Here is a 57671-nt window from a genome sequence, read left to right as displayed (position 1 = left end):
GACGGGTAACACAATGCCCATGCGGTAAAGGCCTTCGGCACCCGTTAACTCAGGTGAAGATACTACACCGGTCCCGCACTGTCTCTGCCTGATTAGTGCAATGGCGCCTCTGACCGTTTCGATTCGGCTTACGATTACCAAATAAATCAAGTGCCATTACCAAAGAGGAATGGTGCGGAAGGGCCCGGCAGATTAGCCTCAGTTCATGGTGAGCGCCGGCAGACAGTAACGCGGGTGCTCTCGTCATGACTTATTCCTGCCGCAGGGCGGAAATGGCCTGTGACAGGGGATAAGTCAAAAACAAGTAATTGTCACCCCTGTAAAAGGGTGATTCCCTGGTTGTACTGTTCGTTCTTTCTCCGCCTTTTTTCTCGTTGACTCCTCCACATGTGAGTCAAGTTGGCGAAGCCATACGCAGCTGCAGAAAGCCGGCACACTGCACATGCTCTCCGGTGTTCCGGTTTCCTGGATGTTCCGCCGCCTGCAGAGACCAGACCGATCTGATTCGGTATAACGCTGAGATCGTTCTGAAAGTTCATCCGGCATCCGCAAAAAAGCAGTTCATCACGAAACGCTTTCCCCCCGAAGTTCACGATTTTCCATACTTCGTCCTCCGCTGCAGCGGCCATTCCGCGCGCGGGCGATGGGTTGAAATCCTTCCCTTTATTGCTGTTCATCATTGAGCCGCCCGGGCCATCCGGTCCGATAACGAAGAGCGGGGCAGAACCAGGCAGAGATCTTTCAAAGAAAGAATCTGCGCATTTCATTCCGGTCCAACAGGGACATTTTGGAGTGACCAGAGATGGCTACAATCAGCCTTGATAGTGTTGCCAGGCACAAAACCTTCCCCGGCAAATCTGTTTCCACCGGCGGCATCCGCCGCCGCACCGCAACCCGTGCAGGATTCAACGCCCGTCTCATGATGGGCTGCGACGTTGCCGGCATTCTGATTTCACTGGCGCTGGCTCTGCGCTTCGGCCTCGAACGCTGGATGGTTCCCGGTACGAGCCTGAAGCATCTGATCCAGTCGCAGACGCCCATTCACATTCAGCTCTCCTACCTCGCGCTGTTTCTCGCCGCGCTTCTCGCTGTGGCGCACCATCACGGCCTCTACGGAAGCTCGCTGACCTACAGCACTCTGAACGAGCAGCGCAAAGCCGTACAGTCCTGCCTTACCGCCGGCCTGCTGCTTTGCGGAGCCATTTACATGATGCACGGCGTGCTCATCTCGCGTGCCGTCGTGGCGTGGCTCATCGGACTGACGACCATCTTCTTCTCCATCTCCAGACTTTACTGGCGCCGCACGGCCTTCCGCCGCTACGAGCGCGGTCTGGACACGCACAACGTGCTCATCCTCGGTACCAGCACCATGAGCACGGCGATGTACAAGCAGATCGTCGGCAACGGTCATCTCGGACGGACCTTCAAGGGCTTCATCGAGATGCCCGGTACCTGCTCCGCTCCTCAGGCCCATCCCGGACAGGTGCTCGGCACCTTCGATCAGCTCCGCTATCTCACCCGCCTGCATTTCATCGACGAAGTCATCATCACGGAAAGCTGCAGCACCGCGACCGTTCTCAGCCTGGTGGATCTCGCCCGCGAGCTCGGTATCGAAGTGCTGGTCGTGCCTGGCTTCTACGACGGCCTCACGCCGGAAGCCTCCATCGAATACCTCGGCGACTTCCCGGTGGTCTCCATTCATCACCGCGACGAGAAGGCGATTGCGTACTTTCTCAAGCGGGCCTCGGATGTCGTTCTGGCCACGATCATCATGCTGCTGCTCTCTCCGATCCTGCTGCTGATCGCTCTGGCCGTGCGCTTCGACTCTGAAGGATCGGTCTTCTACGTCTCCGAGCGCATCGGACGCAAAGGCCGTTACTTCCCCTGCCTCAAATTCCGGACCATGGTGGCCAACGCCGAACAGCTCAAGGCCGCTCTCGCTGCAAAGAACGAGCGCACCGGAATTCTCTTCAAAATGAAGGATGATCCCCGCATAACCCGCGTGGGCCGCATTCTTCGCAAATACAGCCTCGACGAGCTGCCGCAGCTGTTCAACGTGCTGCGCGGTGAGATGAGTCTGGTAGGCCCCCGGCCGCCGCTGGCCAGCGAAGTCGAGAAATACGAGCTGGAACACTACCGCCGTCTGGAAGTGATGCCCGGGCTTACCGGCCTGTGGCAGGTGCGTGCGCGTCAGGATCCATCCTTCGAGCGGTACGTGGCGCTCGATCTTGCCTACGTGGAAAACTGGAGCCTCTGGCTGGACCTGAAAATTCTGGTCCGGACCGCTGAGGTGGTCTTCCGCGGAACCGGGTCATAGGTGAATCGGGGCTTCCCGGCGCAAGGCTGCTGAGAAGCCCCCTGTTTTCCCGCCGTCCTTCCCGACACATTTTCCCAGGTAAATCGGAGCTCCTTCGGGCTCCTCCGGCGCGAGCTGTCTCCGTACCGCGCCCGCCGTGTTCCGAAGATCAGCCGCGTGCTCGTTACCGGCAGCGGCAAAGCCGCCAAAGCGGCCAGTCAGACTCGCAGACGCAAACGAAGCAGGTTTTCAGCCATGTGCGATACACAAACCGGGATCGGTAACTCGGCTCATTTGACCCCGTCTCATTTTCCGTCGATCAGCCGCACGGAACCGCTCAGCTCTTCCGTGTGCCGGGGCATCGCCTCCTGCCCCGGATGCTCGCGGAAGCCTCTCTCCGGCTCCTCCAGCAGCAGCGGTCTGGTCTCGATCTCCGGACCCTCCACGTTGACCTCGACCTTTGCCGCCGCGGACTCCCACGTGCTCATGCCGCCCATCACCAGCAGCAGAGGCAGAATCATCGAGCTGTTCAGCAGATTGTCCACCGCCGACATCAGAATGGCCGCCGCCAGTGCATGGCGCAGATTCAGGGCCTCGATATCGGAGCGGGCCAGCGGAAACCAGACCACGCGAATCACCGGCGCAAACTGAAGCGCTTCCAGCGCCACCAGCCCGAACATCCCGTACATTCCGAACGAGAGCAGCCACAGCCCCCACGGGCGCAGCACGCTCCGCCGCCACCAGTCCCACTCTCCATAACCCAGCAGCGGCTTTTCGAGCGCGATGCCCACATGCCGCTCGTCCTCGACCAGCCGCCAGCCCAGCGATCCGCGGCCGATCCGCTTCAGAAAGTGCGCCACCGAATGGGCCGCCGGGTTCCTCCGCACCAGCGTCTGTACGGAGACCACGTTCGACAGTCGCAGTCCGGCAAAGAGCAGCACCCCGGTCACCAGAAACACCGCCATCGCGCGGGGAAAGGTGCGGTGGCTGACGAAGACAAAGGGCAGCAGCACCAGCAGCAGCACAATGCTCGCGCCCGACTGGCAGCACAGCGTCACCACGAACAGGCTCAGCGCCACGACGGCAATGGGCATGCCCAGAACGTGCGTCATGATCTTCTTGGCCCACAGCCATATCGCGATCAGCGCCGCCGTCGCCATCCAGATGCCGAGCTGATTGCCGGTTTCGAGAAAGCCGATCGGCCGGTAGCCGAAGTAGCGCTGTGCTCCGGTCCAGCGGTACGGCTCATAACCGTAAAGGTGGGCGTAGAGCTGCGGCCCCTTCCAGATTTCGAAGATGCAGATGGGAATATAAAAGAGCGCGGCGATTACAAAGGCCTGCGCGGCCAGCCGCAGCGATTCGGTATCGGAGAAGTAAAGACGCCCCAGCATATAAGGAACGCCCCACGCCAGCATCTGATATAGCTCGTACTTCAGCCCGCTCGAAAACGGCACGCCCGGATTGGCAATCGCCGACAGCAGCGGCACCACGCACCAGATCACCATCGGGAAGTCCCAGTAAGTGAGCCGGAATTCGCGGATATCGTGCCGGTGAGAGAGCAGAAATCCCGTCAGCCCGCCCAGCCCGATGACGCTGGCCTTGGTAACGAAGTAATTTGTCGCAAGGCTGGTGCCCAGAATCCAGTAAGGAAAGGAATTGGTCGACGGCTCATAGGCCGCTGCGGGCAGTATCGCCCATCCGCCCACGAACACCAGCAGCGTCGCCGTGCGCACAGGGAACCGGTAATAGAGCAGAACGCTGACCGGTATCCAGGCCAGCAGAATGCACAGGGGGAGGACATTCATGAGGACGAATTCCAGCTTAGACCGACGTTACGATATATGGAAATAACCGTCCGATACCAGCGGAATCTGCGGACAGGTATCGAGCTGATCCACGATCAGCCCTGCGCGGCAATGCGGAGAGAGAAATCTCAGGTGAACACACGGCACTTCACACGTTCAGGGGAGCAGGTCCCCACGCCTTTCCTGTGATGCAGACTCGTGTGGCTGGTCTGATGGCGTCCGGCGTCGCATTGGTTGCCTGCATCGCCGCCCGCGCCCGTTCCGGAAGTACTGTCCCTGTCCCTAGCGTCCATACCGGAGGCCCCGCCCGTCTCGCCGGGGCTCTCGGCCTTCTCGAGCTCGCGCAGCTCCTCGACCTGGCCTTCAACACGCGCTGGATACTGCACCGCTGGTTCCAGGCGCAATTCATCGCCCTCCATCTGTACGACCAGCGCCGCATCGTGCAGACCGTGCTGCTGATCCTGCTGGCTCTCGTGCTCATGCTGCTCCTTGGCCGCGTCTTCCGAAGACTGCGGGGCCGCGCCTGGGCCGCTGTCGCCACAGCCGGCGGCTGTCTCTCCTTCAGCTTCTGGTGCGTGGAGGTCATCTCCCTCCATCAGATCGACCGCATTCTGTACACTGCGCGCGACGGTCTGCTCACCATCGGCTGGCTCTGGATCTTCGCCGCGCTGCTCATCTCCATCGGCATTATGATGGACGCCTTTACCTCTCCGGCGCGAGGCTGAAGCATCTTCCGGATCATTCGGGAAATACCTGTTTAAAGGTTCTTCAGAAAAAACGCCGTCATGCGCTCGTAAAGAATGCGCTTTGCCTGGGGATCGTCGATCGTGTGCCCGCGGTCCGGAAAGAGCAGCACATCGGCATATTTGCCCGCGTCCAGCAGCCGGTTGAGCAGCGTGTCGGTGTTCTCTATGTGGACGTATTCGTCCGCCGTGCCCTGCGCCACCAGCAAAGGACTCTTCAGATTGGCCACGTCCTCCAGCGGCGTCGAGGCATTCCACCCGTCGGCATAGGTCACCACATCGCCCAGATAGCGTTCCCCGAAGATCGCGTCATAGTAATGCCAGTCGATCACCGGAGCTCCCGCAAACCCCGCTTTGTACAGCAGCGGCTTGTGCAGCATCGCGTGCAGCACCAGAAAGCCCCCGTAGCCCCATCCGCAGACGCCGATCCGCGACGCATCGACGTAGGGAAGCGATGCCAGAAAGCGCACCCCGTCCCGCTGGTCCGACATCTCCGCCGCGGAGAAGCGGTAGTGCAGCGGCTCCTCGAAGAGATGGCTCTGGCCGCGGGTGCCGTGATGGTCGAGGGCAAAGACCAGGTAGCCGCGCTGCGCCATCGAGCGCAGCCACAGCATCGTGTCGCCGCCCCACACATCGCGGGCCACCTGTTCGCCCGGCCCTCCGGCCATCGGCGGACCGCCCGGAAAATAAACCAGCACCGGATACCGCTCTCCGGCATGAAACGCCGGAGGACGAATCATCAGTGCCCGCAGCGACTCATCCGGATGCAGCTTCACCGTCGTCAGCTCCACCGGCGGCAGGGCAAAGGACGCCAGCAGCGGCGCTGCGCTCGGCGTCACCGTCGCCACTCGCTGTCCATCGGCGCGCACCAGATCCTGGCGCGGCGGCGTGTTGCGGTCCGACCACGTATCCAGAAAGCTCTGCTCGTTCGGAGAAAAGAAGGGCCGGTGTGTTCCCGGCTCCTGGGTCACCTGCGTCAGGCCGCTGCCGTCGAGCCGTACGCTGTAAACCTGCCGCTCCAGAGGACTGCGCTGCGTCGAGGTAAAGTAAGCCAGCCCGGCCTTCTCATCCACGGCATCCAGATGCGTAACCTCCCACGGGCCCTGCGTCAGCTGCGCAAGCTGCTTCCCGCTGGTGTCATAGAGATAGAGATGGCGATAACCCGCCCGCTCGCTCGAAATCACAAAGCGGCGCGAATCGCTCAGAAAGTGCAGATCGTCCGAGAGATTGATCCAGTAAGCGTCGCGATCGGTCACGGCAACATACGATCTTCCCGTCGCCGCATCGACAATCAGATACTCCAGCACCTTCTGCGTCCGGCTGAGCCGCTCGATCGCCAGTTCCTTCGAGTCCGGCAGCCACTCGACGCGAGGCAGATACACATTCTCCGCCGGGTCCAGCTCCATCCGTCGGGCCGTCCCGCCGCTCACCGCCCGGACGAAGACACGGACCCCGGGGATAGCTCCGCCAGGCTTCGGATACGCGATGCTCCGCATCTCGCCATTCGACTCGCGGATCTCATAGCGGGCGACGGCATGGTCGTCGGTCTCCAGCCACGCAATCTGCTTCGAGTCCGGAGACCACCAGAATGCGGCGCGCACGCCGAGTTCGCTGCGATAAGGCCAGTCCGGCTCGCCCTCGCGCAGCGTCTCCTGTCCGCGCGGTGTAAAGAGATGCGCCGCTCCACCCGCCACCGCAACCAGCCACACGCTGTGGTCGCGGACAAAGGCCACCGTCTTTCCGTCCGGTGAGAGCGCGGCATCGCTGAGAGTCGCGCTCCCGGAGATCAGCATGTGCGCCGAAGCGCTCCGCAGGTCGTACCAGGCAAGGGAAGCGGAGGCGATCAGTAAAACGCCGTGGCCATCCGGGGCCCAGGCAAAGTCCGTCAGCCGTGTCGGCGGAATCCCGTCGTCGTCATCCTCGTCATCGGGCGCAACCGGCACATGCGGGCCCGGCTCCAGCGCATCGCGAACCGCCTGTGAGGAAAGCAGCACCGAAGGCTTTCCGTCGCCTGCCTCCACCACGCGAATCTCCGGCTGGGCATGCGGATCTCTGCGGGCGTGCGGACCGGCCTCCGGGCTGTGCAGAAAGGCAAGGTGGCTTCCGTCGGCGCTCCAGTGAGGCTCCTGCATGGGATCGCCGTTCAGGCCGGGCAGGGAAGCCAGACGCTCCGGCGTCAGCAAAGGGGAAGCCGAATTCGTCTGTGCCGCACAGAAAAATCGACCCGGCAGAAGCAGCAAAGACAGCGCGAGCCCGGAACGGCATACGCGCACAGCGAACCGCAATCGATCCATCCTGTGAAGGTCTCCTGTCATGAATGTGCCGTGAGCCTGTGCTTCAGCGCAACCCTGGATCGCACAACCGCGGAGGCCTGCCGGCACAAAAGAGACGTTGCGAAACGGATCTTTCACCGTATTTTTCCCAAATCTGCAACGAAGGTGTTCTGAAATGCGACAGAGAGTAACTCTTCTCTCGTTACCAGTGGCAAACAACGCAGAAAATTGTTCCCCGCGTAACGAAAAACAATTAGAAAATATAGTGGTTGCGGGTTTTTTCCCCGTCCTGCAATCCCTCCCCTCTGGCAGTTCGTTCCCGGGAGGCTCGTCCCTGGGCGCTGCCTTCTTTCGGTCCCCCTGATGTCGTTCGTCAGACGGTCTCGCACTGTCTGCCGGGCAGGACCGGCTATGTGTGCCACAGAGCCGGTTACGGTGCGGATGAAAGAGCGTTGGTGCCGTTCAGGCACACATGCAGACTCACGCTGAGCAGTACAGAAGAATGAGGACACGACAAAAATGACTGGATATATGGCTGGTGTACGAAGCAGTTTTGCAGGACTTTTCCTTCGGATCGCGATGTTTCTGGTTTTACCTGCGGTTACGGTTGCGGGATTTGCCCAGACCAGCGTCACCACGTGGCATAACGACATCGGACGCACAGGGCAGAATCTCAACGAGACGATCCTGACGCCGTCAAACGTCAATCCCACGCAGTTCGGCCTGCTCTTTTCGCAGCCGGTCGACGGTCAGATCTACGCTCAGCCTCTCTATCTGCCCAACCTCACCATCAACGGCGCGACGCATAACGTCGTCTTCGTCGCCACCGAGAACGATTCGGTCTACGCCTTCGACGCCGACAGCAACGGCGGAAGCACCTCCGGTCTGCTCTGGCAGGCCTCCATGCTGGCCGCCGCCCACGGCGCCGCAGCCGGAGCCACCACCATTCCGTACACGACGGTCAGCGGTGATATTCAGCCGCAGTACGGCATCACCGGCACTCCCGTCATCGATCCCACGACCAATACTCTCTACGTCGTCAGCAAGTCGATGGAGAACGGCTCTGCCGTGCAGCGTCTGCACGCTCTCGATGTCACGACCGGCCTCGAGAAGTTCGGCGGTCCGGTGGTTCTGACGGCCACCGTCACCGGCACCGGCAGCGGCAGCTCCGGAAGCAGCCTGACCTTTTCCACGCTCTGGGAGAACCAGCGTCCCGGCCTGCTGCTGCTGAACGGCATCGTCTACATCGGCTTTGCGGCCCACGGCGACAACGGCCCGTGGCATGGGTGGGTACTCTCCTATAACGCCGCTACGCTGCAGCAGACCGGCGCCTACTGCGTCTCGCCCAACGGCCTCGGCGGCGGCTTCTGGATGTCCGGCGCTGGCCTCGCCGCCGATATTCCCGACTCCAGCCATCCCTTCGGGCGGATGTTCATCGCGACCGGCAACGGCGATTACACCGCGGCCAAGCCCTATACCAATGCCATGGATTACGGCGACAGCGTCCTGAATCTCGATCTGACCAACGGCGTGCCCACCGTGCAGGATGAGTTCACGCCCTCCGATCAGGCCGATCTCGATGCGGGAGATGGCGACGTGGCCTCGGGCGGCGTCATGCTGGTCCCCACACAGACCACCGGAAGTTATCCTCACCTCCTCGTGCAGACCGGCAAGATCGGCGACCTCTATCTCATCAACCGCGACAGCATGGGCGGCTACAACACCACCGATCAGGTGGTCCAGTCCACGCAGTACGCCGTCGGCAACCTCGGCGTCTGGAGCACGCCCGCTTATTGGAACGGCACGGTCTATTACTGGGGACGCTTCGACAACCTCAAGGCATTTCCGCTGGTCAACGGCCAGCTCACTACCTATCCCATCGTGGAGTCGACCGAGCAGTACGGCTTCCCCGGAGCCACGCCCTCCATCTCCGCCAACGGCAACACCAACGGCATCGTCTGGTCCATCGACTCCGAAGCGTATTCATCGAGCGGTCCCGCCATCCTCCAGGCCCATCTCGCCACCAACGTCGCGACCACGCTCTATTCGAGCGCCACGAACGCAACGCGCGATAATCCCGGCGTGGCGATCAAGTTTGCCGTTCCCACTATCGTCAACGGAAAGGTCTACGTAGGCACCGCCAGCCAGCTCAGCATCTACGGGCTTCTGAACTCGCTGCCGCAGGCGGCGACTCCCGTGATCAGCCCCGCCTCTGAGGGCTTTACCAGCACCGTCCAGGTCACGATCACCGACTCGACGCCCGGCGCAGCCATCTACTACACCACCGACGGCTCCACCCCCACCACATCCTCGACGGTCTACGGCGGCGCCATCACCGTCTCTTCGACCGAGACCATCACCGCCATAGCCAGCGCCGCCAATTACCTGCAGAGCGCGACCACATCGGCGACCTACACCAACAACAGCCAGGCCGCCACGCCGGTCATCTCGCCCAAATCCGGCAGCTTCACCTCCCCGCAGACGGTTACCATCACCGACGCCACCAGCGGCGCGGCCATCTACTACACCACCGACGGCTCCACCCCCACCTCATCCTCGACGCTCTACAGCGCGCCCTTCACGGTCAGCCAGTCTGAAACGATCAACGCCATCGCAGCGGCTTCGGGCGTCACCAACAGCGCGGTTGCCACGGTGTCGTACAACATCGCCTCCGGCTCCACCGCCATCGACTTCAGCCAGGGCTTCGCCTCGTCGGCCGGCCTCATGGTCTTCAACGGCAGCACCGATCTTGACGATTCGCGCCTGCAGCTCACCAATGGCGGCGAGGTCGAGGCCAGCAGCGCCTGGTACTATCAGCCGGTCAACGTCCAGTCCTTCAGCACCAGCTTCACCTTCCAGCTCTCCAATCCGGCCGCCGACGGCATGACCTTCGCCATTCAGAACGCCGGACTTACCGCTCTCGGCGGCAACGGCGGTTATCTCGGCTACGGCGGCATCGCCAACAGCCTTGCCGTGAAGTTTGATCTCTACAGCAACAACGGCGAAGGCCCAGACTCCACCGGCCTCTATCTGAACGGCGCCATTCCGGAGACCCCCGCGATCGATCTCAGCTCCACCGGCATCGACCTCCACAGCGGCGATGCCATGCTGGTGCAGCTTGGCTACGACGGCACCACGCTCTCCATGACCATCACCGATATGGTGACCGAGGCCACCTGGTCGACCAGCTGGACCGTCAACATCCCGGCCACCGTCGGCGGCAACACGGCGTATGTCGGCTTCACCGGCGGCACCGGCGGCCTCAGCTCCAGCCAGAAGATCCTGACCTGGACCTACTCCAACCCCACCGGCACGACGCCCGCGGCAGCCACTCCCACCTTTACGCCCACCGGCGGCAGCTTCACCGCGGCGCAGAGCGTCACCATCGCTGATTCCACCACCGGAGCCAGCATTTACTACACGACCGACGGCTCCACTCCCACCACGTCGTCCACGCTCTACAGCGCGCCCATCACCGTCGGCACGACAGAGACGCTGAAGGCCATCGCCGTCGCTGCCGGCTACACCAGCAGCGCCGTAGCCACCGGAACCTTCACCATCACCATCACTCCGGTCGCCGCCACGCCCGTCTTTACACCGAAGGGCGGAACGTACACCGCGGCACAGAGCGTCACCATCTCCGACACCACTGCCGGAGCCAGCCTCTACTACACGACCGACGGCTCCACGCCCACCACGGCCTCCACGCTCTACAGCACTCCCATCACTGTCAGCACCAACGAGACGGTGAAGGCCATCGCCGTCGCCGGCGGTTACACCGCCAGCGCCGTGGGAAGCGCGGTGTACACCATCACCGTCGCAGGACCCGCGGCCACGCCGACCTTCACGCCCGCAGGCGGCGCCTACTCCTCCGCGCAGTCGGTGACCATCTCCGACGCGACCGCCGGAGCGGCCATCTACTACACCACCAACGGCGCAGCTCCGACCACGTCCTCCACGCTCTACAGTGGTCCCATCACCGTCAGCGCCACGGAGACGCTGAACGCCATCGCCGTCGCCAGCGGCTACACCACCAGCGCCGTGGGAACCGCGGCCTATACCATCACCAGCGGCTCCACGGTCTATCTCAACTATCCTTCGATGGGCTTCACCACCTCGGGACTGGCTCTGAACAACGGCGCTTCCGTCACCGGCGGAGCGCTTGTCATCACCGACGGCAATCCGGTCGAAAACCGATCTGCCTGGTTCACCACGGCCGTGCCGGTCCAGACCTTCGTGACCGACTTCACCTTCCAGCAGACCAATGCCTCGGCCGACGGCATGACCTTCGCCATCCAGGGGCAGAGCCCGTATGTCACCGGCGGCAACGGCGGCTATCTCGGCTACGGCGGCATCGGCAACAGCATCGCCGTAAAGTTCGATCTCTACAGCAATAACGGTGAGGGGTCCGATTCCACGGGCTTCTACACCAACGGCGCCGTGCCCGAAACCCCGGCGATCGACCTCAGCTCGACCGGTATCAACTTCCACAGCAGCGACATCTTCCACGCGCATCTGGTCTATGACGGAACCACGCTGACCATGACGCTCACCGACACCGTCACCAATGCGTCCGTCACCGAGTCAACCACAGTCAACATTCCCTCGCTGGTAGGCGGCAACACCGCGTATGTCGGCTTCACCGGCGGCACCGGTGGTCTGACGGCCACGCAGGAAGTGCTCTCCTGGTCGTACGCCGTTTCCCCCAGCCAGACCCAGACCGCCGCGACGCCCACCTTCTCGCCGGCCCCGGCAACCTACACCTCGGCGCAGTCGGTGACCCTCTCTGACACAACAACCGGAGCGGCGATCTACTACACCACCAACGGCGCAACTCCGACCACGTCCTCCACGCTCTACAGCGCTCCCATCACGGTCAGCTCTACGGAGACACTGAACGCCATCGCCGTCGCCAGCGGCTACACCAACAGCGCGACAGCGACCGGTGCCTACACCATCACTCAGATCGCCGCGACGCCCACCTTCTCACCGGTCCCGGCAACCTACACCTCGGCGCAGTCGGTGACCCTCTCCGACACAACAACCGGAGCGGCCATCTACTACACCACCAACGGCACAACCCCGACGACGTCCTCCACGCTCTACAGCGCTCCCATCGCCGTCAGCACGACCGAGACGCTGAAGGCCATCGCCGTCGCCAGCGGCTATACCAACAGCGCGACAGCGACCGGAGCCTACACCATCACTCAGACCGCCGCGACGCCCACCTTCTCACCTGCGCCGGGAAGCTACAACGCGGCGCAGTCGGTGACGATCTCCGACACCACAACCGGAGCGGCGATCTACTACACCACCAACGGCACAACTCCGACCACATCCTCCACGCTCTACAGCGCTCCCATCGCCGTCAGCGCCACAGAGACGCTCAAGGCCATCGCCGTCGCCAGCGGCTACACCAACAGCACAGTAGCCACCGGAGCGTATACGATCTCCACCGTAGCGGCGACCCCTGTAGCCACTCCGGCGGCGGGCAACGCCTACATCACGCCCACCAGCGTTACGCTGACCGATGCCACCCCCGGGGCCAGCATCTACTACACGACCAATTCGACCAACCCGACCACCTCATCCACCCTGTACACCGGTCCGTTTACCGTCAATCCCAATACCGGAGTGCGAGCCATCGCCATCGCCAGCGGCTATACCAACAGCGCCGTTCTGATTGCCGACTATAACGGCCCCACGGTGGCGACCCCCGTTGCCAGTCCCACTCCCGGCAGTACCTATACCGGAACCGTCACGGTCACGCTCACCGACACCACGCCGGGAACGACCATCTATTACACGACCAATTCCAGTACACCCACCACGTCATCCACGGTATATACGGGACCGTTCAACGTAGTCCCCAATGCCGGAGTGCGCGCCATCGGTGTCGCATCCGGCTATGCCACCAGCGCCATCCTGTTCGCGAACTACACCAGCTCAGGCGCTCCCACCGCCGCCACGCCCACCTTCTCGCCGGCCGCCGGCAGCTATACCTCGGCGCAGTCGGTGACGATCTCCGACACCACCGCCGGAGCGGCCATCTACTACACCACCAATGGCGCAACTCCGACGACGTCCTCCACGCTCTACAGCGCTCCCATCACCGTCAGCGCAACGGAGACGCTCAAGGCCATCGCCGTCGCCAGTAACTATCTCAACAGCGCCGTGGCAACGGCGGCCTACACCATCACCGGCGGCACAACAGCGGCCACCACCTATGTGAACTATCCGGCTGCCGGATTTACCGCCGCCAACCTCTCGCTGAATGACGGCCCCACCGTCACCGGCGGCTCTCTCGTGCTCACCGATGGCGGAGAAGGCGAAGCGCGTAGCGCCTGGTTTGCAACCCTCGTGCCGGTACAAAGCTTCACCACCGACTTCACCTTTCAGCAGACCAATGCCTCGGCCGACGGCATGACCTTCGCCATCCAGAACCAGAACGTCTGGGCTCTGGGCGGCAACGGTGGCTCCCTCGGTTATCAGGGAATCCCCGACAGCGTGGCCGTGAAGTTCGACCTCTACAGCAACTCCGGCGAGGGCTCCGATTCAACCGGCTTCTACACCAACGGAGCATCCCCGACTCTGCCGTCCACCGACCTCAGCTCCACCGCCATCAACTTCCACAGCGGCGACGTCTTCCACGCGCATCTGGTCTATGACGGAACCACACTGACCATGACGCTCACCGACACCGTGACCAACGCGTCCGTCACCGAGCAGACCACCATCAACATCCCCTCCATCGTCGGTGGAAACACTGCCTGGGTCGGCTTTACCGGAGGAACCGGCGGTCTTACCGCCACGCAGACCGTCCTTTCCTGGTCTTACTCTCACTGACAGGACGCACTGCGGCGAATTTTTACATTTTGGGGATCAGCCCGCAGAGGGTGAGCCGCCGCATCGGCTCGCTCGCGGGGCAAAGCGGCAGCAGACATAAAAGCGGCCGTCATAGAGAAAGAATAACTATTCTGCAATCACCCATAAGTGTCTTGCAATTACCCACTTTTCCGTGGAGCATAGTGACAAAGTGTGGCTCGGGGCGGCGCCAGGTCTGGAAGACGTTCCGGTAAAAAACTCAGGATGAGGACCGGAGAAATGGGGCAAGGCGCTACGAAGGAATCAAAACCATTGCTGTCGGTGAATGCAGCCGGCAAGCGCAAACTGCGCGTGCAGAAGGTGCTTCCGGAGCTTTGGGCGCTCCTGCGTCCGCACCACAAGCTGATCTATCTCGGCATCTTTCTGCTCCTGGTCGACAAGCTCTCCGGCCTCGTTCTGCCTCTGTCGACGAAGGTCCTCATCGACAACGTCATCGGTAAGCACAACGGTTACCTTCTCGCTCCGCTGATCGGCGCGCTGCTGCTGGCCACCATCCTTCAGGCCATCTGCTCCTTTGTCCTCTCCCAGGCGCTCTCCAAAGCGGCGTGGAGCCTCATCACCGATCTCCGCATTCAGGTCCAGGAACACATCGGCAAACTGCCCGTCGCGTTTTACGATGCCAACCGCACCGGCGCTCTTGTCTCGCGCATCATGACCGACGTCGAAGGCCTCCGCAACCTCATGGGCGCGGGCATGGTGGAGTTCTGCGGCGGCATTCTGACCGCGGTGATGGCCTTTGGTGTGCTCATGTGGATCAGCGCCAAGCTGACCCTGCTCATCTTCGTCATCATGGCTGTTTTCATCCTGACCCTGCGTAAGGTCTTCGGCGCCATCCGCCCCATCTACCACGAGCGCCGCATCATCTACGCTGAAATCACCGGCCGCCTTACCGAATCGCTCGGCGGCGTTCGCGTCGTCAAGTCCTATCACGCGGAAGACCGCGAAGCCGGCGTCTTCGCCGCAGGCGCGCGCCGTCTTCTTGCCAACCTGATGAAGGCGATTACAGCCATCTCCTTCATGAGCATGTCGACCAGCCTCGTCATCGGCATCGTCGGCTCTCTGGTCATGTTCGTCGGCGCACGCGAGATCCTCGGCCACAAGATCACCCTGGGCAGCTACGTTACCTACACCGTCTTCCTCGCCTACCTGCTCGCCCCGGCCTTCCAGCTCAGCTCCATCGGCACACAGCTCACCGAGGCCATCGCCGGTCTCGACCGCACCTACGAGGTTCTCGCCGAAGACCAGGAAGACAGCGATCCGCGCCGCACCGTAAAGCTGCCGAAAAAGCCGAACGGCGAGGTCGTCTTCGACAACGTCGACTTCGCCTACGAGACGGACAAGCCCGTTCTGAACGGAATCTCCTTCGTGGCCAATCCCGGAACCGTGACCGCGCTCGTCGGCCCCTCCGGCTCCGGCAAATCCACCATCATCAATCTCATCAGCGCCTTCCATATCTCCGAGCAGGGAAAGATCACCGTCGACGGCGTGGACATCAACACCGTCGATCTCGGCAGCTACCGTATCCACCTCGGCGTGGTGCTGCAGGAGTCGTTCCTCTTCGACGGAACCATCCGCGAGAACATCGCCTTCTCACGCCCCGCCGCCACCGAGGAAGAGATCATGGAAGCCGCGCGCATCGCCCGCGTGGACGAGTTCGCCTACCGCTTTCCCGACGGCTTCAACACCATCATCGGCGAGCGCGGCGTCAAGCTCTCCGGCGGCCAGCGCCAGCGCATCTCCATCGCCCGCGCCATTCTGGCCGACCCCGGCATCCTCATCCTCGACGAAGCCACCTCCAGCCTCGACTCTGAATCGGAAGCCTTCATTCAGGAAGGTCTCTCCTGGCTGATGAAGGGCCGCACCACCTTCGTCATCGCCCACCGCCTCTCCACCATCCGCAAGGCCGATCAGATCCTCTTCCTCGAAACCGGCCGTATCATGGAGCGCGGCACCCACGCCGAGCTGATCGAGGCCAAAGGCCGCTATTACGATCTCTACACGAAGCAGTACGCGCTGGAGAGCAATCTCTTCCTCGCGCCCGGCGAAGGCGAAGCCTCCGAGCCGGAAGAGACCGCCGTGGCCGGAAAGACAGGGGACATCAGCTTCCGGCAGGCTCTGCGCGGTCTGCGCTGAAGCAGAGAAGCGAAAGGTTTTCACCGCGGAGGAAGGGTCTTCGCAAACTCGCTCACGATCTTCTTCTGAAGAGATCGCGGAAGATTCGGAGAATGCCCTAACCCTGTTTGCGCCGGAAATACATTCCCCGGAAGTGGGGAACGAAGTTTTTGTAGTGCAGCGGAATGTACACCGAGCGCGGCAGCTTCCACTGATCGATCAGCGTATAGCCCGCCTTTGACATTCCTTCGATAAACTCCGCGCTGTTCATGATCCTGTACGGGATGAACGAGTGCAGGCTGCTCTGCACCGTGTAATAGGCTTCTCCCTCATACATCGGCACGCGGTTCACCAGAACATGTTCGGGCGGCTCCGGCAGCCCGCTCAGGATCGTCCAGAGGTCGTTCTCCACATACTGCAGCGTGCCGTTCGTCAGAAATACCGTCGCGCCGCTCGCCTGCGAGCGATCCGAGGTAAAGAACAGATTTTCGGCGCCGCGTTCAGCGGCCATCTTCGGCCCCTCGGCGATGAACGACTCCACGTCGCATACCGTCCAGCGCAGGCCCTCCGGGAAGGGAATCAGTCCCTGATAGGTGTAGTAGCACTGCCCCAGCCCGCCGCCGAAGTCGAAAATCGTGGCATCGGGCTCCAGTGCCTGCGACATCCACAGCAGCACCGGATAATCGTTCTGATTGAAGGCCAGCTGGGTTCTCTGGAAGAACTCAGGCACATCGTCGTGAAAGCCGTATTGGCCGTTACGCGGCATCGCGGCTTCGGCTTCCTGATAGCTGCCGTAAACGCCCCTGTACCGCGGGCCCTTCCGGTGGTCGTAGAAATATTGCCACGTCAGCAGATCACGGGCGACCGCCGTACTGTTCTTCATCAACCGAGAAAGTTTGCCCATCAGGCCTGATCAGATGCCGCTTTAGCTGGGGATGTCTCCGGTGGCCCGGAGATTAGCCCGAGAATACAGGAGAAGCACTGTGACTTAAAAGAGAAAACCATTCCTGAAAGATGAAAACAATCGGTAAATATGAAAGATGAAACAACCAGTAAACACCAGAAGCCAGGCCCGCTATGGACATTCCCTGCGAAACGCATGACTATTTCTCTGTGCTCAGGCGTGTACCGGTTTGCATCGTTCTCTGTTGCGGAATTTTCATCTGTCTGCCGCATGCCATGCGGGCTTACGCTGCCGAATCTCTCCGCCCGCCTCTGATTCCGCAGCCGCGCGAGTTCGAGCCACGCAGCGATATTTCCCTCGCCAGCGGCGCATCGATCCTGGTCCCCGGCCGCGATGCAGACGACCGCTTCGCCGCCGCCGATCTCGCCCAGACCCTGCGCGAGCGCGGCATCCGTATCAGCGAAAGGGCGGCCGCCGCGCACATCTACCTGCTGCGCGACACGCAGATCGCCGCAAAGCGCCTCCTTCACGAAGAAGACCTCTCGCTCGGCACCGCCGCCCAGCCCGAAGGCTATGTCGTGCTCACTGCGCATCACACGGTTTACATCATCGGCCACACCGCCGAAGGTGTCTTCTACGGAGCGCAGACGCTGAAGCAGCTCATCGCGCAGGGCAGCGGCGGCGATCCGGTCGTCAAAGGATGCAGAATCCGCGACTGGCCTGCCATGCGCTATCGCGGCGTCGACGACGATCTCTCCCGCGGCCCCATCCCCACGCTCGATTTTCAGAAGCAGCAGATCCGCACCTTCGCCGCCTACAAAATCAACGTCTATTCGCCGTACTTTGAAAACACCATGCAGTATGCGTCGAACCCGCTGCCGGGCCTGCCCGGCGGCTCCATCTCTGCAGCCGACGCCAGGGCGCTCGTCGCATACGCCCGCCCGTATCACATCACCATCATTCCGGAGCAGGAGGCCTTCGGTCATCTGCACCACGTCCTCACCTGGCAGCAGTACGCTGCCCTCGGCGAAATGCCCGCCGGATCGGTCCTCGCGCCCGGCCAGCCCGGCTCTCTCGAGCTCATCACGCAGTGGTTCAGCGAGCTGGCCTCCATCTATCCCGCGCCCTTTCTGCACATCGGCGCCGACGAGACCTTCCAGCTCGGCCAGGGGCAGACATCCTCCGAGGTCAAGCAGCGCGGCCTCGGCGCCGTCTACATCGACTTCCTCACGCAGATCCACCAGGCGCTCGCTCCGCTTCACCGCCGCCTGCTCTTCTGGGGCGACATCGCCATGAACGACCCCGCGCTGGTGCCGAAGCTCCCACATGACATGATCGCCGTCGCATGGGAGTACAACCCGCAGCCCAAAGGCTTCCACCGCTGGCTCGATCCCTACACCAAAGCCGGCCTCGAAACCTGGGTCGCCCCCGGCGTCAATAACTGGAACCGCCTCTGGCCCAATTACGATGACGGCCTGCGCAACATCCAGGGCTTCATCGCCGACGGTCAGAAGGCCGGTTCCACCGGCGCGCTCAACACCGTCTGGAACGACGACGGCGAAGGCCTCTTTCTCGAGGACTGGTACGGCATCCTCTTCGGAGCCGCCGCCTCCTGGCAGCCCGGCATAACCGATATCACCCGCTTCCAGCAGGATTACGGCGCCGTCTTTCACGGCGACACCACCGGAAAGATCGACGAGGCGCAGCGTGCTCTGATCGCCGCGCACGATCTGCTCCGCCAGGCCGGTCTTGAAGACGCCCGCGACGCCTGGTTCTGGCTCGATCCCTGGGATAACAACGGAAGCGGAAACGCAGATACCAACGGAAGCGGACACAGCAACGGCAGCGGCGAAGGCCAGCGCGTCGCCGCAAAGATCCGTCCCGTCTCCGCGCAGCTTCGCCTCGACGCCGAGCGTGCTCTCACCCTCGTCGCCCAGGCCCGCGCCGCTTCGCCTTCTTTGCGCGAGCAGGACGCGCTCGACGCTATCGATCTCGGCGCGCGCCGCATTGACTTTCTCGCTTTCAAATTTCAGACCGCCGACCAGATCGCCGCAGGCTATCGCGCCGTCTACAACGAGCAGCACGATCCCGAAGGACGAAAGCATATTTCCCGCGACCTCAATGACCTCGCCGGAAACAACGGCCTCTGCGAAGACCTTCGCGACGGTTTCAGTTATCTGCGTCTGCGCTACAGCGATCTCTGGCTGAAGGAAAACCGCCCCTACTGGCTTGAGAACGTCACCGCCCGCTACGACCAGGCCATCCAGCTCTGGATGCGGCGCGGACAAATGATCGCCGCCGCGCATCAGCAGTGGTCGCAGCAGCACACACTGCCCACTCCGGAAGAGATCGGCATACCCTCCGAGCCGAACGGAAACGGGAGCCCGAAGGAATCCACTTACTGAGCCGATGCATATCCTCCCCGCCTCCGGCAACCATCTGCGCGCGATCGATCTGCTGCTGGTGGGCGTATATCTTGCCGGCATCACGCTCTTCGGTCTGCGCTTTCGCAAAGGCGGAGAGCGCTCGCTCCGCTCCTACTTTCTCGCCGACCGCAACGTTCCCTGGTGGGCCATCGCGCTCTCCATCGTCGCAGCGGAGACCAGCACCCTCACCATCATCAGCGTGCCCGGCCTCGCCTTCACCGGTGACTTCGGCTTCCTGCAGCTCGCGATGGGTTATCTGCTCGGCCGCGTCGTCATCTGCATTCTCTTTCTGCCGCGCTACTTTCGCGGCGACCTCCTCACCGCCTATCAGCTCATCGGCCAGCGCTTTGGCCCGCGCCTGCAGCGCCTCACCGCTCTGCTCTTTCTCGTCATGCGCGCCGCTGCCGAAGGCGTGCGCGTCTTCGCCGTAGCCATCGTCGTCGGCGTCGTACTAGGAACCGGCGACATCGCCTCCATCGCCATCCTCTCCGTGCTCACTCTGCTTTATACGTTTGAAGGAGGCATGGCCGCCGTCATCTGGACCGACGTCGTGCAGATGATCCTCTACGTCCTCGGATCGCTCATCGCCCTCTGGACCGTCTGCAGCAAAATTCCCGGCGGCTGGAGCGCGCTCATCGCCGGCGCCTCCGCCGCGCACAAGCTCACCGTCCTGCACTTCTCCTGGTCCATCGTCCAGACGTACACCTTCCAGGCCGGCATCATCGGCGGCTGCTTCCTTACTATGGCCAGCCACGGCACCGACCAGCTCATGGTGCAGCGCCTGCTCGCCGCGAAAAACCTGCGCCAGTCGCAGCTTGCGCTGCTATCGAGCGGCCTCGTCGTCTTCTTCCAGTTCACGCTCTTCCTGCTCATCGGCGCGGGACTCTTCGTCTACTACCAGCGCCTCGGCGCTGCGTCCGCGCTCAGTCCCTCACTCAGTGCCGACCGGCTCTTTCCCGCCTTCATCGTTCACGACATGCCTGCCGGCATCGCCGGTCTCATGATCGCCGCCGTTCTCGCCGCCGCGATGTCCAACCTCAGTGCCGCGCTCAACTCGCTCTCCTCCACCACCGTGGTCGATTTCTACGCGCCGCGCCATCCCGAAGCAGACGACCGCCGGAAGACCCATCTCTCGCGCATCATGACCGTCGTATGGGCTGTCGTGCTCTTTGTGCTGGCCATGCTCTCGCGCCGCGGCGGACACGTCGTCGAAATCGGCCTCTCCATCGCGTCTGTATTATGGGGAGCCATGCTCGGCGTCTTCCTGCTGGGCACGCTCAGCCGCCGCGCCGCGGAAACCGGTACCATCCTCGGCATGGCCGCGGGCGTCGCCGTCAATCTGCTGCTCTGGCTGCAGCCCGCCGCCATCCGTGTGCCGGTGTTTGGCCACGCGCTCCTGCTGCCCAAAATCGCATGGACATGGTTCGTGATGATCGGCGCGCTCACCACCGTGCTCATCGGATACATCGGCAGCGTCCTGCTGCCGCAGCCTCCCGCAATTCGTAACTGTGAAGGAGACAGATAACCGTGCTCCCGTTCCGCGCTCCGCTCGCACTGTGTCTCTCGCTGCTCTTCGCCTCTGTCTCCGCCGCTCAGTCAAAGCCTTCTTTCGCAGATCCATCCTCGCCGGGCTTTGCCTCCATCGACCGCATCGTGCAGGACGCCGTCGACCATCACGAGCTGCCCGGAGCGGTCGTGCTCGTCGGCCACGACGGCAAAGTCGTCTTCCGCCGCGCCTATGGATCGCGCTCGCTCGAACCCACGCATGAAGTCATGACCGCCGACACCATCTTCGACATGGCGTCGCTCACCAAGTGCCTCGCCACCGCGGTGGCCGTCATGCAGCTTTACCAGCAGGGCCGCATCGGCCTCAACGACTCGGTCGCAAAGTACCTGCCCGAGTTCGCTGCGAACGGCAAAGGCGGCATCACCATTCGCGAGCTGCTCACGCACTACTCCGGCCTTCCGCCCGATCTCTCGCTCGCCGATCCGTGGGAAGGGAAGTTGGAGGCCTACCGCCGCACCTTCGCCATCGCTCCCGCGCGTGCGCCCGGCGTGCAGTTCGTCTACAGCGATCTCAACTTCATCACCCTCGGCGCGCTCGTCGAAAAGCTCTCCGGCATGCCGCTCGACGCCTACACGCAGCGCTTCGTCTTTACTCCTCTCGGTCTCGCGCACACGCGCTTTCTGCCGCCTTTGTCGTGGGTCCCGAAGATCGCGCCCACCCAGTACGACGAGCACCACGTGATGCTGCGCGGCCTCGTGCACGATCCCACCTCGCGCCGCATGGGCGGAGTCGCCGGCCACGCCGGCCTCTTCAGCACCGCCGACGATGTCTCCCTCTACGCGCAGAATCTCCTCGACCGTCTCGCCGGCCGCCCCAGCCACTTTCCGCTCTCGCAGCTGGTGCTTGAAAAAATGGTCACGCCCGAGCAGCCCGCCACCGGCACGGCGCTGCGCGGCTTTGGATGGGACATCGAATCGCCCTACTCCAGCAATCGCGGAACCATCTTCCCTGTCGGCTCCTTCGGCCACACCGGCTTTACCGGAACCTCGCTCTGGATGGACCCCGTCAGTGACACGTACGTCGTCATCCTCGCCAACGCCGTTCACCCCAACAGACCGAAGAGCATCACCGCGCTGCGTAGCCGCGTCGCCGACGCCGCGGCCCTCGCCCTTCACATCCATCCCGATGGAGGTGCGCTCGCTGCGAAGATCACCGGCTACAACGAATCCCTCAGCGGCATGCGACGCTGGCAGGCGCGCAACGGCGAGGTCAAAACCGGCATCGACGTCCTCGAAGCCGATCACTTCCGCGAGCTCGCCGGTCTCGCCCGTCAGCACGGCGGCACGCTGCGCCTCGGCCTGCTCACCAATCAGACCGGCGTCGATGCCGCAGGCCGCAGAACCATCGACGTGCTGGCACATGACGCCGCCGCCGCCGTTCCCGGCCTGCAGCTCAAAATGCTCTTCAGCCCCGAGCACGGCATCGCCGGCGCCTTCGACAAACCGGGCATATCCGACTCCACCGACGCGCAGACGAGCCTGCCCATCATCAGCCTCTACGGCACAACTGACGCGCAGCGCCGTCCCTCGCTCGACACACTCCGCCAGCTCGACGCCGTCGTCATCGACCTGCAGGACGCCGGCGTCCGCTTCTACACCTACGAAACCGTTGTCGGATATTTCCTTGAAGCCGCCGCGCTGTTAAACAGAGAAAAGACCGGTCCGCGCATCATCATCCTCGACCGTCCCGACCCCATCAACGGCGCATTCGTGCAGGGGCCCGTCTCCGATGCCGGCATCCGGAGCTACACCAACTACACGCAGCTTCCCGTGCGCCACGGCATGACCCTCGGCGAGCTCGCGCGCCTCTTCAATGAGCAGCTCCACGCGCCGCTGACTGTCGTCGCCATGCAGGGCTGGCAGCGTGGCGACTGGTTCGACTCCACTTCGCTCGCCTGGGTCGATCCCTCGCCCAACCTTCGCGACCTCGAAGAGGCCACGCTCTACCCCGCGCTCGGACTCATCGAGACCACCAACATCTCCGTCGGCCGCGGCACCGGCACGCCCTTCGAGCTCTTCGGCGCGCCCTGGATCAAGCAGGCAAATGGAGCCGATGCCCGCGCCCTCGCAGCCTATCTCAACCATCGTTTTCTCCCCGGCGTGCGCTTCCTTCCCGTCGCTTTCACACCGCAGAAGCCGTATCCCTTTGCCGGCGAGATATGCCACGGCGTGCGCGTCCTCGTCACGCATCGCAATGTGCTCGACGCGCCCGAGCTGGGCATCGAGATCGCATCGGCGCTGCATAAGCTCTATCCGGAGAGATTCGATCTCGCCCGCATGAACACGCTGCTGGTGAACCGCGCCACGCTCCAGGCCATCACCCGGGGAGACGATCCCCATAAGATCGCCGATGACTGGGCTCCGGCCCTCGAAGGTTTTATGAAGCAGAGACAGGCGGCGCTGCTGTATTAGCGGACGGCGCGGGCCTGCATCGCTACGAGGAAGCCGTGCCCGATGCGCGGCGCTTCTTCTTCGCCTTCGTTTGCGACGAGGCGGCCTCGTTCATCTGCGCCTTCTCGGCCATCTTCAGATGGCGCTCCATCACGTTGCGCGCCTCCACCGCATCCCGCGTGCGGATGGCGCGGTAAATCTCGCGATGCATATCGGCGGACTCTTTCAGCGAGGTGGTCCGCTCGACCGTCTTGCGGCGGTCTCCGTACAGCGACGACGTAATCGTTTCCATCAGCACGGCAAGTATGGGATTACCCGCGGCCTGCGCAATCGTTCGATGAAAGCGCACGTCGTGGATCAGGTATTCCGCCGGGTCCTGGACGGTCGCGTACATCTCCGTGACCTCCTCCGACAGCGCCATCAGATGCTCTTCGCGGCCTCGTTCCGCGGCCAGCGCCGCCAGGCTGCCTTCGAGCAGCCGCCGCGCCTCGAACATCTGCCATAGCTGAAAGCCGTGCAGCGCGCCCAGCAGACTCAGCGACGATCGCCCGATCTCCGGCGGCCCATCGGCCACAAAGGTGCCCACGCCGTGCCGCACGTTCATCACGCCCATCGCCGCCAGATAGCCGATGCCGGTACGAAGGCTGGCGCGGCTGATCTTCAGCATCTGCGCAAACTCGCGCTCCGGCGGAATGCGATCGCCGGGCTTCAGTGAGCCCTTTTCGATCAGCGTGCGGACATGGTTGACCACCTGCATCGTGAGGTGGTTGTCGCCTTTGGTCAGGGTCTTGCCTGGCATGATTCTCCGGATCGCCGGCGCACCGGCGGCAATAATTCTGCTCTGCGCAGCTTAGCACCACGAATTGAGCTCAGAAGCACATTATTCCGTGCAGACTGAATTCGTCGAGGGCCTGGAACAGTGTATGCTGGTGGTCGGACCTCTTGCTTTTTAAGCCGTTGCATGGCTTCATGAGGCCAAATCAGAGAGTGTGAGCGGTTATCGTGAATCTGATACAGGAAGACAGGCTTTTCCCCGCAGATCCCACCACGCGCAGCATTGCAAAACGCCTCTACGCCTCCATTCGCGACCTGCCCATTATCAGCCCCCACGGCCATACGCAGGCCTCCTGGTTTGTCGGCAACGAGCCGTTTCCTGACCCGGCAACGCTCCTCGTGCAGCCCGATCACTATATCTACCGCATGCTCTACAGCCAGGGCGTCCCGCTCGAAGACCTCGAGATCGGCGCCGCGGAGCTTAAAAATCCCCGCCGTGTCTGGAGCATCTTCGCCGATCACTACTACCTCTTCCGCGGCACGCCCACGCGCATCTGGCTCGACTATTGCTTTCAGCAGCTCTTCGGCCTTACCGTGCCGCTCTCCGGCAAAACCGCCGACCTGTACTTCGACACCATCGCGGAAAAGCTGCACACTCCCGAATTCCTCCCCCGCGCTCTCTACGAGCGCTTCCGGCTCGACGTGCTCGCCACCACCGACTCGCCGCTCGATTCCCTCAGCGATCACCAGGCCATCCGCGACTCCGGCTGGAAGGCGCGTATTCTGCCTACGTTCCGCCCCGACTCTGTCGTCGATCCCGACTTCTCCGGCTTCCGCCAGAACGTCACCCGCTTCGGCGAGCTCACCGGCGAAGACACCGCCTCCTGGAAGGGTTATCTGAGCGCGCTGCGGCAGACGCGCAGACGCTTCCAGCAGCTCGGCTGCACCGCCACCGATCATGGCCATCTCACAGCCCGCACTGCCGATCTGAGCGAGCAGGAAGCCTCGCAGCTCTTCTCCCAGGTGCTCGCCGGCAAAGCCGGCCCGCATCAGCACGAGCTCTTCCGCGCGCAGATGCTCACTGAAATGGCGCGCATGTCCGTCGAAGACGGCCTCGTCATGCAGATCCACCCCGGCTCCTTCCGCAACCACAACCGCCAGCTGTATGAGCGCTTCGGGCGCGACGTGGGCGCAGACATCCCCATGCCCACAACGTATGTTGAGGCGCTGCAGCCGCTGCTCAGCCGCTTCGGCAACGAGCGCGGACTCACCATCATTCTCTTCACGCTCGACGAGACCACCTACAGCAGGGAGCTGGCTCCGATGGCCGGACACTATCCCTGCCTGCTGCTCGGCCCGCCGTGGTGGTTCCACGACAGCCCCGAAGGCATGCTGCGCTTCCGCGAAAGTACCACGGAGACGGCCGGCTTCTACAATACCGCCGGATTCAACGACGACACGCGCGCCTTCCTCTCCATCCCGGCCCGGCACGATGTTGCCCGCCGCGTCGACTGCGCGTATCTTGCAAAGCTGGTCGCCGAGCATCGCCTCGAAGAAGATGAAGCCTTTCAGGTGGCGCAGGACCTCACATCGAACCTCGTTCGCAAAGCCTACAGGCTGTAAGAGAGCGGTCGAAATTTATGACGATGACCGGAATGCCGGCGAGCGAAAATCCCGACCCACTTCCCGGCTCACTTTCGGAGATGGAGACAGAGCCGGCAGCGGGTCCGCGCCTGGGCAACGTGCGCTGGACGATCTGCGCCATGCTCTTCGTCGCCACGTCCATCAACTACATGGATCGCCAGGTGATCGCGATCCTCAAGCCGACCCTGCAGCACAGCATCGGCATGAGCGAGATCGCCTATGGCTACATCGTCGATGCCTTTCAGATCGCCTACGCCGTCGGTCTGCTCGCCGCCGGACGCTTCGTCGACAAGGTCGGCACCCGCATCGGCTACGCCATCGTCATGGCCATCTGGAGCCTCTCGGCCATGGGGCACGCGCTCGCCGCTTCGGCCTTTGAGTTCGGCATCGCCCGCTTCTGCCTCGGTCTCGGAGAATCCGGCAACTTTCCCGCCGCCATCAAGACCGTCGCCGAATGGTTTCCGCAAAAGGAGCGCTCCCTCGCCACCGGCATCTTCAACTCCGGAACCAACGTCGGCGCCATCCTCGCTCCGCTGATCGTGCCCTGGATCACGCTTCGTTTCGGATGGCACGCGGCCTTTCTGTGTACCGGCATCTTCAGCATGCTCTGGATTCTGTGGTGGTTCCGTTACTACCGCAGACCCGCCGATCACCCCACGCTTACCGGCGTCGAGCTGCGCTACATCTATCAGGAAGCCGCCGCGCAGATGGGGCCGAACGTCCCCTGGATCAAGCTGCTCGGATACCGCCAGACCTGGGCATTCGCCTTCGGCAAATTCTTCACCGATCCCATCTGGTGGTTTTATCTCTTCTGGCTGCCTTCGTATTTCAGCTCGAAGTTTCATCTCGACCTGTCCCATCTGGGTCTGCCGCTCATCGTCATCTACAACATGTCCGCGGTCGGCAGCATCGGCGGAGGCTGGCTGCCGCTGCCCTTCCGCAAGCTGGGGCTCTCCGGCAATAACGCGCGGCTGGCCGCGATGTTCCTCTGCGCCTGCCTCGTGCTTCCGGTCTTTTTTCTCTCCGGCATAAGCTCCGAGTGGGCCGCCATCGGCGTGCTCAGCATCGCCACCGGCGCGCATCAGGGATGGTCCGCCAACCTCTTCACCACCGTGTCGGATATGTTCCCGCGCAGCGCCGTCGGCGCCGTCGTCGGTATCGGCGGCATGTTCGGCTCCGCCGGAGGCGCGCTGCTGGCCTTCTTCGCCGGCCACGTTCTGCAAAGAACGCACAGCTACCAGGTTTTGTTCATCATCGCAGCAAGCGCGTATCTGCTGGCGTTTCTGCTTATGTGGGCCTTCGCGCCCGGACTGAAAAAAGCCGAGTTCGCTGCATGAATCGGCAGCCAGTCCGCGCCGCATGCATGCTCGCTCGCACCAGAGAACTATAGAGAAGGAGAAAACACAGTGAGTGGATTGAAACTCGGAAAATTTTCGATCGGCGTCGGTGATCGTTTCGCGCATCAGGCAAAGGCACAGCTCCAGGCCTGCGTCCTCGCGGAGAAAGACGGCGCCGAGGTCATCCCCGTCTGGAACAAATCCAACCGCGAGCACCTCATCATCGGCTCCGATCCCTCGTCCACGCGTGCCGCCGCCGATGCCGCCGTTGCCGACCTGCACTGGGAGAAGCCGTATTTCTGCGACGCCGACCACATCAACATCAACACCGTCGACCGCTTTCTCGCGCCCTGCGACTTCTACACCATCGACGTGGCCGACTACATCGGCAAGCCCGCCGAGCAGTCCTCGATCGACGCCTTCGTAAAGAACAACGCCGGACTCGCCGGATCGGTCCGCCTCGAAGGTGTCGACGAGAGCTTTGAGATCACCACCGATCTGCTTGAGAAGACCGCCGCAAAGTTCCTCTTCGCCGTGCAGGAGGCGGGCAAGGTCTATCGCAAAATCGAAACCGCGAAAGGGAAGGGCAACTTCATCCCCGAAGTCTCGATGGACGAGACCGACTACGCGCAGTCTCCCGTCGAGCTGCTCATCATCCTCGCCGCCATCGCGCAGGAAGGCATTCCGGTGCAGACCATCGCGCCGAAGTTCAGCGGCCGCTTCAACAAAGGCGTCGATTACGTCGGCGATGTCGCGCAGTTCGAGCGCGAGATGGCCCTCGATGTCGCCGCCATCGCTTACGCCGTGAAGCATTACGGCCTGCCCGATAATCTCAAGCTCAGCGTTCACTCCGGCAGCGACAAGTTCTCCATCTACCCCGCCATCTACCGCACGACGAAGAAATACGGCGCCGGCGTCCACCTCAAAACCGCAGGCACCACCTGGCTCGAAGAGATCATCGGCCTGGCCGAAGCCGGCGGCGACGGCCTCGCGCTCGCGAAGGAGATCTACGCCGAGGCTTATGCCCACCGCGAAGAGCTCTGCGTGCCCTACGCCACCGTCATCGACATCGACCCGCAGAAACTGCCCACCCCGCAGGAGGTCGCCGCCTGGTCCTCGCAGCAGCTCACCGCCGCCCTGCGCCATGATCCGCACTCGCCCGCCTACAACAGCAGCCTTCGCCAGCTGTTGCACGTCGGCTTCAAGATCGCCGCGAAGATGGGCCGCCGCTACCTCGACCTGCTCGAAGCGCATGAAGAAGTTGTTGCGAAGAACGTGACGGAGAACCTTTATGATCGCCATATCGCGCCGGTTTTCCTCGGCAGGCCCTCGCCCGCCGACAAGCCAGGCGCCGTTCTTCATCACGCGGAGGCCAAATGAGCGGGTATTCACTCAGTCTGGAAGGTAAAACAGCAGTCATCATCGGCGGAACCTCCGGCATCGGCCGCGCTCTCAGCATCGGCCTCGCCGAAGCCGGAGCTGACGTCGTCGCCTCGGCCCGCCGCAAAGAGAACGTCGAGGAGACGGCCTCCGAGATCGAAGCCCGCGGCCGCAAAACCCTCCGCGTCCCCTCCGATCTCCAGGACCGCGCCTCGATCGAAAACCTCCTTGCCGCCGCGCTCGACGCCTTCGGCAAGGTCGACATCCTCATCAATTGCGCCGGCCGCATCAGGCGCGCGCCCACGCTCACCTTTCCTGAAGAGGAGTGGAACGATATCCTGGCCACCAACCTCACCGGCACGCTGCGTGCCTGCCAGATCTTCGGCAAACACATGCTCGACCGCGGATACGGCCGCATCATCAACATCGCCTCGCTGACCACCTTCGTCGCCCTCAACGAGGTCGCGGCCTATGGAGCCAGCAAAGCCGGCGTGGCCGCGCTCACGCGCTCGCTGGCCATCGAGTGGTCGAAGAAAGGTGTGATGGTCAACGCCATCGCCCCCGGCGTCTTCCGCACCGCGCTCAATGCCGAGCTGCTCGACAACACACCGCGCGGTAAAGAGCTGCTGATGCGCACTCCGATGGGCCGCTTCGGCAAAACCGAAGAGCTGATCGGCGCAGCTGTCTTCTTCGCCTCCGATGCCGCATCCTTCATCACCGGCCAGGTGCTTGCCGTCGATGGCGGCTTCCTCGCCAGTGGCGTCAATCAGTAGCGTCTGCTATCCGCCCATGTCCCGGCGCTGATTTCAGCCGCGGGGCATGGGCATTCTCTTTCACTCTTCCGGAACCAGCCGCAGCGGCCCCAAAATCCCCGACGGCAGCGGCTGCAGATGATCCATATCCTGCGGCGTGAACCGCTCGCCGTAGCGCAGATTCAGCAGCCGGTAATCCGGCGCGGCTCGCCCCGCCATCTCATTGATCGCTGTGTTGGCGACAACAATCTTCAGCTCGTTCGCGCCCTGATGCAGCAGCGGCCGGATATCCACCGCATACGGCGGATGCCACACTGTCCCCGCCTCTTTGCCGTTCACATACACCACCGCCGCCTCACGCACCGGCCCCTCCAGCCATGCCCGCGAGCCGGCATAATGCGACGCCGTTCGCTCGACCGGCGTTCCTTCGCCGAAATCCAGCAGCACCACGCGCGCCTTCAGCAGCGCCGCCGCCGCATCCACCGTGCGCACATACGTTGCTGTGCCGGAGTAGCACTTTGTCGCATCCTCATCCGCCCACGAGTGCAGCGTCTGCATCTCTTCCGTCAAGCCGCTCCGGTCGAAGGTCACCTTCCAGCCATGACGGATGTCGATGCCGTGGCTCATATCGGCGGCCTGCAGTGCCTGCACATTCTCTGACTCCGCACGCGTCCGCTCGCCGCTCCATCGCTCGTTCGTGAACATGATGACGCGCGATTCGTACGGCCTCAGCGCCAGCTTCAGCGTGTGCCCGTCGCCCGCGCCGGACGCCTCGCCCGTAAACGCATCCAGCCACTCCGCGTGTGCCTTGTCCGTCCGGAACGTCGCCTCTGCCGTGTGCGGCTCATTATCGGTGTTCGCCACAAAATAGAGATCCGCATCCGGCAGTCTGCGATGGATGAACCCAATCTGCGGCACCGTCTCACGCAGCGCGACATCCGGCTTCAGCGCGGTATCAAGCGCCTCCGGCAGCGTCTTCGCATCGGGCACCAGCCTGCTGTTCTTTGCACCAGGCTGAAACAGCTCTTCAGAGATCTGCGCCACCGCCGCCGAATCCTGCTTCGCCTCCATCAGCCCCGGAGCCTTCGACGGCGCATGCCCCACCGCAACCACCGTGCCGCCGTTGCGCACATACGCTTCAATGCGGCGATACGTCTCCAGCGGCAGGTGCTCTAGCGCCGGCATCACCAGAATCGGATAATGAATCCCCTCGCGATCGATCGCCGCCGAATCGATGAAATCGAAGTTGTACCCCGAATCCAGAATCGCCGGAATCAGATCCGGCCCCAGCAGCTTCGGCATCTCGTCCGTGATCGACACATGCCCCGGCCGGAACCGCGCCTGCGCATCCTCCTCCGGCAGCAGCACGGCCACATCGTTCGCCGGCTTTCCCTGGCGCAGCAGCCAGCTCATGCGCTGCAGATAGCGCGTCACCTCCGGCATCACGATCCACCACGGGTTGTGCTCATTGAAGACCGCAGCCGCGTAAAACGACCACCCCGGCTCGCCGGCTGAGGGCGGGGAATACGGCCACCCGTGGCCCACAAGCTGGTTGCTCCCCTGCAGAAAAAACGCGTCCGCCTCCGCCTTCATATCCAGCGGCGTTGCGTGAAAGGCCGGCGAGTGCAGCCACGTCCATGTCTCCGTTGAAGTGATCGGACGCCCGTACACATGGCTCGCCGACGTCGCCCATCGCGTATACGAGAACGAGTGCCACTGCGATCCCTCGCCCTCCGGCAGATCCACCAGCGCGTTGCTCGAAAGCGTCACCGCCGGCGTTCCATAACTCTGCGAGCGGAACTCCGTATGATGCTCCCGCGCCCACGCATTGATCGGAGCCAGATAGTGCTCGTCGATCAGCTCCGCCAGCGTGCGCCCCCAGTCATAGCGCACATCTTCCGCCTTCGGTCCCGTGCCCACCGCCAGCAGCGGCAGGTACGGAGTCAGATCGTAACCGCGACGGTGACGAAATTCCTCCAGCATGTCCGGCGTCCAGTCCGATCCGTACACTTCGAGGCTGTCGCTGAAGACAGAGCTCGGCGGATGATCGCCGAAGGCCCGCAGCAGCGGCTCCGCTACCGTGTGCAGATGATCCTCAACCGCCTCCTCGCTGAAGTGGTTGAGAACAAATCCCTCCGCGCCCACCGCGGCCCGCTTCACCTGCTGCCCGGTGCGGCTCGAAACGAAGAAGAGCGCAATATGAGCCCCATCCATTTTTGTCGGAAGCCGCAGCCGCCCATCCTCAATCGTCGAAATCTGCTCCGTGTGCGCGGCATCGTAGTGCTCCGGCGTGCCCGCCGCCAGAAACGCCGCGAGCAGCTTCTCTCCGTTGCGAATCGAAGGCGCCGCCACGGACTGCATCCCCGGCGCTACAACTTCCGCCACCACGTGCAGCATGCCCGCCGCGTGCGTCACCGGAACATAGCTGCCGCCGTACGGCCATCCGCTGCCCAGCGTCAGGCTCACGCGCATTCCCAGCCTGCGCGCTGTGTCGTTCGCGTAGCGCACTCTGTCGAGAAATTCCGGCGAAAGATAAGTAAGGTTGCGGAATCCCTTCGCCGGATCGTCCAGCTCCATCGGATACACCGGCTGAATCTCCACGCCGCCGATGCCGCCCGCATTCATTGTTTCCAGCTCGCGCGCCAGTTCCGGAGCTTCTACCGCCGGACCGAACCACCACCAGCGCATCATCACCCGCGCATCGTCAGGAGGATGCGCAAATCCCTCGCGAAGCTGCTGCATCTCCGTGGACTGCGCAATCGCGCCACCTGTTCCCAGGGCGAGGGCGCTCAGCAGAAAAAAGACCGCACCAAAACTCCGGCATCGCATCAGAACCGCTCCTGTCGCGAGGGATACGTTTCAGAATCGTAACAATTTCCGTTACGTTTCGCCTTCTGTCAGCATCTTTGCCCAGCGCGCAATATCGCTTCTCGTCACGCCGTCTGTGCTCTGCTCCAGCCGCGCACACTGCACTGCAAGGTTCCCGATCGTCGAGCTCTCCACCGAGCACCGCGCGACCGCAAGCCCCGTAGCCTCTGCCGTCAGCGCATTCAGAAATTCGTTGCGACCGCCTCCGCCCACCACGCAGATCTGCCCGAAGCTGCGCCCCGTCAGCCGCTCCAGATCCTCGATCAGCGACCGGTACCGTCTCGCCAGGCTGTAAAACACCAGGCTCGCAAAGTAAGGAGCAGCATGGCATCCCGTCGGCAGTTGCGGCAAACCAAGCCCCGCCCGCTGTTCATTGATGCGCGCCGGCATATCTCCAGGCTGAAAAAACGCCGGATCGTCCAGATCGAGCAGACGGTCCGGAGCAGGCAGCTCGCGTGCCGCCGCGACCAGCTCCGTCAGCCCCCATGCTTTGTCTCCGCCGCGATCCTGCTCCCATGCATTCATGCACTGCCGCAGCAGCCACATGCCGGCAATGCCGCGATGAAAGAGCACGTCGCCGCCTGCGGCGCCCAGATTGGTAAAGGCCCGCTCGAAGGTCTCCGCGGTGCGCAGCGTCTGCGGCAGCAGCGTCCCCACCAGCGACCACGTCCCTGAGCTGATGTACACCCAGTCGTCGCTCTCCTGCGGAATCCCCGCAATCGCCGACGCCGTATCGTGGCATGCCGGCGCAATCAGCAGCGTATCTGCAAATGCCGGCAGGCGGCTCAGCTCGCCGCGCACTCTGCCCACCACCGATCCCGGAGCCACCAGCTCCGGCGCGGCCTCGCGGTCCAGCCCCAGCGCCGCAAACAGCTCATCTGACCACTGCCGCGTCTCCGCGTCGATCAGCGCCGTGTGCGTCGCATTGGTGTACTCGGCCACGCGCCCCGCGCCCAGCCAGTGCAGAATGTACTCCGGCAGATTCACCCACTGCGCCCGCGCGCGCCGTGCATCGGCCTTGTCCGCATACAGCTGATACACCGTATTGATCGCCTGCACCTGCACGCCCGTCTTCGCATACAGCAGCTCCGGCGGCACAATCGCGTGTACCGCTTCAAGCGCCGCCGTGTTGCGCGGGTCGCGATAACAGTAGGGCTGATCCACCGGCCGTCCCGCCGCGTCCAGACGCACATAATCGACGGCCCACCCCGTCACGCCAATCGAACTCACGCCCTCCGGCGCAAGCTCGGCGCATCGGCGCAGGCCCGTCTCCAGCTCTTCGCAGATGCTGGCCAGGTTCCAGCGAATGCCGTCGTGCTGCCACGGACCATTCGCAAAGCGATGGACCATCTGCAGCGCCGGCCTGTCCTCCGGCCACCGCAGCAGGGAAACGCGGCAGCTCTCCGCCCCAAGATCGATGGCTATCTGCGCAGCTCGCGGCATCACCGCAGAAACGCCTCGGGCAATCCTCCATCCACAGGGATCAGATGTCCGGACGTGCAGCGTGCATGGGGCCCGGCAAGGAAGAGAATCGCCTGCGCGCAGTCGTTCGGATCGATCGGCTGATGCGTCAGCGTGCGCTTCGCATAGAACGTTGCCAGCAGATTGCGCAGCTCGTCGTCCGTCGATGCCGCATCGAACGCGATGTTGTATTTCGTCAGCGACGACATCACGCGATCGCGCGGAAACATCGTCGATCCCTTCACCACCGTCGCCGGGCTGATGCCGTTCACCCGTACCTTCGGGCTCAGGCCCACCGCCAGCTCGCGCACCAGGTGGCTCAGCGCCGCCTTGCTCACATCGTAGACTTCGCTGCCGCGCTTCGGCACCACTGCATTGGCCGAGCTCGTCAGCACAATGCTGGCATCGATATTCTGCGCCGCAAAGATCTTCGCCGCCTCGTCGGCCAGAAGATAATTCGCCGTCACGTTCAGGTCGAGCGTCGTCGCCCACATCGCATCGCCGATCACGCCATCCGGCGACGAAGGAAAGATCGCCGCCGTGTTGATCAGAATGTCCAGTCCGCCAAACTGCGCCACTGTGGCCCGGATCGCCGAAAAGACAGTGTCACGGTTACGAATATCCACCGCCGTTGCGCCCGTCGCCTCTTTGCCCGCCAGAGCGGCCGCTTCCTTCGCCGTTTTTTCCGATCCCGCCAGGTCGCGGTCGGCAATCATCACATGCGCGCCGCGCTCGGCCGCCAGCAGCGCCACGGCGCGGCCGATCCCGCTCGCACCGCCCACGATCAGCGCAATCTGCCGGCTCAGCTCTTTTTCCGCGGGCTGTCTGCGGATCTTCGCCTCTTCCAGCGCCCAGTACTCGATCCGGAAGGCCTCTGACACCGGCAGCGCCACGTAGTTCGCATGCACTTTGAAGGCTTCGCACGGAGCCGCCGGCCCGGCCTGCGGCACATCGGCAGCGGCCTTGCCGTCCCCGAGCGCCGTCGCGCCCTCCATCACATGAATCGCATTCGTGTAGAACTCGCCCACAATCCGCGACTCCGTCCGGCTCCTGCCGAACGAGAACATCCCCACTCCGGCCACCAGCACCACCGTCGGATTCGCGTCGCGCATCGCCGGCGAATCCGGCTCCGCATGCGCCTTGTAGTATGCGGTGTACTCGGCGCCGTAGGTCTTCAGCGCCGCCTCGATCTTCGTCCGGATCGCAGCCGCATCATCCGCGGCCTCCGCCGGCACAAACAGTGGACGAATCTTCGTGCGGATAAAGTGGTCCGGGCAGCTCGTGCCCAGATGCGCCAGCGCCGCCGCGTCCTTCGAGTTTACGAACTTCAGCACCTCGGGCAGATCGCAGAAGCTGCCGATCAGCCGCTTCTGCTGCGACACGCGACCGCGCACAAACGGCAGCAGATCCAGCGCCAGCTCCTTCCGGTCCGCCCGCGCCTCCTGTACCGCGCCGCCGAAGATGGCCGCGCCCTTCCGCTCCATGTGCTCCTGCACGAACTGGCCCAGGTGGTCGATCATCGTGATCGTGTTCAGATAACACAGCCGCTGCGTGTCGCCCCACGTAAACAGCCCGTGCCCGCCCAGCACCACGCCGTCGCAGCCCGGATTCTCCGCAACGATACGGCGCAGCATCAGGCCCAGCTCAAAGCCCGGACGCTGCCACGGCAGCCACACCAGGCTGTGGCCGTACTCGCGGTTAAACTCATCCATCTTCGATTTGCCGTTCGCCGCCGCCGCCAGTGCAATCGCCCAGTCCGGGTGCAGGTGATCGACATGCGGGAAGGGAAGAAAGCCGTGCAGCGGCGTATCGATCGAGGCCGCCACCGGGTTCTGCCCGAAGGTGCACAGCGGATACAGCTCCACCATCGCGTCTTCAAGCGATACGCCCTGGTACTTGCCCTCGAGCGCCAGCAGCTTGTTCATGTAGAGCGTGGCAAAGCCTCTGCGCTGAATGCTGCCCAGGTCGCCGCCGCTGCCCTTTACCCACAGCACCTCCGCCGGCTCGCCGGTCAGCGGATCGGGCTGCGCAATCTTCGAGCTGGTGTTGCCGCCGCCGAAGTTGGTAATGCGCAGATCGGCGCCCAACAGGTTCGAGCGGTAGCGCAGCAGCTCCGGCTCATCGAGGCCGGAGGCGATTTTTTCATCCCACAGATCATCCAGATAGCAAAGCGCGGAAAGTGTTTTCATAGACGGGTCTTCTCGCCAGAAATCATGTCACATTCCACACCAATAGAGCAAATGTTTCTATAGGAAAATAATGGCGCTGCCGAAACCGGCTTCTTTTACTCCGTTTTGGCCGTCACCCCTGCTCCGCTTTGGCCATCGCCGCGCCCGTCACCAGCTTGTGCTCCACGTAGTTGTACGGAGGAACCGTCTGGCCGCGAAGAATCGACAGCCCCAGCTGGATCAGGTACGGACCATAGCTCGGCGCCTCGTGCGATACCGAGCCCACCCACGGGCTGTCCGGCCGCTGCATCTCTTCGAGCGCCTCCGGAATGCAGTCCTGTCCGGCAATGGCGACATGCCTCTCGCGCTTCAGCTCGCGCACCGCCTCCAGCGCGCCCAGCGCGCTCGTATCCGTGGCCGCGGCAATCAGAATGTGCCGGTCCTTCGGGTGCCGGTTCAGAAACTCCGCAATCAGCTTCGAGCTCTTGTCGCGCATCCCGCGTCCATCCATGCGCACGAAGGTCTCGATCGGCTGGTTCGGCAGCTTATTGCGAATCCCCTGGAAGCTTCCCGTGATGCGGCTCTGCACCAGCGGCCCCGCCTCTTCGATGTCGAGTCCCAGAATCCACTCCGCCTTGCCGCGCCAGCGCTCCTGCGCATAGCGGGCCAGCAGCTCTCCCGCCTCCACGCCCACTCGGTAGTTGTCCACGCCGAAGTAGGTCGCGTGCGGATGCGGAATATCGATCGCAATCAGCGGAATGCCCGCAGCCGCGATCTTGTCCGCAATAATCGGCGCCACCTGCTGATCGATCTGGAACTCGATCGCCAGGTCCACGCGATTGCGCACAAACTCCTCCGCCGTACGAATCGCCGTCGCTGCGTCGTAGTGGTTGTCCAGCACCAGCAGGTCCACGCCCGCCTGGCTCGCCGCCGCGCGCAGGCTCGCCGTCACTTCTTCTGAGAAGGGCATCTCCGCGCTCTGTTTGCCGAAGCCGAAGCGCACCTTCCGCGGCCGCGTCACCAGCCGGTACAATCCGTCCTGCGACTGCGCCAGATAGCCGCGGTGAACAAACGTTTTCAGAATGCGGTAGACAGTCGTCTTCGAGATGCGCGTGCGCTGGAAGATCGCCTCCAGCGCCATCGGCTGCTCTTCTTTCTGCAGAAGCTCGAGGATATCGAGCGCCTTCGACAGGATAGGAATGAGATACAGGCGCCGTGTGGAAGATTTGGGCAAAGGTTTACCTCACCGGAAAAACTCAGCGCTGACCATATCACAATCATTTCGCTATTGGAACGTGGTTTCTGCAATGGATCGCAGAAACCGCCGCTCACGCGTAGCTCACAACCGCCTTCGCATTTCGCTCGCGCCGCTCTGCGCGGATCTTTTCAAGGTAGCCGCTCGTCCGCAGCGCATCGAGCGGATCTTCCGCAATCCCGTGGCTCCGCCGCCACTCCCGGATCGCTGGCCGCACGTCGAACCAGAAGGCCTCGCGCAGGCACTCTTCCGCCTCCACCAGCCGCGCCTCATCCTGCAGCCCGCCCAGCCGCTCGCGGTCCACAATCGCCGCTTTGGCAAAGATCTCCTGCGCGTTGCACACCGTCTGCACCATCGCTTCCATCTTGCCCTTCAGGTTGTGGCTCTGGTCGATCATGAACGGTATCTGCTGCACATCCGCGGCGTTCGAGAAAATCTCATGGAAGATGCGGAAGATCTGGTAAGGATCGATCGAGCCCAGCGTCAGATCGTCATCCGCATACTTGCGGTCGTTGAAGTGGAAGCCGCCCAGCAGCTCTTCATGCAGCAGCCACGTCACGATCTGTTCGATATTCTGCCCCTGATAGTGATGCCCCGTATCCACCAGCACCGTGGCCTTCGGGCCCGTCCGCCGCGCCAGCACCAGCGCCATGCCCCAGTCGGCGATATCGGTGTGATAAAAGGCCGGCTCGAAGGGCTTGTACTCGATCAGCATCCGCTGCCGCTCGCCGAGCGCCGCATGCACCGCGGCAAAGACCTCCAGCATCCAGTCGATCCGTCGCCGGATGCTCTGCGAGCCCGGATAATTCGAGCCATCGGAGACCCACAGCGAAACATCCCGCATCCCGAGCGCCTTCGCAATCTCCACCGACTCCAGCAGATGATCCGTCGCAATCGCCCGCACCGCCTTGTCCGGATTGCAGATCGAGCCGTACTTGTACTCCTGCCGCTCGAAGAGGTTGGGATTGATCGCGCCCGCGCGAATCCCGTACTTCGCCGCCAGCGACCGGATCTGCTGCGCGTCCTTCACTCCATTCGGCAGGTCCCACTCCACGTGCAGCGCCAGCGACGGGCTGGCTCCGGTCAGCGCGTGTACCTCCGCCGCATCGGCAAACTTCTCTTCGATACTGGTCGCCGCTTCCGCCTGCTGAAATTTCCCAAACCGTGTCCCGGTGTTGGCAAAGCCCCAGGACGGCAGCTCGATCTGAAAGGAATCAAGGGCATGATGGATACGTTCTTCAAATCGGCTCATTCGGGAATCTCCTCGCGCCAGGATAATAGCAGAAACAAACTATCTATTGAAACTTCACAGTTCCCCCGTGAATTTCCGCCTGTCTCTTCCGGTAGAGCATTATTTACCATCCAACCCATTCTGTGCGAGAAAGAAAATGGAAATCTGCACCAGCCCTTCAGCAGGGTAAACACCCCTTGTTTTTCCATCCATTAGCAAAGAAAGTTCCCAATTGGTACACGCATCCGCTACGATGATCCCGACTCACGATTACACGCGCACAGGAGAACGCTGAATGGGGCCAAATCCATTTCTGGGAATCGTCTACCACTGGATCGGCGGACTCTCCTCAGCAAGCTGCTACCTGCCCTTTCGCAAAATCCGCCGCTGGTCGTGGGAGGTCTACTGGCTTCTTCAGGGCGTCTTCAGCTGGATCATCGCGCCCACCGTGCTCGCCCTCATCTTCGTGCCCGCGTCCTATGCCATCCTGCACCACGCGCCCGCGTCCAGCATCGGCTATGCCTATATGTGGGGATTTCTCTGGGGCATCGGCGGCCTCACCTTCGGCCTTTCGGTCCGTTATCTCGGCATCGCTCTGGGATACGCCATCGCCCTCGGCCTCTGCACCGCCTTCGGCACGCTGCTGCCGCCCATCTTTGAAGGCCAGTTCGCCGCCATCGCCGGGTCCACATCAGGCCGCATCATTCTCCTCGGCATCGGCGTCTGCCTGCTCGGCATCGTCCTCAGCGGAGCCGCCGGCCTCTCCAAAGAGCGCGAAATGCCCGACGAGGAAAAGAAGAAGACCATCGAGGAGTTCAGCTTCGTCAAAGGCATCCTCGTCGCCACCTTTGCCGGCATCATGAGCGCCTGCTTCGCCTACGGCCTCGCCGCCGGCAAGCCCATCGCCGCGCTCTCCGCGCAGTGGCTCCTCGCCCACCACCACGCCGACCTCTTCCAGAACCTGCCCGTGCTCATCATCGTCCTCTGGGGCGGATTCACCAGCAACTTCATCTGGTGTGCCTGGCTGCTCTTCCGCAACCGCACCTGGGGCCAGTACGTGGAAGGCCGCCGCCATGGAGCCACGCCCTGGGTCAACCTGCTCATGTCCGCCGCCGCCGGCATCATGTGGTACTTCCAGTTCTTCTTCTACAGCATGGGCCAGACGAAGATGGGCAAGTACGACTTCTCGAGCTGGACCCTCCACATGGCCAGCATCATCATCTTCTCCACGCTCTGGGGAATCCTGCTGCACGAGTGGCGCGGCACCAGCCTCAAAACCCGCTGGCTGGTCACCGCCGGACTCGCTCTGCTCGTCGGATCAACCCTGGTCGTCGGCTACGGCAACTACCTCAAGGCCAATGAATTGCCGACAGCCACCGCGCAGGCAATACTGCGGCAATAATTGGAGCCCACTATAGTCTGCCCTCCATTGTCAATGGGCGTGATTTTCGGTGGTGTTCTAAGCTGAAGCAATAATCCAAAATGAGGTATACGCCTTGGCCAAAGTGAAAAAGGGCTCAAGTGAAGACCCCTCAATAAAGACACGTATTCAGAGTCGGTGGGCTCGGTTCATCAGTTATCTAAAACACAAAATGAATGAGAAGTTCGCCAAAACGGAACAGGAATCATCCGCTGACAAATCGGCACGTATTACCGCTAACGCAACAAAAATGGATGGCGATCTTCACTCTCATTTTGGTGATTACCAGTCTGGTGACGACTTGCATCTTGAGAAATCAACTTAGGGAGATGCACGAGGGGGGAACTGACACACGCAACCTAGCCGTTGCTGCACTTTTAAATTCTCGCGCTTGGGTTGTGATAAAGGAAACTGGATTTAGATATACACCAGATGCACCCAGAGTAACTGGGAGGATAATCATTACGAACACCGGTCCTTCTCCAGCATTTAATATCCATATCTGGAGATGCGGACAGGTCAGAGTTGACGTACCCTCCATTGGTGCTTTCCCGCCTAATATCCCAGGCTGCTTAGTGGAAGATGTCGGGACCATCGGTAGAGATGCGACTATGACATTCGACACAACCAACCACTCTCAAGCCGTACCAAAGAACAGTCTTGATCCATCCAATCACAGTTCAGGACCTCACTATTACGTCTGGGGTGATATCACTTACGATATCTACCCCAAAGATAAGAGGCATTTCATGAGCTTTTGTCTGTTGAACGCGAGCGATCAATTAGCTCCATGCAATAGGGGGAATGACGCAGACTGACAGCGTTATGATCGGGGAAAATTAGGGCCCTGCCAGACTTTCAGATTGTAGGCATGGGTCGATAGCGAGATAAGTTCACCCCACCAGCACCACGTCCAGAAAGCGCGGCCCGTGCACGCCGCGCACGCGCATCATCTCGATATCCGCCGTCGCCGAAGGCCCGGAGATAAACGTAATCGGAGCGGTTGCAAATCCCGCCAGCCGATCCATCGCCTCCGGCACCGTCTCTACCACCTGCTCCGTGCGCACCACGCACAGGTGCCGGTCCGGCAGCAGCGTAAATCGCCGCGCTCCCTCGCCCGGCCCATGCGTCAGCACAATCGATCCCGTGAAGGCGATCCCCGCAAAGCAGCTCGTGATGATGCCGTCGCAGCGGTCCAGATCCTCGACGTTCGCCTTCTCCTCGCGCCGGAAGGCAAAGCTCTCAGCCGGCCCCCCTGCCGCGCCCGATTTTGGCGTGATCGGGTCAGGCAGCATCTCTACCGGAAAGCCGTCCGCCACAATCACCGACCGCTGCCCGTGCTCCTGCAGAATCGCGCCGATCGCGACCGCCACTCGCGCCGCATCCGTCCGCACCACGTTGGCGTCGTACTCGTGCAGCCGCTCGATAAACATCGCCAGCCGCGCATCTGCATCCAGCGAGCCCGCGCGGCGATACTCCCGCGGGAGCACTTCGCGCTCCGCCTCCCGCGCCGCCGCATCGGCAGACGATCCGCCGATCGCCGAGCGAATCCGCTTCAGAACCGCTTCGCGCGTCCCGCTCATGCCTGCTTCTCCTGTTTTTTCTGGCGCTGCTTCCACCACGCGCGGAACGGCTGATCGGGAATCGCCTTCATATCGCGCACCGCCGTCCAGTTGCCCATCATGCCCGGCAGGTGCCGCACCCATCCATGCGATACGACGGGCCATTGCCCCACCCGCGCCAGCCGCTGCGCCGCCTCAAAGCGATGACGGCTGCCGAAGACCGTGGCCATCGCCTTCATCCCCAGCGCCTCCGGATCGAGCGCGCTCTTCTGCTCGCGCACCACACGCCCGCGCAGATGAATCAGCACCTCCGGAATGTTGATCTTCACCGGACACACTTCATAGCACGCTCCGCACAGCGACGACGCGTAGGGAAGCGACTGCGCGTGCTCCATATTCAGCACCTGCGGCGTAAAGATCGCTCCAATCGGCCCCGCATAGCTCGACCCGTACGCGTGCCCGCCCGTCTGTCGGTACACCGGACACGTATTCAGGCACGCCGCGCAGCGAATGCAGTGCAGCGTCTGCCTCGATTCCTTATCCGCCAGGATGCTCGTGCGTCCGTTGTCCAGCAGCACCACATGAAAGTGCTTCGGCCCGTCGTCCTCGTGCGTGCCCGTCCAGATCGAGTTGTACGGATTCATCCGCTCGCCCGTCGCCGACCGCGGCAGCAGCTGCAGAAAGACCTCCAGATCCTCGAACGACGGAATCACCTTCTCGATCCCCGCCATCGAGATCAGCACCTCCGGCATCGTCAGGCACATCCGTCCATTGCCCTCCGATTCCACAATGCACACGCCGCCCGTCTCCGCGATCAGGAAATTCGCGCCGCTTACGCCGATCTTCACGCGCAGAAACTTCTCGCGCAGAAACCGCCGCGCCGCCGCCGTCAGATCCTCCGGCCGGTTGCCCAGCTCCTTCAGCCCCATCTCGCGCAGAAAGATCTCGCGAATCTGCGCGCGGTTCTTGTGCAGCGCCGGGACGACGATATGCGATGGCTTATCGTGCCCCAGCTGAATAATCAGCTCCGCCAGGTCCGTCTCATACGGATGAACGCCCGCCTGCTCCAGCGCCTCGTTCAGCCGCGTCTCGTCCGAAGTCATCGTCTTGATCTTGATGACTTCCTTGCCGCCATACTGTTGCACCAGCCCCAGCACAATGCGGTTCGCCTCGTCCGCGTCCGAGGCCCAGTGCACCACGCCGCCCGCCGCCGTAAAGCGCTCCTCGAACTGCGTCAGGTACGTGTCCAGATGCTTCAGCGTGTGCCGCTTGATCGCGCTCGCCGCCGTCCGTAGCTCCTGCCAGTCCGTCTGCTCCGCCACCACCAGCCCGCGCTTGCGCTGGATCGTATCCGTCGCATGACGCACGTTCTTTCTCAGTTGCGCATCGTCCAGCAGCGGCAGCGCCGCTTTCTGAAACGGCAGGGCCCGCGCCGACTCGCCCACCCGCACCGTCATGCTTCGCCCTCCGCTTCGGTCGAGGCCAGAATCTGCGCCAGATGCACCGTCTTCACGCCCGCCCTCGCCCGGTGCAGCCCGCCGAAGATGTGCATCAGGCATGAGTTATCCACCGCCGTGCACACCTCGGCCGTCGTGTTCTCCACGTCCTTCATCTTCTCCGCCAGCATTGCCGCCGACACGTCGCCGTTCTTCACCGCGAACGTGCCGCCGAAGCCGCAGCAGCGGTCGATATTCGGCAGCTCCACCAGATCGATGCCGCGCACCTTCCGCAGCAGCCGCAGCGGAATATCCCCAAGCTGCAGCCCGCGCAGCGAGTGGCAGCTCGCGTGGTAGGTCACGCGATGCGCGTAGTACGCGCCCACATCTTCCAGGCCCAGCTTCTTCACCAGCAGCTCGCTCAGCTCATAGATGCGCGGCAGCAGCTCTTCCACTGCCCGCACCAGCTCCGCGTCGCCGCTCTCCTCCGCCATCAGCGGATAGTGGTCGCGAATCATAGCCACACACGACGAAGAGGGAATGCAGATCGTCTCCGCCTCCCGGAACGTCTCCACAAACCGCTTCATCAGTGGAACGGCCTCGCGCTGATAGCCGGTGTTGTAGTGCATCTGCCCGCAGCAGGTCTGGTCGAGAGGAAAGACCACCTCATGCCCCAGCCGCTCCAGCAGCCGCACCACCGCCTGGCCCGTCTCCGGAAACAGCGTGTCGTTGTAGCAGGTAATAAAAAGCGTAATGCGCACTCGGCCCTCGCTCCGTCTTCTGACAAAAAAGTCCGCTCCTCCACCATGCCACAACTGCCTCGCCTGCCGCATCGGGAGGACCGATTTTCCGTCGAAACTTCAACTGGTCCGACCACTTCGTGTACCTTGTTACATGCCGGACGAAGCGGCACAAAGGAGAAGAGCAGGGAAGCGCCGAAGATGCCGCGCCGCCCGCGCCAGCCAGCATGAAGACCCCCGCGATGAAAAACGATGCCCGCACAAGCGACACCCGCAGGAACGACACTCGCAGAGACTTCCTTCGCTTTGCCGGAGCCGGCGTCACCGGCGCGGCTCTCGCCTCCGCGCCTGCCTTCGCCGCCTCCGCGCCGCACGCTCCCGCCGCCGCAGCATCATCCGGCTTCTCCGTCAATGCCTTCGGAGCCGTGGGCGACGGCAAAACCATCGACACGCCCGCCATCAATCGCGCCATCGAAGCCGCTGCCGCAAAGGGCGGGACCGTCTTCTTTCCCGCCGGAACCTACGCCTGCTACTCCATCCGCCTCAAAAGCAACGTCGCGCTCTTCCTCGATCAGGGAGCCGTCATCCTCGCCGCCGAAGGCGCGCAATACGATGCGGCCGAGCCCAACACCGCATGGGACGCCTACCAGGACTACGGCCACAATCACTGGCACAACAGCCTGATCTGGGGCGAAGACCTCGAAAATATCTCCATCACCGGTCCCGGCCTCATCTACGGCAAAGGCCTCAGCCGCGGCCACCACGAAGACACCGATCTGCCCGGCACCACCAGCCCCGGCGTCGGCAACAAGGCCATCTCGCTCAAAAACTGCCGCAACGTCATCCTGCGCGACTTCTCCATCCTGCAGGGCGGCTGGTTCGGCATCCTCGCCACCGCGGTCGACAACCTCACCATCGACAATCTCAAAATCGACACCAACCGCGACGGCATGGACATCGACTGCTGCCGCAACGTGCGCGTCTCCAATTGCTCGGTCAACAGTCCCTGGGACGACGGCATCTGCCTCAAAAGCTCCTACGGCCTCGGCTACGCCCGCGCCACGGAAAACGTCACCATCACCAGCTGCTACGTCTCCGGCTACTGGCAGCTCGGCAGCCTGCTCGACGGCTCCTGGAAGAAATTCCCCGACGACGCGCGCGTCCCGCGCACCGGCCGCATCAAGTTCGGCACCGAATCCAATGGCGGATTCATCAACATCACCGTCTCCAACTGCGTCTTTGAAGGCTGCCAGGGCCTCGCGCTCGAATCCGAAGACGGCGCGCTGCTCGAAGACGTCGCCGTCAGCAACATCACCATGCGCAACATCGTCAGCGCGCCCATCTTCCTGCGCCTCGGCTCGCGCCTCCGCGGCCCAAAAGAGAGCACGAAGGTTGGCACCATGCGCCGCGTCTCTATCAGCAACATCGTCTGCTGGAACACCGCCTCGAAGCTCTCTTCCATCCTCAGCGGCATCCCCGGCTCGCAGATCGAAGACGTCTCCATCAGCGATGTCCTCATCGTCGCGCAGGGCGGAGCCGCCGCAGACCAGGCCGCCATCCATCCGCCGGAAAACGAGACGAAGTATCCCGAGCCGAATATGTTCGGCCCCATGCCCGCGTCAGGCTTCTACATTCGTCATCTGAAGGGGCTGTCTCTCAGCAATATCCGGATCAAAACCCTTGCCGACGATGCCCGCCCCGCATTCGTGCTTGAAGATGTGCAGGATGCCGAGCTCTTCCGCATCCAGGCCAGGCCTGCTGGCGGAGCGCCCATCGTAAGGCTCTCTCAGGTCGAGAACTTCGCCATCCGCTTCAGCGACCCCATCCCCGACACGAAGCTTCCACACGCCGATTCGGCCACACTGCCGCAATCGTAACTAGAGAAGTTACATATCTCCGGCTTGATTACGATCTGTTCCGAATCACTGGCCGCGAGCCTCTCCACGGGGCTCGCACAGCTTTCTGTCTTCTAATCCCTGACGGCGAATAGCTGATCCCTGATCCCTGCCTTCTCCTACCCGCCCGAAATCAAAATTCGCAGATCGCGCAGATTGTTGCCCGTCGGCCCCGTCACCACCGCATCGCCCAGCGCGGTAAACAGCGTGCAGGCGTCGAAGCGCTCCAGCGTCTCCTGCGGATCGAAGTGGTAGGCCCGCGCCCGCGCCACCGTCGTCGTGTCCGCAATCGCGCCCGCTGCCGGACTGTTTCCGTCCATCCCGTCCGATCCCGCGCTCAGCACCGCCAGCGGCTGGCCTTCGTACTGCGCCAGATCCATCGCCGCCGCCAGCGCAAACTGCTGGTTGCGCCCGCCGCATCCCGGATGCGCGCCCAGCCTCACCGTCACCTCGCCGCTCGACAGCAGACACAGCCGCGGCGTCTCGCTCCGCAGCTCATGAAAGCGCTTCAGCAGATACGCCGCCGCATCCGCATAATCCCAGTCGTCGCAGCTGTTGTCGATCACCACGCGAAAGCCCAGCGCCTGCGCCCGGTCGCGCGCCGCGTTCACAAAGTCATGGTTCGAGAGCAGGGCATCCATGTGCATGTGCTCGAAGGCCTGCGGGGACTGCGGCTCGCCCGCCCTGCCGGCGATCACGCCTTCGAAATACCGGCGCACATTCGGCGGAAACTTCTCCATCAGGTGAAAGCGCTCCAGAATCTCCGCGCACTCCGCAGGAGTCGAATGGTCCGGCAGCGTCGGCGACGAGGCCACCGCAGCCAGGTCCTTCAGCGGCACATCGGCCAGCAGCAGCGTCAGCTTCTCCGCCTCCGGAGCCGCCATCGCCAGCCGTCCGCCCTTCACTGCCGAGAAGTACTTCCTCACCGTGTTGATCTCGGTGATCGACGCCCCGCTGGCAATCAGCGTCTCGTGAAAGGCGATCGTGTCGTCGAGCGAAATATGCTTGTCCAGCGGCAGCTCGAACATCGCCGATCCGCCCCCGCTCACCAGGAAGAAGACGAACGTGTCTTTTCTGGTCCGCTGCAGCAGCCGCAGCGCCGCCCGCGCCGCGCGAAACGAATCCTCGTTCGGCAGCGGATGCCCTCCGGCAAAAAAGCGGATTCTCCAGTTGCGCTTCTTCGGCAGCTCCGGCGCGCAGCACACCCCGCGGATATTCCGCTTCTCCGGCAGCCGCTCCAGCAGCGCCTCCAGCATCGTCAGTCCCGCCTTGCCGAATGAGATCACGAAGATCTTTTTGTACTGATCGAGAGGGAAGGAGGCCGCCTTCAGCAGCGGCGAAGGGCACAGAACAAGAGTTCTGTCGTCGAAGTGAAGATGACGGTCGAATGCCCGGGGAACATCGCAGGCCTTCAGCGCTTCACGAAAGATATCGGTTGCCGTCTGGTGCAGCTCGTCAAAGGTCATCATGAACGTATCAGTGGGGAAAACTCTTTTTCGGTCCACGCCGTCATGGCCGCGCGCACCTCATCCAGCTTACCTGCAAAAAAATGATCCGCATCGGCCACCCACACCAGCTCCTTCGGCTCGGGCGCCAGATCGACCGCGGCTTCCACCTTTTCCATGGGCCCGTACTGGTCGCGCGTCCCGCTGACGAACAGCTTCGGCTGCGCGCAGCTTCGAAGAAACTCGTAGTGGTAGTCGCGTCCTTCCGCATGCACCGGTACGCCCAGCCCAACCAGGCCGCGTACCCGCGCATCGCCGCAGCATACATGCAGCCCCACATTCGCGCCGAATGAAAATCCCGCAAACAGCAGCGGCCGTCTGAACTCCCGCTCCAGCCAGTCCAGCGCCGCCCGCACGTCGTCGCGCTCGCCGCGGCCGTGGTCGTGCTCGCCCTCGCTCAGCCCCGTGCCGCGAAAGTTAAAGCGCAGCACCGGCAGCCCCAGCCCCTGAAAGGCCTTCATCGCGTGATACACCACTTTGTTATGCATGGTGCCCCCGCCCATCGGGTGGGGATGGCAGACCAGGGCGGCAAAATTTGCGTCCGGCGAGCCGGAGTTCAGCAATGCTTCCAGCCTTCCCGCCGGTCCGCGCAGATCGTCCACCGTGCGCAGCACAGCAGAAGCAGTGGAAATCGTCATCGCCATCCATTGTAAGCAATGAAAATTCATCCGGTTTTTACACCGTCGAATCTCCCGCTCTGCCGAAAGCCTTCCGTTCCTGAAAAACCTCCTGCCGCTTTTTCCTCTGCAAATCAAAGCGGGCCGCTTCCTCCCTGTATCCTGAAGCACAGATGACTCTCGATCCGGTCCAGTTCACCCGCGCCCTCGTCGACATCGAATCCATCACCTATAACGAAGGTGCGGCCGCGTCGTATCTCGCCGAATTCCTGCTCAAACGCCACTGGTCCGTCGAAAAAATGCCGGTCGAGCAGCATGCCGAGAGCGGCTCCGCCAGCGAGCGCTTCAATGTCTTCGCCTCTGTCTCCGGAAAAACGCCCGAAATCGTCTTCTCCACCCACATCGACACCGTTCCGCCATTCATCCCTTCGAGCGAAGACGACGAGTTCATCTACGGCCGCGGCGCCTGCGACGCCAAAGGCATCATCGCCGCGCAGCTCGCTGCCGCCGAGCGCCTGCACGACCTCGGCATTCCCGCCGGCCTGCTCTTCGTCGTCGGCGAGGAGCGCGACTCCGCCGGAGCCCGGGTCGCCAATCAGAATCCGCGCGGCAGCCGCTTCCTCATCAACGGCGAGCCCACCGACAATCGCATCGCTCTTGCCTCGAAGGGCGCGCTCCGCGCCATCGTGCGCGCCGCCGGAAAGATGGCGCACTCCGCCTACCCTGAGCTCGGCGACAGCGCCACGCACAAGCTCGTCGAGGCGCTGCACCGCATCCTCGCTCTGCCTCTGCCCGCCACGCACGACGTCGGCCCCAGCACCCTCAATATCGGCACCATCTCCGGCGGCCACGCTCCCAACGTCATCGCCGACTCCGCCGAGGCCCAGATCCTCATCCGCCTCGTCGGCCCGTCCGAAGAGACGCGCAGCTCCATCGAAGACGCCGTCGAAGGTCTCGCCACCGTCGAGTGGCCCCTCGAAATCCCCTTCATGCGCATGCGCCACTTCGAAGGCCTGCCCAGCATGATCGCCGCCTTCACCACCGACATTCCCTGGCTCTCCGGCTGGGGAGAACCGCTCTTGCTCGGTCCCGGCTCCATCCATGTCGCGCATACGCCGCACGAAAGGCTCTCCAAACGCGAGCTTTTTGAAGCCATCGATCTCTACGTCGAGGTCGCAAAGCGCCTCGTGAACGGCGGCTGAGGCCGCAAACGCGTAAAACGCCAGGAAAGCATAACGATGTCCTCTTTCAACGCCCTCGAACACGCCGCATCCTCTTATCTGCGCTCGGCCATGCATCAGCCCATCCGGTGGCACGAGTGGGGCGAAGCGGCCTTCGCCGCCGCCGCGAAGGAAGACAAGCCCATCCTGCTCGATATCGGAGCCGTCTGGTGCCACTGGTGCCACGTCATGGACCGCGAGTCCTACGAGAACCCCGCGCTCGCCGAGGTCATCAACCGGCACTTCATCGCCGTCAAGGTCGATCGCGATGAGCGTCCTGACGTCGATGCCCGCTATCAGGCCGCCGTGCAGGCCATGAGCGGTCAGGGCGGCTGGCCGCTCACCGCCATCCTCACGCCCGACGGCCGCCCCTTCTTTGGCGGAACCTACTTTCCTGCCGACGACCGCTACGGCCGCCCCGGCTTCCAGCGCGTCCTGCTCACCCTCTCCGACGTCTGGAAGACCCGCCGCGACGAAGCCCTCGAATCCGCGGCCAGCGTCTTCGCCGCCATCGAGCACAGCGAGACCTTCTCCGGCCGCTCTGCATCGCTCTCCCTCGGCATCATCGACAAGCTCGTGCAGAGCTCCATCAGCCAGTTCGACCCGCGCCACGGCGGCTTCGGCTCGCAGCCTAAATTCCCGCACCCCGCCGCCGTCGATCTCCTCATCGACACCGCCGCCCGCACCGGCAACGAGCCGGCAAAGGAGACCGTCACCGTCACGCTGAAGAAGATGTCCGAGGGCGGCATCTACGATCATCTCGCCGGAGGCTTCCACCGCTACTCCGTCGACGAGCGCTGGGTCGTGCCGCACTTCGAAAAAATGCTGTACGACAACGCCGGCCTGCTCGCCAACTACGTCCACGCCTTCCAGACCTTCGTCGATCCCGCCTTCGCGCAGACCGCGAACGACATCATGCGCTGGATGAACGAGTGGCTCACCGACCGCGAGCAGGGCGGCTTCTACGCTTCGCAGGATGCCGACGCCTCGCTCGACGACGACGGCGATTACTTCACCTGGACCCGCGCCGAGGCCTCTGCCGCGCTCACTCCCGAAGAGCTCGCCATCGCCGGCCCGTACTACGACATCGGCGAGATCGGCGACATGCACCACAATCCGCAAAAGAATGTGCTGCACATCCGCCATTCGCTCGAAGAGATCGCGCAGCGCGCCTCGCGCAGCATCGAAGAAGCCGGACAGCTTCTGCTCTCCGCGCGGGAAAAGCTCTACGCCTCGCGCCTCGCGCGTCCCACGCCCTTCATCGACAAAACCCTCTACACTGCATGGAACGCGATGGCCATCTCCGCCTACTTTGACGCCGGCCGCGTGCTCGATGCCGAAGCTCCCCGCGCCTTCGCCCTCAAATCCCTCGACCGCATCCTGCGCGATGCGTGGGAGCCGCAGACCGGCCTCGCGCACGTCGTCGCGTATCCGGAGAGCGAAGCCGCCCGCACCCGCGTCTCCGGCGTCCTCGAAGACTATGCCTTCCTCATCCACGCCTGCATCGATGCGTGGGAGGCCACCGGCGAGCTGCGCTGGTATCAGCACGCGCAGCAGCTCGCGGACACCATGATCGCCCGCTTTTACGACGCGACCGGCGGCGGTTTCTTCGACACCGAACAGAACAGTGAGCCGAAGCTCGGCGCCCTCTCCGCACGCCGCAAGCCCATGCAGGACTCGCCCACGCCCGCCGGCAACCCCGTCGCCGCCGCGGCCCTGCTGCGCCTCGAAGCCCTGAGCGGCCTCGCCGGTCTCCGCGAGAAGGCAGAAGACACCCTCGAGACCTTTGCTGGCGTCATCGAGCACTTCGGCCTCTATGCCGGCAGCTACGGCCTCGCCCTCGACCGTCTTCTGCTGCCCTCCGTGCAGGTCGTCGTCGTGGGAGAAGGCGACCCGGCCCGCCGTTTCTCTACCGTCGCCACCGCCCGCTACGCCGTCAACAAAACCGTCATCCAGCTCCGGCCTTCCCAGGTCAGCGCAGACGCTCTGCCGCCCGTGCTGGCTGAAACGCTGCCTGGCCTGCCGCAGCTTCACGGCGGAACGGCCTTCGCCATGGTCTGCCGGGGCACCTCCTGCCTGCCGCCCACCAGCGACATCGAGCAGCTTCTGCTGCAGATCAGCGAAGCGGGTTGAACGCAGGGGAAGCCGGCTGAGCTCGGCCGCGCAGAAAAGGCCGTCGTCAGTAAGCCGGTTTGAATGTTTCTGGAGAAGGGCACGGCTTTAGCCGTGCCGCAGGAAGCCAGCAATGCATGCGGCTTCAGCCGGGGGCCGTGTCCCTCTGTCCGGACACAGGATTTGCAGAATCCCCGGGGTGATGAAAACCTTCAACCCTTGTCATCCCGACCTGCGCAGCCGTCGTCGGGCGGCTGCGCAGGATCTGCATTTCTTATCCCTGAAGAATTGCCGGACACCACATGTCACCATGATTGCGACGTTTCATCTCGTGCCCGGTTATGGACGAATTTCTTCGCCTTTGCAAAAATTGAGACCGCTATGAATCAAAAAACAATCGCTCGTCAAATCGGATGGAGGGTCTGCCTGTGCCTGGCCGCTCTCTTCCTCGCCGGATACGCAGCCTCTGCGCGCGCTGCGGACAATCCCGACTGGACCACCCCCATCGCGCCCTTCCGCATTGCGAACAATCTCTACTACGTCGGCAGCAAAGACCTCGCCTCCTACCTCATCGTCACGCCGCAGGGCGACATCCTCATCAACTCCAGCCTCACAAGCTCTCCCGCGCTCATCCGCAAAAGCGTCGAACAGCTCGGCTTCCACTTCCGCGACATTAAGATCCTGCTCATCAGCCACGCACACTCCGACCACGACGCCGGCAGCGCCGAGATCCTCCACCTCACCGGTGCGAAATACATGGTCATGGACGGCGACGTGCCCGTCGTCGAAAGCGGCGGCGCGAAAGATTTCGCTTACCCCAACGATCACTATCCCGCCGCAAAGGTCGACCGCGTCCTGCACGATGGCGATGAAGTGCGCCTCGGCGGTACGGTCCTCGTCGCGCATAAAACCCCCGGCCACACCCGCGGCTGCACCACCTGGACGATGAAGACCCGCGCCGCCGGACCGGGAAGCAGCGGGAAGCTGCTCAACGTAGTGATCGTCGGCAGCTGGAACGTCAATCCCGGATACCGCCTCGTCAATCGCCCTGGCCATCCTGCGTCCTACCCCGGCATCGTCGGCGACTACGAAAGGACCTTTACCCTGCTCAAAAGCCTGCCCTGCGATATCTTCCTCGGCGCGCACGGAGCCTACTTCGACATGCTCCCCAAGCTTGAGAAAGACAAAGCCGGAGCCGGCGAATCCGTCTGGATCGATCCCGACGGCTACCGCTCCGCCGTCATCGAGCGCGAGCAGGCCTTCCACGCCGAGCTGAAACGCCAGCAGGACGCGCACTGATATTTCCCGCGAATCCCTGCAGAGAAGCCCTTCGAAAAATCCTCGCTAAACAGAAAAGCCCTCGCTTCGGCGAGGGCTTTTCTGCGCTGCCTGAGCCTGCCCTGAGCGAGATGCAGGCGAGTCGAACGGGCGTGGGTCGCTTGTCATGCAGCGTGCTGTCCACCCGGGCACACGAAACCGCTGCAAAAGAAAGGGGGCCTCGCCGAAGCGAAGCCCCTTTGGCGCCGTCAGGCGCGTATGCCTGGACGGCCAGTCCTGCGCCGCAAGGCGCGTGTCGCGAAACGCGCAGTTTAGTACATGCCGTCCATGCCGCCGCCGTGGCCGCCGGGAGCGGGGGCCGCCTTGGGCTCGGGAATCTCCGAGACCATGGCTTCGGTGGTCAGCATCAGGCCCGCGATCGACGCTGCATTCTGCAGCGCGGTGCGCGTGACCTTGGTCGGATCGATGACGCCGGCCTTCACCAGGTCCTCAAAGACGCCCGTTCCGGCGTTGTAGCCGAAGTTGGTGTCCTTGCTCTCGTGAATCTTGCCGACTACCACAGCGCCCTCTTCGCCGGCATTGCCGACGATCTGACGCAGCGGCTCCTCGATCGCGCGGCGGATGATCTGTGCACCGATCTTCTCGTCGCCTTCGAGGGTCTTGATCAGGGCATCGACTTCCGACGAAGCGCGAACCAGGGCCACGCCGCCGCCCGGGACGATACCTTCCTCGACAGCCGCGCGGGTCGCGTGCATGGCGTCCTCGACACGAGCCTTCTTTTCCTTCATCTCGGTCTCGGTCGCCGCGCCCACCTTGATCACCGCAACGCCGCCGACCAGCTTGGCCAGCCGCTCCTGCAGCTTCTCGCGGTCATAGTCGGAGGTCGTGCGCTCCACCTGGCTGCGAATCTCCTTCACGCGTCCGGCAATGGCAGAGGACTCGCCCTTGCCTTCGACGATCGTCGTGTTGTCCTTGTCGACAGTCACACGCTTCGCGCGGCCCAGGTCTTCCAGCTTGATGTTCTCGAGCTTCAGGCCCAGGTCTTCGGTGATCGCCTTGCCGCCCGTCAGGATCGCGATGTCGCCCAGCATGGCCTTGCGGCGGTCGCCGAAGCCAGGAGCCTTCACCGCGGCCACATTCAGCGTGCCGCGCAGCTTGTTCACCACCAGGGTCGCCAGCGCCTCGCCGTCCACGTCCTCGGCGATGATCGTCAGCGGCTTGCCGTTGCGGGCAACCTGCTCCAGCAGCGGAAGCAGATCCTTCATCGTGCTGATCTTCTTCTCGTAGATCAGGATGTAGGGATCTTCCTGCACCGCTTCCATGCGGTCCGGATCGGTCACGAAGTAGGGGCTCAGGTAGCCGCGGTCAAACTGCATGCCCTCGACAACCTCAAGCTGTGTCTCCAGAGTCTTCGACTCCTCGACCGTGATCACGCCGTCCTTGCCGACCTTCTTCATCGCCTCGGCAATGATCACGCCGATCGTCGAATCGGAGTTCGCCGAGATCGTGCCCACCTGAGCGATCATGTCGCCCGAGACCGGCTTCGAGAACTTCGACAGCGCTCCACCGACCACCACGCCGTCTTCGCCGCGCTTGCCCACGATGGCCTCAACGGCCTTCTCGATGCCGCGCTTCAGCGCCATCGGGTTCGCGCCGGCCGCGACCGTCTTCACACCCTCGCGGTAGATGGCCTGCGCCAGAACCGTCGCCGTCGTGGTGCCGTCGCCGGCTACGTCCGAGGTCTTCGACGCCACTTCGCGCACCATCTGCGCGCCCATGTTTTCGAGCGAATCCTTCAGCTCGATTTCCTTCGCGACGGTCACGCCGTCCTTGGTGATCGTCGGCGAGCCGAACTTCTTCTCGATGACGACGTTGCGGCCCTTGGGACCGAGTGTCACCTTCACCGCGTCAGCCAGAGTATTCACGCCGCGCAGAATAGCCTGACGCGAATCTTCTCCATGCAGAATCTGCTTTGCCATTTCTTTTCTCCTGAAACGTCTACGTCTGTTTCGTGAAAACTACAAAAGATTTGTCATCCCCACCGGAGCGCGTAGCGCGAAGCGGAGGGATCTGCTTTTCGGATCACCGGGTGCCCCACCTTCGCGAACCGGGGTCCCCGGCGAACAAAGTTCGCTGGGGTGGAGAAGCTAAGGTGGGCGTGGCCAGGACTACTTCTTGAGAATGCCGAGGACTTCTTCCTCACGCATGATCAGGAACTCTTCGCCATCGATCTTGATCTCGGTGCCTGAGTACTTGCCGAAGAGCACGCGGTCGCCCGCCTTCACGTCGAGAGGGAAGACCTTGCCTTCGTCGTTCGACTTGCCCTTGCCCACGGAGATCACTTCGCCTTCCTGCGGCTTCTCTTTGGCCGAGTCCGGAATGATGATGCCGCCGCGAATCGTCTCGCCCTCTTCCACACGGCGGACGAGGATGCGATCATGCAGCGGAGTAAACGTAGTCGTCGCTGTTGCAGTTGCCATTGCGTTGCTTCTCCTTCGGAGTTGCCGGATCGCGCGCCTGCGCACCCGGAATTGTGAATTGCGAGGGGCAGCCTCGCCGAAAATCAGGGTCAGTCTGGGATAAAACGTCACGGCCTGCCGGGCTTTGCCGATCATCCCGCACGCGAAACACGGCCAGGTCGAGAGAGGCGTTACGTGCTGTATGCCAGGCGCGCACGGCCCGTTAGCACTTTAACCCTCCGATTGCTAACGATACTGATTTCCCCAAAATACTGTCAAGGCCGATGACGATGAAAAATGAGTGAAAGTCGCTCAGATATTTGTTATAAAGTACGGCTCACCGGTTTCGGCTGGTTTGCGATCTCGTTTCCTTCTGTCTCTGCATTACGGAAGTAGTCGAAGAAACAGCGGGATACGTCATAATGTAAGGCGAAGCAGAGCGCCTGGAAGGGTTTTGTCTGCTGACTCTTCGGGCCCGTCAGTGTACTTCGAATGCAACAGAAACGGCGATGATCTCTCCTGGTGTTTCCCGCAATCCCGAATCGCATGACTTTCCTTCCTTTTCCCGCCTTGCGGGTATCGCCCTGCTGCTCATCGTTCTCTTTGCCGTCGCCTCTCTGCTCAATGCCCGCAGCTGGAGCGCCGGCGGCGTCACCATCTTCTGGCCTTCCAACGGACTCCTCCTCGGCGTTCTCCTCTGCTCCTCGCGCCGCCAGTGGCCTGTCTGGCTGATCCTCGCCGCGCTCATCGATTTTTCCGCCAACATCCTCCTCGGCGACAGAGCGCTGATGGCCGGCTGGCTTACGAGCTGCAACATGCTCGAGGTTCTCCTCGCCGCTCTGCCTCTTTATCCCATCATCGCGCCCCGCCCCGATCTCACCCAGCGCCGTCAGCTCATCAGCCTTCTGCTCTATGGAATGTTTCTCGCTCCGGCAGTGGCCTCGCTGCTCGCCTCGCCTGCCGTCGAGCACAGCTTCTATTTCTCCGGACTGATGCTGCATCGCTTTCAGATCTGGTTTACCGCCGACGCTCTCGGCATCACCATCGTCACCCCGCTCTACCTCGCCTTCACGCAGAGCCGCCCCTTTCAGTCGCGCCGCTGGAACGAGATCATCAGCCTCTTCGCGCTTCTGCTTCTGGTCACCATCCTCGTCTTCTGGCAGGTCCGCTTTCCGCTCTTCTTTCTGGTGCTGCCGTTTCTGCTCCTGCTCGGCCTGCGTCTCGGCCTCGCCGGCTCCGCGCTCGGGCTGCTGCTCGTGGCCGTCGTCGGCGGTCTCTTCACCACCATGAATCGCGGTCCGGCCGCGCTCATCTCCGGCGGCACGCTCTCCGGACGCATCCTCCTCCTCCAGTGCTTCCTCGCCGTCTCCATGCTCGTGCTGTATATCCCCGAAGTCGTCATTGCCGAGAGAAAACGTTTGCAGCAAAACCTCCAGGCCAGCGAAGCGCGCTTCCGTCTGCTTGCCGAGGCCTCGCGCGATGTCATCGTCCTCACTGATCTCGAAGGCCACCGCGACTACGTCTCCCCCTCCGTGACCGAAGTCCTCGGCTGGATGCCGGAGGACGTGATCGGCGGCAGCTATCACCAGCTCGTTCATCCCGACGACGTCGCCAGCCTCTCCCGGCTTCTGAAGGACTGCGAGGAAGGGAAGCCGGCCCGCGCCCTCCCCTACCGCTGCCGCAACAGCCAGGGAGAGTACCACTGGGTTGAAACCAACCCCCGTCTCTATCGCGATCCCGCCACCGGAAGCCCCGCCGGCTTCGTCAACATCGTCCGCGACATCTCCGACCGCCGCGCCGCCGAAGAAGAGCTGAACAAGGCCTTCCGCATGGTCGAAAGCCTCGCGACCGTCGACGGCCTCACCGGCCTTGCCAACCGCCGCCGCTTCGACGAAACCCTTGAGCGGGAGTGGTCGCGCGCCCAGCGCGAGCAGAGCACCCTCTCTCTGCTCATGATCGACGTCGACCACTTCAAGCGCTACAACGACGCCTACGGCCATCTCGCCGGCGACGACTGCCTCCGCCGCATCGCCCAGTCCATCGCTCTCTTTGCCGGACGCTCCGCCGACCTGGCCGCCCGCTACGGTGGCGAGGAGTTCGCCATCATCCTGCCCGGCACCGCCGCCTCCGGCTCGCTCGAAGTCGCCCAGCGCATCCTCGCCGATGTGGAGCAGTGCCGCATTCCGCACAGCAATAACGCAGCCTGGGACGTCGTCACCATCAGCATCGGCTCGGCCACCTTCTCGCCCATCGACGGCGACAGCTGCAGCCAGCTCGTGCGCATCGCCGACGAAGCCCTCTACCGCGCCAAACATGCCGGACGCAACCGCGTCGAAGCCGAGGACAGCCTCTCTGTCCGCAGGCTCACCGGCGACTCCGGAGGCGAGTCCGTTGATTCTTGAGACCGCCATCCTCAACGTGATTCTCGGAGCCGAAGCGGAGTTCGAAGCGGCAATGACCGCAGCCCGGCCTCTGGTCGCCGCCACGCCCGGCTTCCTTTGGATTGAAGTGCGCCCCTGCATCGAGACTCCGGGCCGCTATCTGCTGCTCGTCGCGTGGCAGAGCCTCGAAGACCACACCATCGGCTTCCGCCAGTCGGACCGGTACGAACCGTGGCGCCAGGCCCTCCACCATTTCTACGAGCCATTCCCCCTGGTCGAGCACTACGGCGACTCGCTCTTCGCGCCATCGAAACCCGGTAGAAGCCCCCGGCTTTAGCCGGGGGATAAAACTGCCGGATGAAGAGGGGCTTCAGCCCCGGCATTTTTCGTTCCCATCGGAACACGAATCCCGGGGTGCCCCAGGTCCGTTTTTCGGACATGGGACCGGCCGCCTGAATCCCCGCCCCTGTTATCCCCGACATCTTTTCCTTGTCATCCCGACCGAAGCGGAACGCAGTGAAGCGCAGTGGAGGGATCTGCATTTCCTCCTTCTGCGAAAAATCCCGGGGTGCCCCACCTTCGCGAACCGGGGTCCCCGGCGAACAAAGTTCGCTGGGGTGGAGAAGCTAAGGTGGGAAGCCTCATCGCTTTGTATCAGGGCACGGCTTCAGCCGTGCCGAAAAGAGATCCGAAAGAAAGGGGCTTCAGCCCCGGATCAGGCTACCCCCCGTCCGTCTTTTGGACATGGGACTGTAAACTCTTTCCCTTTTCACCC

35 protein-coding genes are annotated in these 57671 nt (G+C 62.9%); 19 read left to right on the top strand and 16 right to left on the bottom strand.

Annotated features, from left to right (window positions below):
* Positions 1–802: 802 nt before the first annotated feature.
* Positions 803–2317: a sugar transferase gene (locus D0Y96_RS16265; RefSeq protein WP_117302038.1), complete on the top strand. Its 1515-nt coding sequence runs from the start codon at positions 803–805 to the stop codon at positions 2315–2317.
* Positions 2318–2601: 284 nt separating this feature from the next.
* Here D0Y96_RS16265 and D0Y96_RS16260 read toward each other — a convergent pair whose 3' ends face one another.
* Positions 2602–4101 carry a hypothetical protein gene (locus tag D0Y96_RS16260; protein ID WP_117302036.1) on the bottom strand — a complete coding sequence of 500 codons (1500 nt, stop codon included), beginning with the start codon at positions 4099–4101 and terminating at the stop codon, positions 2602–2604.
* A 200-nt stretch (positions 4102–4301) separates the two neighbouring features.
* Between D0Y96_RS16260 and D0Y96_RS16255 the strand changes: the two genes are divergently transcribed.
* The gene (locus tag D0Y96_RS16255; RefSeq protein WP_147325101.1) at positions 4302–4826 is read left to right on the top strand and encodes a hypothetical protein; all 525 of its coding nucleotides are present in this window, start codon (positions 4302–4304) and stop codon (positions 4824–4826) included.
* Positions 4827–4858: 32 nt separating this feature from the next.
* Here D0Y96_RS16255 and D0Y96_RS16250 read toward each other — a convergent pair whose 3' ends face one another.
* On the bottom strand, positions 4859–7027 hold the full coding sequence (locus tag D0Y96_RS16250; RefSeq protein ID WP_158562435.1) for a DPP IV N-terminal domain-containing protein: 2169 nt from the start codon (positions 7025–7027) through the stop codon (positions 4859–4861).
* Positions 7028–7696: 669 nt separating this feature from the next.
* On the opposite strand from D0Y96_RS16250, the gene D0Y96_RS16245 reads away from it, so the two are divergent.
* Both D0Y96_RS16245 and D0Y96_RS16240 read left to right on the top strand, forming a co-directional pair.
* On the top strand, positions 7697–13963 hold the full coding sequence (locus D0Y96_RS16245) for a chitobiase/beta-hexosaminidase C-terminal domain-containing protein (protein WP_158562434.1): 6267 nt from the start codon (positions 7697–7699) through the stop codon (positions 13961–13963).
* Positions 13964–14221: 258 nt separating this feature from the next.
* The gene (locus D0Y96_RS16240) at positions 14222–16135 is read left to right on the top strand and encodes an ABC transporter ATP-binding protein (protein ID WP_252263864.1); all 1914 of its coding nucleotides are present in this window, start codon (positions 14222–14224) and stop codon (positions 16133–16135) included.
* Between the two features lie 97 nt (positions 16136–16232).
* Here the strand turns inward: D0Y96_RS16240 and D0Y96_RS16235 are convergent, their stop codons facing one another.
* Positions 16233–17018 (bottom strand): methyltransferase, TIGR04325 family, encoded by a 786-nt coding sequence (locus tag D0Y96_RS16235; RefSeq protein ID WP_117302026.1) that lies wholly within the window; start codon positions 17016–17018, stop codon positions 16233–16235.
* A gap of 275 nt (positions 17019–17293) precedes the next feature.
* Here D0Y96_RS16235 and D0Y96_RS16230 point away from each other — a divergent pair, with 275 nt between their 5' ends.
* The 3 genes from D0Y96_RS16230 to D0Y96_RS16220 are packed head-to-tail and all read left to right on the top strand — an operon-like array spanning position 17294 to position 23422.
* Positions 17294–19423: a glycoside hydrolase family 20 zincin-like fold domain-containing protein gene (locus tag D0Y96_RS16230; RefSeq protein ID WP_252263863.1), complete on the top strand. Its 2130-nt coding sequence runs from the start codon at positions 17294–17296 to the stop codon at positions 19421–19423.
* Positions 19424–19427: 4 nt separating this feature from the next.
* Entirely contained in the window at positions 19428–20969 is a 1542-nt protein-coding gene (locus D0Y96_RS16225) for a sodium:solute symporter (protein ID WP_117302022.1), read from the top strand.
* A gap of 2 nt (positions 20970–20971) precedes the next feature.
* Entirely contained in the window at positions 20972–23422 is a 2451-nt protein-coding gene (locus D0Y96_RS16220) for a serine hydrolase (protein WP_350449100.1), read from the top strand.
* A gap of 22 nt (positions 23423–23444) precedes the next feature.
* On the opposite strand, the gene D0Y96_RS16215 is transcribed toward D0Y96_RS16220, so the two are convergent.
* Positions 23445–24200, bottom strand: coding sequence for a FadR/GntR family transcriptional regulator (locus tag D0Y96_RS16215; RefSeq protein WP_117302018.1), 756 nt, complete (start codon positions 24198–24200; stop codon positions 23445–23447).
* Positions 24201–24409: 209 nt separating this feature from the next.
* Here D0Y96_RS16215 and uxaC point away from each other — a divergent pair, with 209 nt between their 5' ends.
* From uxaC to D0Y96_RS16195, 4 genes are all read left to right on the top strand, one after another.
* Positions 24410–25798, top strand: coding sequence for a glucuronate isomerase (uxaC, locus tag D0Y96_RS16210; protein ID WP_117302659.1), 1389 nt, complete (start codon positions 24410–24412; stop codon positions 25796–25798).
* A 17-nt stretch (positions 25799–25815) separates the two neighbouring features.
* Positions 25816–27156 carry an MFS transporter gene (locus D0Y96_RS16205; protein ID WP_252263862.1) on the top strand — a complete coding sequence of 447 codons (1341 nt, stop codon included), beginning with the start codon at positions 25816–25818 and terminating at the stop codon, positions 27154–27156.
* 78 nt (positions 27157–27234) lie between these two features.
* A complete protein-coding gene (locus D0Y96_RS16200) occupies positions 27235–28536 on the top strand; it encodes a tagaturonate epimerase family protein (protein ID WP_252263904.1) in 1302 nt (433 codons plus the stop codon).
* A complete protein-coding gene (locus D0Y96_RS16195; RefSeq protein ID WP_117302013.1) occupies positions 28533–29309 on the top strand; it encodes an SDR family NAD(P)-dependent oxidoreductase in 777 nt (258 codons plus the stop codon). Before D0Y96_RS16200 ends, D0Y96_RS16195 begins: the two co-directional genes overlap by 4 nt.
* 60 nt (positions 29310–29369) lie before the next feature.
* On the opposite strand, the gene D0Y96_RS16190 is transcribed toward D0Y96_RS16195, so the two are convergent.
* From D0Y96_RS16190 to D0Y96_RS16170, 5 genes are all read right to left on the bottom strand, one after another.
* Positions 29370–32117 (bottom strand): glycosyl hydrolase, encoded by a 2748-nt coding sequence (locus tag D0Y96_RS16190; RefSeq protein WP_199480398.1) that lies wholly within the window; start codon positions 32115–32117, stop codon positions 29370–29372.
* Positions 32118–32168: 51 nt separating this feature from the next.
* On the bottom strand, positions 32169–33599 hold the full coding sequence (locus D0Y96_RS16185; RefSeq protein ID WP_117302011.1) for a rhamnulokinase: 1431 nt from the start codon (positions 33597–33599) through the stop codon (positions 32169–32171).
* Positions 33599–35806 (bottom strand): bifunctional rhamnulose-1-phosphate aldolase/short-chain dehydrogenase, encoded by a 2208-nt coding sequence (locus D0Y96_RS16180; RefSeq protein WP_117302009.1) that lies wholly within the window; start codon positions 35804–35806, stop codon positions 33599–33601. Before D0Y96_RS16180 ends, D0Y96_RS16185 begins: the two co-directional genes overlap by 1 nt.
* Positions 35807–35918: 112 nt before the next feature.
* Complete coding sequence (locus D0Y96_RS16175; RefSeq protein WP_117302007.1) at positions 35919–37019, bottom strand: substrate-binding domain-containing protein; 1101 nt, start codon at positions 37017–37019, stop codon at positions 35919–35921.
* Positions 37020–37113: 94 nt separating this feature from the next.
* Positions 37114–38292 (bottom strand): sugar isomerase, encoded by a 1179-nt coding sequence (locus tag D0Y96_RS16170; RefSeq protein ID WP_117302005.1) that lies wholly within the window; start codon positions 38290–38292, stop codon positions 37114–37116.
* A 274-nt stretch (positions 38293–38566) separates the two neighbouring features.
* Here D0Y96_RS16170 and rhaT point away from each other — a divergent pair, with 274 nt between their 5' ends.
* Complete coding sequence (rhaT, locus tag D0Y96_RS16165) at positions 38567–39673, top strand: L-rhamnose/proton symporter RhaT (protein ID WP_117302003.1); 1107 nt, start codon at positions 38567–38569, stop codon at positions 39671–39673.
* 94 nt (positions 39674–39767) lie between these two features.
* Positions 39768–40016, top strand: coding sequence for a hypothetical protein (locus tag D0Y96_RS16160; RefSeq protein WP_147325099.1), 249 nt, complete (start codon positions 39768–39770; stop codon positions 40014–40016).
* Between the two features lie 568 nt (positions 40017–40584).
* On the opposite strand, the gene D0Y96_RS16155 is transcribed toward D0Y96_RS16160, so the two are convergent.
* From D0Y96_RS16155 to D0Y96_RS16145, 3 genes are read right to left on the bottom strand one after another with little or no spacing between them, the layout of a single operon-like run.
* Positions 40585–41274 (bottom strand): LutC/YkgG family protein, encoded by a 690-nt coding sequence (locus D0Y96_RS16155; RefSeq protein ID WP_117302001.1) that lies wholly within the window; start codon positions 41272–41274, stop codon positions 40585–40587.
* Positions 41271–42710, bottom strand: a complete 1440-nt coding sequence (locus tag D0Y96_RS16150; protein WP_117301999.1) for a LutB/LldF family L-lactate oxidation iron-sulfur protein — start codon at positions 42708–42710, stop codon at positions 41271–41273. The genes D0Y96_RS16155 and D0Y96_RS16150 overlap by 4 nt, the downstream gene beginning before the upstream one ends.
* Positions 42707–43450 carry a (Fe-S)-binding protein gene (locus tag D0Y96_RS16145; protein WP_117301996.1) on the bottom strand — a complete coding sequence of 248 codons (744 nt, stop codon included), beginning with the start codon at positions 43448–43450 and terminating at the stop codon, positions 42707–42709. The genes D0Y96_RS16150 and D0Y96_RS16145 overlap by 4 nt, the downstream gene beginning before the upstream one ends.
* A 221-nt stretch (positions 43451–43671) precedes the next feature.
* On the opposite strand from D0Y96_RS16145, the gene D0Y96_RS16140 reads away from it, so the two are divergent.
* On the top strand, positions 43672–45306 hold the full coding sequence (locus tag D0Y96_RS16140; protein ID WP_117302653.1) for a rhamnogalacturonidase: 1635 nt from the start codon (positions 43672–43674) through the stop codon (positions 45304–45306).
* 137 nt (positions 45307–45443) lie between these two features.
* On the opposite strand, the gene D0Y96_RS16135 is transcribed toward D0Y96_RS16140, so the two are convergent.
* Both D0Y96_RS16135 and D0Y96_RS16130 read right to left on the bottom strand, forming a co-directional pair.
* Positions 45444–46793, bottom strand: a complete 1350-nt coding sequence (locus tag D0Y96_RS16135; RefSeq protein WP_117301994.1) for a glycerate kinase type-2 family protein — start codon at positions 46791–46793, stop codon at positions 45444–45446.
* Complete coding sequence (locus D0Y96_RS16130) at positions 46790–47467, bottom strand: alpha/beta hydrolase (RefSeq protein ID WP_117302650.1); 678 nt, start codon at positions 47465–47467, stop codon at positions 46790–46792. Before D0Y96_RS16130 ends, D0Y96_RS16135 begins: the two co-directional genes overlap by 4 nt.
* A gap of 152 nt (positions 47468–47619) precedes the next feature.
* On the opposite strand from D0Y96_RS16130, the gene D0Y96_RS16125 reads away from it, so the two are divergent.
* From D0Y96_RS16125 to bla, 3 genes are all read left to right on the top strand, one after another.
* The gene (locus D0Y96_RS16125; RefSeq protein WP_117301992.1) at positions 47620–48648 is read left to right on the top strand and encodes a M20/M25/M40 family metallo-hydrolase; all 1029 of its coding nucleotides are present in this window, start codon (positions 47620–47622) and stop codon (positions 48646–48648) included.
* A gap of 36 nt (positions 48649–48684) precedes the next feature.
* The gene (locus D0Y96_RS16120) at positions 48685–50799 is read left to right on the top strand and encodes a thioredoxin domain-containing protein (protein ID WP_117301990.1); all 2115 of its coding nucleotides are present in this window, start codon (positions 48685–48687) and stop codon (positions 50797–50799) included.
* 360 nt (positions 50800–51159) lie between these two features.
* Positions 51160–52077, top strand: coding sequence for a subclass B3 metallo-beta-lactamase (bla, locus tag D0Y96_RS16115; RefSeq protein ID WP_117301988.1), 918 nt, complete (start codon positions 51160–51162; stop codon positions 52075–52077).
* A 290-nt stretch (positions 52078–52367) separates the two neighbouring features.
* Here bla and groL read toward each other — a convergent pair whose 3' ends face one another.
* A complete protein-coding gene (groL, locus tag D0Y96_RS16110) occupies positions 52368–54035 on the bottom strand; it encodes a chaperonin GroEL (protein ID WP_117301986.1) in 1668 nt (555 codons plus the stop codon).
* A gap of 189 nt (positions 54036–54224) precedes the next feature.
* On the bottom strand, positions 54225–54536 hold the full coding sequence (locus D0Y96_RS16105) for a co-chaperone GroES (protein ID WP_117301984.1): 312 nt from the start codon (positions 54534–54536) through the stop codon (positions 54225–54227).
* A 488-nt stretch (positions 54537–55024) separates the two neighbouring features.
* On the opposite strand from D0Y96_RS16105, the gene D0Y96_RS16100 reads away from it, so the two are divergent.
* Both D0Y96_RS16100 and D0Y96_RS16095 read left to right on the top strand, forming a co-directional pair.
* Complete coding sequence (locus tag D0Y96_RS16100; protein ID WP_117301981.1) at positions 55025–56917, top strand: bifunctional diguanylate cyclase/phosphodiesterase; 1893 nt, start codon at positions 55025–55027, stop codon at positions 56915–56917.
* Positions 56907–57233, top strand: coding sequence for an antibiotic biosynthesis monooxygenase family protein (locus tag D0Y96_RS16095; protein WP_199480396.1), 327 nt, complete (start codon positions 56907–56909; stop codon positions 57231–57233). The genes D0Y96_RS16100 and D0Y96_RS16095 overlap by 11 nt, the downstream gene beginning before the upstream one ends.
* The last annotated feature ends 438 nt before the right edge of the window (positions 57234–57671 follow it).

It is taken from the genome of Paracidobacterium acidisoli (genome assembly GCF_003428625.2).
Classification (GTDB): Bacteria; Acidobacteriota; Terriglobia; order Terriglobales; family Acidobacteriaceae; genus Paracidobacterium; species Paracidobacterium acidisoli.
The sequence above is the reverse complement of the archived record's forward strand: the minus strand, read 5'-3'. Positions and strand labels throughout refer to the sequence as shown.

What these genes read in the sequence shown, in the direction of transcription:
- D0Y96_RS16265 (WP_117302038.1), top strand. Translation starts at nt 803, where the DNA reads ATGGCTACAATCAGCCTTGATAGTGTTGCCAGGCACAAAACCTTCCCC.
- D0Y96_RS16260 (WP_117302036.1), bottom strand. Translation starts at nt 4,101, where the DNA reads ATGAATGTCCTCCCCCTGTGCATTCTGCTGGCCTGGATACCGGTCAGC.
- D0Y96_RS16245 (WP_158562434.1), top strand. Translation starts at nt 7,697, where the DNA reads ATGTTTCTGGTTTTACCTGCGGTTACGGTTGCGGGATTTGCCCAGACC.
- D0Y96_RS16240 (WP_252263864.1), top strand. Translation starts at nt 14,222, where the DNA reads ATGGGGCAAGGCGCTACGAAGGAATCAAAACCATTGCTGTCGGTGAAT.
- D0Y96_RS16235 (WP_117302026.1), bottom strand. Translation starts at nt 17,018, where the DNA reads ATGGGCAAACTTTCTCGGTTGATGAAGAACAGTACGGCGGTCGCCCGT.
- D0Y96_RS16230 (WP_252263863.1), top strand. Translation starts at nt 17,294, where the DNA reads ATGCGGGCTTACGCTGCCGAATCTCTCCGCCCGCCTCTGATTCCGCAG.
- D0Y96_RS16225 (WP_117302022.1), top strand. Translation starts at nt 19,428, where the DNA reads ATGCATATCCTCCCCGCCTCCGGCAACCATCTGCGCGCGATCGATCTG.
- D0Y96_RS16215 (WP_117302018.1), bottom strand. Translation starts at nt 24,200, where the DNA reads ATGCCAGGCAAGACCCTGACCAAAGGCGACAACCACCTCACGATGCAG.
- D0Y96_RS16205 (WP_252263862.1), top strand. Translation starts at nt 25,816, where the DNA reads ATGACGATGACCGGAATGCCGGCGAGCGAAAATCCCGACCCACTTCCC.
- D0Y96_RS16195 (WP_117302013.1), top strand. Translation starts at nt 28,533, where the DNA reads ATGAGCGGGTATTCACTCAGTCTGGAAGGTAAAACAGCAGTCATCATC.
- D0Y96_RS16190 (WP_199480398.1), bottom strand. Translation starts at nt 32,117, where the DNA reads ATGCGATGCCGGAGTTTTGGTGCGGTCTTTTTTCTGCTGAGCGCCCTC.
- D0Y96_RS16185 (WP_117302011.1), bottom strand. Translation starts at nt 33,599, where the DNA reads ATGCCGCGAGCTGCGCAGATAGCCATCGATCTTGGGGCGGAGAGCTGC.
- D0Y96_RS16180 (WP_117302009.1), bottom strand. Translation starts at nt 35,806, where the DNA reads ATGAAAACACTTTCCGCGCTTTGCTATCTGGATGATCTGTGGGATGAA.
- D0Y96_RS16170 (WP_117302005.1), bottom strand. Translation starts at nt 38,292, where the DNA reads ATGAGCCGATTTGAAGAACGTATCCATCATGCCCTTGATTCCTTTCAG.
- rhaT (WP_117302003.1), top strand. Translation starts at nt 38,567, where the DNA reads ATGGGGCCAAATCCATTTCTGGGAATCGTCTACCACTGGATCGGCGGA.
- D0Y96_RS16155 (WP_117302001.1), bottom strand. Translation starts at nt 41,274, where the DNA reads ATGAGCGGGACGCGCGAAGCGGTTCTGAAGCGGATTCGCTCGGCGATC.
- D0Y96_RS16150 (WP_117301999.1), bottom strand. Translation starts at nt 42,710, where the DNA reads ATGACGGTGCGGGTGGGCGAGTCGGCGCGGGCCCTGCCGTTTCAGAAA.
- D0Y96_RS16140 (WP_117302653.1), top strand. Translation starts at nt 43,672, where the DNA reads ATGAAAAACGATGCCCGCACAAGCGACACCCGCAGGAACGACACTCGC.
- D0Y96_RS16135 (WP_117301994.1), bottom strand. Translation starts at nt 46,793, where the DNA reads ATGATGACCTTTGACGAGCTGCACCAGACGGCAACCGATATCTTTCGT.
- D0Y96_RS16130 (WP_117302650.1), bottom strand. Translation starts at nt 47,467, where the DNA reads ATGACGATTTCCACTGCTTCTGCTGTGCTGCGCACGGTGGACGATCTG.
- D0Y96_RS16125 (WP_117301992.1), top strand. Translation starts at nt 47,620, where the DNA reads ATGACTCTCGATCCGGTCCAGTTCACCCGCGCCCTCGTCGACATCGAA.
- D0Y96_RS16120 (WP_117301990.1), top strand. Translation starts at nt 48,685, where the DNA reads ATGTCCTCTTTCAACGCCCTCGAACACGCCGCATCCTCTTATCTGCGC.
- bla (WP_117301988.1), top strand. Translation starts at nt 51,160, where the DNA reads ATGAATCAAAAAACAATCGCTCGTCAAATCGGATGGAGGGTCTGCCTG.
- groL (WP_117301986.1), bottom strand. Translation starts at nt 54,035, where the DNA reads ATGGCAAAGCAGATTCTGCATGGAGAAGATTCGCGTCAGGCTATTCTG.
- D0Y96_RS16105 (WP_117301984.1), bottom strand. Translation starts at nt 54,536, where the DNA reads ATGGCAACTGCAACAGCGACGACTACGTTTACTCCGCTGCATGATCGC.
- D0Y96_RS16100 (WP_117301981.1), top strand. Translation starts at nt 55,025, where the DNA reads ATGATCTCTCCTGGTGTTTCCCGCAATCCCGAATCGCATGACTTTCCT.